Below are 56,847 nucleotides of genomic sequence, written 5' to 3' on the forward strand. Positions count from 1 at the left end.
TCCCCTACCTCCCGGAAGCCCTGGAGCGGCGTGACGAGAACCGCGAGCGCTGGCTCGAGCGCGACCCCGAGATCCGCTGCTACCTGCCCGGCGTCCCGCGCGCGAACTACATGCATCTCCCGTTCCAGATTTTCCAGAGCGAGTCGAAGTTCTTCATCGCCTACGAGTACGCCGGGGCGGTGCGCGACATCTATCTGGAGGATCCCGGTCCCCCGCAGGTGGATTCCTGGATGGGCCAGTCGGTGGGGCGCTGGGAGGAGGACACCTTCGTCGTCACGGTGAACGGGTTCAACGGCCAGACCTGGTTCGACCGGGCGGGGAACCATCACAGCTACCGGCTCGTCGTCACGGAGCGGTGGACGATGCTCGGGCCCGACCACCTGATGTACGAGGCCACGATGGAGGATCCCGAGACGTTCTCGGAGCCGTGGACCATCCGCTTGCCGCTCTACCGGAACGTGAATCCCGACGCGCGGCTGGGGCAGTTCAAGTGCGTCCCGTTCGTGGAGGAGCTGATGTACGGCCACCTCCGGAAGAACCCGATTCGGTAACCGGGCTGCCAAGCCCGCCCCGCCAAGCCGGCTCGCACCGATGAGATTCGCGAATCGTCGACCATGCCCGCGAGGACTCCTCGCCGCTCTGCTGCTCGGAGCCGGACTCGGAGCCGCCTCTTTCGTCGCCTGCGACGGTACCGGCGGCGTCCCCGGAGGAGCCGGGGATGAGTGGGTCGTCCCGCGGACCGCCGACGGGCATCCCGATCTGCAGGGCGACTGGACGAACGGGACGATGACGCCGCTGCAGCGCCCCGAGGGCGAGGCGCTCGTGCTCTCCGCGGAGGAGGTCGCGGTCCGCGAGGGGCGGCGCCGGGAGTACATCGACGACCGAAACGCGCCCAGCGACCCGGATCGCGAAGCCCCGCCGGTCGGAGGGGACGGTTCCACGGGCGCGGCCGGCGGCGTGGGCGGCTACAACTACTTCTGGATCGACGCGGGCGACCGGGTCGCGGTGTTCAACGGCGAGCCTCGAAGCTCGCTCCTCACGTACCCGGAAGACGGCCGCATCCCGGATCTCACCCCGGAGGGCCAGCGGCGCCGGATGCAGGCGTTCGCGCGGCTGGGGGGAGCGTTCGACAATCCGGAGAACCGACCTGTCGGCGAGCGCTGCATCCTCTCGTTCGGTTCCAACGCCGGCCCGCCGATGCTGCCGAACTATTTCTACAACAACAACTACACGATCGTGCAGACGCCCGATCACATCATGATCCTGACCGAGATGGTGCACGACGTCCGCATCATCCGCATGGGCGAGCCGAAGCCAGCCGCCGACGGCGTGCGCCCGTGGTTCGGCGAATCATGGGGCCACTGGGCCGGCGACACGCTCGTCGTCCGCACGACGAACCTGAATCCGGACCAGATGGCGGCGTACGTCTACCTGTTCGGCCCCGGCTCGGAGAACATGACCGTGACGGAGCGGTTCACGCGCGCGGACGAGCACACGATCCACTACGAGTTCACCATTGAGGATCCGGACACCTTCGTCGAGAACTGGGGCGGGGAAGTGCCCTTCACGCGCCTCGACGGACAGCTCTACGAGTACGCCTGCCACGAGGGCAATTACGCCCTCTCCAACGTCCTCAGCGGCGCCCGCGCCCAGGAGCGCTAGCCGTCGCGGGAACTCCCCGGCGGCTGTTACTTTTGGGCCGTGGATGGAAGACCGGCGTCGTAAGGCCGGATGGTTGGTTGAGACACGGGTGAGATCGATGAAGAAGCTGCCTCTGTACCTCGTGGCGGGCGGGGTCGCGCTGGCCGCCGCTGCGCCGCTGATCGCGCACCACGCCTTCGGCGCGGAATTCGACCGGAACGCCCCCATCCGGCTCAGGGGCGCCGTCGTGCGGCTCGAATGGGTGAACCCGCACACGTGGATCCACCTCGAGGTCGAGACCGATGCGGGATCCGAGGTCTGGATGGTCGAGGGCGGGACGCCGAACACGCTCCTGCGCCGCGGCCTCCAGCGGGACTGCCTCGCGCCCGGCACCGAACTCATCGTGGACGGCTACCAGGCCAAGGACCACTCGCTCCAGCGGGCCAACGGCCGCGACGTGACGTTCACCGACGGCAGCAAGTTCTTCATGGGCTCATCCGGCGCCGGCGCCCCTCCCGGCGGCGCGCCGCGACCCAACGATCCCGCCTACGATGCGAACCCCTGCCAGCCGCCGCCGGGCTGGGAAGGCGAGGTCGTGGAGGTCACGAGCCACAGCATCCTCGAGGAGCACGACTAGCAGAGGGTCCTCCCTCTCGCCCGCCCGCACCCGAGACCCGGCGGTGGGCCGATGAGCGGAGACGGGGAACGACGGGGCCGCCGGACGTGAGAAGAGTTCACCGGATCGTCGCCTGGGCCAGTGTGCTCGCCATCGGCTGTGGCGGGGGCGACACACTGGACCCCGAGCCGCCGCCAGCCCCTCCCCCGGCCCTTCCGCCGGCGCCCGCCGCGGCAAGCGTGGTGATCGAGACGCGCAAGATCATTCAGGACTACCTCAGCGGCGCCGAACTCGACTTCAACGAGTGGGCGAGCACGGACACCCTGATCATCCGTCCCGGCCTCAGGTCCCCGGTAATCCGCGTCACGGCCAGGCAGGACGACGGGAGCCCGGTCACCGGCGTGGAGCCGACCGTAAGGTTCACTACGGGCACGGAGGAAGTGACGTATCGCACGCTGGTCGGCGACAGCCTGAGACAGATATGGCTGCAACGGGAGAGCTCCCGGTTCTGGACCATCTTCGACCTGGGAACTCCCGCCGAGGCGCAGATCCTCACGGTGACCGCAAGGGTGGGGAGGGCGGCCGACAGCCTCGTGGTCATTCTCCCCACCGCCCTCGACACCGCCGCGGCGCCAGGAAGGGTGCCCGAGGGCGTCACCCTGGACGACATAGGGGAGCGTGCGTCCACGCCGCTCAACTGGTTCACCTCGCGCGCGGGCGCCGATATCACATACGAATTCCATGTGGGCGGCTTCCCGGCCGACGAGTTCCATGTAGGCGAGGCCCCGGTCAGTGGTCCACCCAACCTCGATCTCAGGCAGAACGACGGCGGCGAGCTGGAGATCACGGCGGTTCGGCGAGGGCGGCGGTATCTGCACTACCGGGCGCTGTCATCCGCGTTCGAGCTGAGGACGGGGCGGATGCTGACCGCCGTCGATGACTGCTATGCTCCGGAACTGGAGGACCCCCCCCTCCACGACCGCGCCTCCACGGGGTTTCGGGTCACGCTGGCGTACGACGAACCGGACGATTGGTCGCGCTGCGCCAGAGTGATGTTCGATCACGCGGTGGGGTTCTACGAAGCCGCATTGAAGGACAATACGAGCCCCGCGGACTTCACGGTCTTCGTGTTCGACGGGGACGAGGAGTGCGCGGGTCTCGCGTGCGGCGGACCGCGCGGACCCCGCCTGAACCGAGGAGGAGGTCGCGGGTTCTACCACCCCGGCGGCGGGGTCTACTGGACCCGGGACCGTCCATACGTCGCGCCGTTCGGCCGCGTCCCGGACCGCTTCACCTACGAGGTGATGCTGCACGAACTGGGCCACGTGTTCGGCATCGGCACGTACTGGTACTCCGGCGACGTGAGGCTCGTGAACCTGCCGAGCAGTGCGCGGAGAGTGGACACCCATTTCCCCGGGCCGAACGCCGTTGCCGCGTTCGATGCGGCCGGCGGGAGCGGTTACACCGGTGCGAAAGTGCCGGTGACGAACGACCCCGCCGAGGATGCCGACGCCGGCGGGCATTGGCGAAGCGTGCTGTGCGGCGAGGTCATGACCCGGGGCAACTGCCCGGGGGAGGAGCTGACCGTCGTTTCCGCCATCACGCTGGGTGCGCTCGCCGATTTGGGGTGGGTCGTGGACATGTCGGTGGCCGAGGACTACGCGCTACCCGCCAGGGACATGGCCGCGTGGGTTCCGGCCGCTACGGTCAGCAGGCAGGCCGATATACTGATGCGGGTGGAGCCGCTGGAAAGGCGCTGAAGCGCGCTTCAGGCGGAGAAGCCGATCCAGCGTCCGGCCGCGGCCACCGTGAACCACAACCCCAGCGAGATCGCGGCGATGAGCCGCGTGCGCCAGTTCGCGCGACTCGGGGCGGCGGCCACTACCCACCTCCGGGCCCCGAAGGTGAACGCGAGCGCGAACGGGAGCGAGATCATCTTCACCCAGAAGGACGTGTTGTAGTAGCACTTGACGGCTTCCGAGAGGAACAGCGGGATGCCGGTCAGGAACATCAGCGCCACCCCCGCCACGAGCCACGGGTGGGCGTGCCGCACGACGTTCGCGACCGGCTGCCGCGTGAGCCCCGTCCCCAGGAGCCGGAGGTCGGCGAGCAGCACCGCCCCGCCCAGGAGCCCGAGTCCCAGCAGGTGGACCGCCTCGATGATGGGGAAGGCCCAGATCGATTCGCGCACGGCCGTCCCGAGGCCCGTGTTCTCGAGCCGCTCGAAGAAGGGAAGCCACGCTTCCGGCGCGAACTGACGCCCGCCCATCAGTCCCCCGCCACGTGGCAGCCCGCCGCCCAGTTCACCCAGCCCGGCTGTCCCGGGATGTCACAGTCGAACCAGTTGTAGGCGATGAGACGGCCCGCCACGATGATGAGCGCCCACGCCGCGAGCGAGATGGCGCCCGCCGCCCGGGCCCGTCCCGGAAGGACGGGCAGTCGTTCCCACTCCATCACGCGGCGGTGGATCCCCCGGTGAAACAGGAAGGCGTTGAGGCCCGCCACCACGAACAGGATCACCTTCAGCCGGAAGAAGACGTTGTGGTAGTAGCGGACCGGGTTCGAGTAGAAGATGAGAACCCCGGTGACGACCATGACCGTGAATCCGATCCGGGTCCAGGGGAGGAGCCGGCCGGTGACTTCGGAGACGGGCACGCGCCGCATCGTCCAGCCCAGCAGCCGGAGGTCGTTCATCATCACGGTGCCGAAGAAGAGGGCCACGGCCAGGACGTGGGAGGATTCGATCAGCGGCCACGCCAGCGTGGACTCCAGCAGGGCGATGCTCCAGGGGGTGCTCCCCAACCACTCGAGGAAGCGTTCCATGCGCCGGAAGGTCTAGCGACCGTCGCCGAGATCCGCCGCGTCCGTCACGTCCGCGCCTGGATCCGGAGCTTCTTCAGGTCCCGGAGCGCTGTGGGGATCGCTCGGCCTGAGCGTTTCCGCCGCGTACCGGGCGTGGCAGTCGCGGCAGGCGTAGTAGACCTCCGCGCCGGCGTCGAACACGGCGTCCGGGTTGCGGCGGTCCACGGCGTCCAGCGCCAGGCGGCCCGCCTCGACCATCGTTCGCGAGTGGTCCATCCAGTCGCCGCGGTCGCGCGCGCGGCCGTCCATCATCATCAGGCTGCCGGATTCGGCGAGGACGAAGGCCGCGTTGCGCAGCGAGGTCCAGTCCTCCTCGGTCAGGGGCCGGAACTGGTGCACGCCCGCTTCGGTGAGGACCTCGCCCACGCCGTCCCAGTAGGCCTCCGCAGCGGGCTCCATCACGGAGACCATCAGTTCCTGCATGTCCGCGACGGGGACCGGCCGTTCCGGCGCCTCGCCGGTACAGCCGGCGGCAACCGAGAGGGCCAGGAGCGGCAGCGTGAAGGGCGGCAGCCTGGAGTTCTTCATGGCGGAGGAACCTATTCGCGCCGTCGGCGCCCGCGCTACGAACCCGGCGGCCGGCCGACGTCCGATTCCCGCCACGACTGATCGGCGGGTTCGTCCGGGTCGGAGCGCAGGAACCGGACCAGCTCCGCGTGGAAGCGCTCCGGGATCTCGAACTGCGGAGAATGTCCGACCGTCGGGAAGAGGAAGAGTTCCGCGTTCTGCAGTTCCTCGGCGACATGGCGCGCGCGCGCCGGATAGTCGGCCACGAGGCGGTCGTCCGCGCCGCCGATGACGAGCGCCTTCGTCGTGATGTGCTGCCACTCGTAGACCACCGGGTCCTCGTACAGGATCGCCCGCTGCGCCGCCCGAACGCGCGCCATGCGCGGCCAGTCTCCGCTCAGCGTGAGGCCGTACTGGACCTTCACCCACTCGAGGTACTCCGGGCGCCAGCCGTTCGGGTAATAGCGCATGTGTCCGCGCAGGACCGACTGATACGTCGTTCCGTTGAGCACCGAATCGTAAGCTTCGTCGGCGTCGGTCCACCCCCGGCCGGGACGGGAGTCGGTGAGGCCGATCTGGTTCACCATGGCGACGTGCGTCGTCGTCTCGGAATACGTCGAGGCGAATCGGGTTGCCACCATCCCGCCCATCGAATGTCCGACGATCGCGGCGCGCTCGATCCCCAGGGCGTCGAGCAGCCGCTTCGCGTTCCGGGCGGGGATGTGGAGGTTGTAGTGGATGATGGGTTTCGAGGACCGGCCGAAGCCCAGCCGGTCGATCGCGATCACCCGGAACCCCTCGTTCCGCAGCGCCTCGATCGTGGGCCGGAACCCCCCGGCGAAGAAGTTCATCCCGTGGAAGAGGACGACCGTCTGTCCGTTCGGGGCGCCCGCCGGAGCCACATCCATGTACGCGAGCCGATAGTCGTTCCCGTAGACCTCCACATCGAGGTACGACACCGGGTGCGGGTAGGGGACGTTGCTGTAGTCGATCGCGGTCGCCTCCCAGTCGGCCGGCGGCTCCGCGGGCGGCTCGGTCTGGGCCGAGAGCGGTCCGGCGGCGGCGAGGACCGTCGCGGCGGCGAGAAGCCGACGGGCGATGGGCATGGGGGTCCTCCTTTCCGAATGGTTGCGGTTCCCCTGGGCACGAACCTACGGTGCGCGACACGGGCTGTCCCCTCGTTCCCGGAAGGTGCTTCATGCGTACACGCTCATTCGCCGTGGCGGCCGTCGCCCTCTCCCTCGGAGTCGTCGCACCCGCGCTCCACGCGCAGGAATCCGCCGGCGAAGCGGAGGATCCGGTCGCGACCCTCGTCGCCCGGCTGACGCTCGACGACTACAAGACGACGCTCAAGGGCCTGACGCAGTTCGGCGACCGGCGTCAGGGAACGCAGCGCAACCGGGATGCCGTCGACTGGATCGAGGCGCAGTTGCAGGCGTTCGGCTGCACGAACACGGAGCGCGTCTTCTACACCTTCCCGCCCCCGCGCCCGCCCGACGCGGCGCCCCGGCGAACGCCGCCCCGCGGTGGCACCGCCCGCCGCCGTCCCGCGCCGAACGACGGAGACCTCACCACGGCCACGGGCGGACGCGTGGGACGGCGCGGCCCCGGTTCGGGCGGGAGCACGATCTTCGGCTACCGCGGACGCACGGGCGTGAACCGCGACCTCATGGCCCAGCCCGACGAGCGCATCCGCGAACTCAACCGCGAGGAGCCGGTCGACGGCGAGCGGTCCCAGGTCTACTGCACGAAGGTCGGGACGACGAACGCCGACGAGATGTACATCCTCGGCGCCCACATGGACGGCCACGGCGTGAACGAGGCGGTGAACGACGACGGCTCCGGCACCGCCCTCGTCATGGAACTCGCCCGCATCTTCAGCGCCCCCGACGTGCAGACCGAGCGTTCGATCCGTTTCGTTCTCTGGAACAACGAGGAGACGGGCCTCAACGGGGCGCGAGCCTACGTCGCGCAGCGCCACGACCTGCAGGGGATCGAGGATCCGCCGGGCTCCGGCCGGTACCCCGAACCGCGCTGGCTGGGGATGGTGCAGCACGACATGATGCTCTGGGACCACGGCGCGCCGGGCCCCGACGGCCTGGTGAGCCGGGACCAGCGGCCCGAAGCGGACGTGAACATCGAGTTCCAGTCCAACTCGGAGCGGGCGGACGACTCGATGAAGCTCGCCTTCCTCTTCAAGGCCGCGAACGAGAACTACGCGACGGACTACCCGGCCGCGGTCGGCCCCCACATGACGAACACGGACTCGACCCCGTTCATGGACATCGTGCCGGCGATCAGCCTGCGCGAGAACGAGCGGGGCGCGCAGGTGGGCGCCGGGTGGGACCCGAACTGGCACCAGCCCACGGACGTGTGGACGACGTACACGGACGACGACTTCCGGCTCGGCCTCAACGCCGCGCAGACGACGCTCGCCGCGATCGCTCAGCTCACCGGCGCCAGGCTCGACAACTGACCGCGCTCGCTACTTGCGGTATGCCCTCGTGATCCTGATGGGCGGGGTGAGTTGTTGCGCGTCGTAGGGTGCCCGGTGGATCGCCAGCACTACGTCCATGCCGGCCACGACGCGCCCGAAGGCGGCGAAGCCCTGGCCGTCGGGGTTTCGCATGCCGCCGAAGTCGAGTGACGGCTGGTCGCCGATGCAGATGAAGAAGCTCTGCGTGGCGGTGTCAGGGCCGCCGCGCGCCATCGAGACCGTCCCGTCCTCGTGCAGGAGCCCGGTCTCCGAGGTGCGTTCCAGCGCGATGGGTGGGAAAGTCTCGGCCTCCGTGTCCGGGTTCCGTCCGCCTTGGACGACGGCGATCCGGATGGAGTCGTTGGGCTGGTTGTCCGCGTGCACGGTCCGGAAGAAGGTGCCGCCGTCGTAGAACCCGCCGTCCACGTAGCGGAGGAAGTTGGCCGCGGTGACGGGCGCGCGGTCGACGTCCACTTCGAGTTCGAAAGCGCCCATCTCCGTCTCGACGACGACGAGGACCGGGTCCCCGGACGTGGCCGGGACGGAAGCGACGCCCGCGACCCCCGCGGTGAGCGGCACAACGGTGGCCGCCATCATCCATCGAGCCCGACCCGTTCGCACGCTTGTCCCTCCTTTTGCTGACTTCATCGGCACAACCTTACGTTTTCGAGCCAGCCCCGGGCGAACCTCGCCCTCGAAACCATGGGATGAATGTGTATCCGACATGAGCGAAGAAAAGAGAGGACCGGGTTCCCGGCGGCCCCCCGACCGCGATCGCCGGAGCTTCGTCAAGTCCGTGGCCGCCGGTTCCGTGCTTGCCGCAGGCGCGCCCTCGCTGCTGGCCGGAGCCGATTCCGGCCTTTCGAGCGCACCCGCCGCCCGCCGCACGCTCACGCGAGAGCCCGCTAACCGTCGTGCGGCGCCGTCCGACGACCTCGGCCTGGCCGTGATCGGCGCCGGCGGGATGGGCATGGCGGACGTCGCGACCGCGCTCCGCATCCCGGGGGTGAAGCTGGTCGCCGCCTGCGACGTATTCGACGGCCGACTCGAAGCCGCGCGCGAGCGGCACGGGGACATCGTCACGACCCGCGACTACCGGGAAATCCTCGCCCGCGATGATGTCCAAGCGGTCATCGTCGGCACCCCCGACCACTGGCACCAGCCGATCTCCGTCGACGCCCTGCGCGCCGGCAAGGCGGTCTACTGCGAGAAGCCGATGGTGCACCGGATCGAGGAGGGGCACGACCTGATCGCGGCCGAGCAGGAGTCCGGGTCCGTCTTCCAGGTGGGGAGCCAGGGGATGAGTTCGCTCGGCAACGAGAAGGCGAAGGAACTCTACGAGGAGGGGGCCATCGGCGAACTCAACTACGCCGAGGGCTTCTGGGCGCGCAACGACCCGATCGGCGCGTGGCAGTACCCGATCCCGGCCGGCGCCTCCGAGGCGACGGTCGACTGGAAGGGTTTCCTCGGACCGGCGCCGGAGCGGCCGTACGACCCGCTGCGGATCTTTCGCTGGCGCAACTACCGCGACTACGGGACGGGCGTGGCGGGCGACCTCTTCGTCCACCTCTTCTCCAGTCTCCACTTCGTCGTGAGTTCGCGCGGCCCGACCCGGATCCAGGCCGCAGGCGGGCTCCGCTACTGGAAGGACGGCCGCGAGGTGCCGGACGTGCTCCTGGGCGTGTTCGATTATCCCGAGACGGAGACGCACCCGGGATTCAACCTCTCGCTGCGCGTGAACTTCGTGGACGGCACCTCGGGCAGCACCTTCCTTCGCCTCGTGGGGAGCGAGGGAGCGATGGACGTCACGTGGACCGAGGTCATCCTCCGCAAGAACGTCGCCGTCGATCCGATGGACGCCTTCTCGCAGGAGAAGATGGCCGAGGCCGCGGCGTCGGCGGACGGGCTCCCGCCGCGGGTCCGGATGCTTCCCCCGGCCGAGGTCCGGTACGAGGTGGAGCGCGGGTATCGCGGCGCCCACGTCGACCACTTCTTCAACTGGTTCGAAGCGATCCGCGGCGGGCCGCCCGTTCGGGAGGACGCGACCTTCGGGCTGCGCGCGGCCGCCCCCGCGCTGGCCTGCAACCTCTCCTACTTCGAGGACCGCATCGTGCACTGGGATCCCGACGCCATGAGGCTCGTCTGATGCCCGCCCCGCGACGCCACCGGATGACGGTGCCCAGTCTCAGCCCGCGTTCCGTCCGGGCCCTTGTCGGAACCCTGGCCATGGTTCTGGGGGCAGCTTGCACGGAGGCTCCCGAGCCCGCCGCCGACGCGGCCGGGGAAGTTCCCCCGAACACGCTCACGGACGCCGAACGCGAAGCCGGCTGGCGCCTCCTCTTCGACGGCGAGACGACGGCCGGCTGGCGCGGCTACAACCTCGAGACCTTTCCGGGCACGGGCTGGGCGGTGATCGACGGCGCCCTCGTCGTGGGCGCGACGGCGACCGACCCCGACGTGGCGATCGGCGGCGACATCGTCACGACCGAATCCTTCTCCGACTTCGACCTCCGGTTCGAATTCATGCTCTCGGAGGTTGCGAACAGCGGCGTGCTCTATCGCGTGATCGAAGAGGAGGGCGCCGCGATCTGGTACAACGCGCCCGAATACCAGGTGCTCGACGACCCGGCGTACATCGAGATGGGCACGATGGACATGCACACGCACCTGACCGGGGACAACTACGACCTCCACGCCTCGGGCGAGAAAACGCTCCGCGGTCCCGGCGAGTGGAACGAGGGCCGCATCCGCATCCAGAACAACCGCGTGGAACACTGGCTTAACGGGACGAAGACGGTCGAGTACGAGTTGGGGTCCCCGGCATGGGAGGCGCTCGTCGCCGCGAGCAAGTTCGCTCCCTATCCCCGCTACGGCCGCGCCGAGTCCGGGCCGATCGGCCTCCAGGACCACGGGCGCAACGTCTGGTACCGCAACATCCGGATCCGTCCCCTCGAACCCGTCTCTCTCTTCAACGGCGAGAACCTCGACGGCTGGCGCGTGCACGGGACCGAACTCTGGTACGTGGAAGAGGGAGAAGGAGGCGGGGAAATCGTGTGCGAAAGCGGCCCCGACGCGGAGTACGGCTATCTGGTCACTGAAGCGACCTACCGCGACTTCGACCTCACCGTCGAGTTCAAGCAGGAGGCGGACGGGAACAGCGGCGTCTTCCTGCGCTCCAGCGTGGAAGGGACGACGGTGAGCGGCTGGCAGGCCGAGGTCGCGCCCCCGGGCCTGTTCACCGGCGGCATCTACGAGTCGTACGGCCGCGGCTGGCTCGTGCAGCCCGACGCGGAACTCGACGCCGCGCTCCGCATGGGTGACTGGAACACGATGCGTATCCGCGCCGACGGCGACCGCGTAGCGACGTGGTTGAACGGCACGAAGATGGTCGACTTCGAGGATGACCGGATCGGCGCCGCCGAGGGCTCCGTCGCGCTCCAGATCCACGACGGCGGCGGCATCAAGGTCCGCTGGCGCAACCTGAGAATCACCGACCTTGGCGGCTGACGGCCGAGGTTTTGACCCGGCGGATACGATCCGCGTAGACTTTCCGGGACGACTCCCTCTTGTAAGGAGCCATGTGATGCCGCATACGAAGCGGATCTTGTCTCTCGTCCGGAGATCTTCCGTCCTGCCCGTCCTCATGTTGTTCTCCGCCGGCGGAATGGCGGCGCAGAACGGTGGCCCCGCCGCGACGGCGCGTCACGCCGCGACGGATGCGCCGGGTGTCGAGGCGGCCGACGTGACGTTCAGCCGCGACATCGCGCCGATCCTGCAGCGGGCCTGCGTTCGCTGTCACCGCGACAACGGCGTCGCCCCGATGCCGCTTGTCACGTATGAGGACGTCCAGCCGTACGCGAGTATGATCGCCCGCCGAACCCAGATTCGGGACCGGGCCGGCGCCATGCCCCCGTGGTACGTCGAGAAGGACATCGGCATCCAGCACTTCAAGGACGACATGTCGCTGGACGAGTGGGAGATCGAGGCGCTCGACGCCTGGCGGCGCGCCGGCACGCCCGAGGGCGACCCGGCGGATCTCCCGCCCCAGCTGGAGTTCGACGACGACGTGGTATGGGCCGCGGGCGAGCCGGACCTGATCGTCAAACTCCCCGAGGTGCTGGTGAAGGGCGACGCTCCGGACTGGTGGGGGGACATCGAGAGCGTGCCCACGGGTCTCACCGAGGACCGCTACGTGAAGTCCGTCGAGATCCGCGAGGTGAACGACGTGCCCCAGCGCAGGGACGGGGAACACGGCGGGCGCCACACGGTCGGCGGCCGCTTCGTCGTCCACCACATGATCTGGAGCACCCGCGTGCTCGAGGGCCAGGAGACGGGCCCGGGTTCGCGGCGCGCCTCCACGGACACGGGCTGGCCGGTGCACGAGGTCGGCCGCGAACCCGACCTCTTCGACAACGACGCGGGCCGTCTGCTCAGGGCGGGCTCCTCGGTGGTCTCGAACTCCGTCCACCTCCATTCCAACGGCCGCGACACGCGCGCCCACCTTGAGATCGGCTTCCGGTTCCATCCTGAGGACTACGAGCCCAAATACAGGCGGACGATCCTCGGGCTCGGCAACGGAAGCGACATCGACATCCGGCCGGGCGTCGCGGGGCAGGAACTGCACGCCTACAAGGTGCTGAACCAGCACACGAAGCTCGTGACCTTCGAGCCGCACCTGCACGCGCCCGGCATGCGCATGTGCCTCGAGGCGATCTGGGGGTTCAACGTCGAGACGCTGAACTGCGTCGGCTACGACCACAACTGGGTGCGCGGCTACACCTACGCGCAGGATCACCAGCCGCTCCTCCCGAAGGGGACGGTCCTCCACATCATCGGCTACATGGACACCTCCGAAGCGAATCGGAACGTTCCCGACACGCGCAACTGGCAGGGCTCCGGGAACCGCTCGGTCGCGAACATGTTCATCGACCTCGGCATGCGCGTGGAGATGACGGATGAGCAGTTCGTGGAAGAGATGGCGATGCGCCGGCACCGGCTCGCGCTCGGACCCAACGACCATGTCGTCGGCTGCCCGCTGTGCATGGTCATCCCCGCGAACGGGGACATGAGCTACTTCACGGACGCCGAGTGGGCACAGCCCGATGCCGCCACCGAGGCGGAGTCTTCCGCTGACGGCGAGACGGGATCCGGGGACGGCCGCGACCCCGGCGAGCACCGGTAAAGATCGTCGTGACCGAACCGGGTTCCATGCCCCGGGTCGCGCGGCCCGGGGCGCCGGCCGTGCCGCTTCTGGCGCTGATCCTCGCCGCCGCCGCGTTCCCCGCCGGCTCTGACGCCCAGACCTATGCGCGGGGCCAGAACGTGGCCCCCGCGTTCGAAGGCTGGGAACAGAACGAAGACGGCTCGTTCAACTTCCTGTTCGGGTATATGAACCGGAACTGGCTCGAGGAGATCGACGTCCCCGTCGGCGAGGACAACATGTTCTCGCCGGGACCCGCCGACCGGGGGCAGCCGACCCACTTCCTCCCGCGCCGCAACCGCTTCGTGTTCAAGGTTCGCGTCCCCGCCGACTGGGGCGACCGGGAACTCGTGTGGACGCTCACGAGCCACGGGGTCACCGAACACGCCTACGCGTCGCTGCGCCCCGACTACATCGTGGACAACACGGTGATCATGTCCGAGACCGGAGCGCTCGGCGCGGGTTCGAGCAATGCCGAGATGCGGGCCAACGAGCCGCCGGAGATCACGCTCGAGGGCGACCGCACGCGCGAGGCGATCGTCGGCCAGCCGGTGACGGTGAGCGTCATCGTGGAGGACGACGGCCTGCTGCGGGCGTTCCGCCAGGGGCCGCCCGATCCGCCGGAGACCGCGGAGGACTCCGCGCGGGTCGATTCGATCGCGAACGCCCACCCCAGCTTCAGCGGCCGCCAGCTCCGGCCCCCGTCGCGGGTGACGGTGCAGAAGGTGAACGGCCTCTTCATGTCGTGGTTCGTCTATCGCGGCGAAGGGGAGGTGAGGTTCGACCCGCCGCAGGTGAAGGTGTGGGAGGACACGCGCACGGGCGCGAATTCGCCGTGGGCGCCGCTCTGGCGCCCCCCGGACCTCCCGGAAGACGACCGGTGGACCGTGACCGCGACCTTCCTTCGGCCCGGCACCTACATCCTCCGCGGCCGCGCCGATGACGGCGGCCTGTTCGCCGACGAGGAAATCACCATCGTGGTGCGCCCCGCCGCCAGCTGACTGGACCCTGGAAGGACAGTTACCGCCTTCCGTGCTCCACGGCTTCTAGTGCCTGGAATACGTGGACGGCCGCGCTGACGATGAAGCACATGAAGTCGAGCGGCTCGCCGTCCGCGAGCCAGTGGGTTCCCGTGTAGGCGGCCATGGCGGCGTTGGCCAGCGACACGCCCGTCGCGCGCACCCGGCCCTGCAGGAGTTGGCCGAGACCCGGGACGAGGAGGCTCGCGAACCCCGCCGCATGCGGCTTCAGCTTCATGTGGCCGCGGCTCGCTTGCGCCAGTAGCGGGCGAGGCCCCACCAGGAGTCGCCCGCGCCGAACGCGTTGACGTAGGTGTCCACCGGCTCCGCCGGCATGCGCCCGCGCAGGTCTTCCTCCACCCACGCCGCGAAGGTCCGGGCCCGTGCCGGGTCGGCCGACGTGTTCGGGTCCGCCGGGTCCTCGTTCCCCAGCGACTCGCGCACGGTGCGGGCCCAGCGCGCGAGTTCGTCGCGGAGTTCCGCGAAATGGGCGGCCGGATCCTCGACCGCCCCGAAGTGCGTCGGGATGATGCGGCCGGGATCCCACTCCATGACCCGCTCCATGCTCGCGTTCCACGCTTCGACGTCGATGTCGGGTACCGGGGTGACCGGGATCACGCCTCCCGGCGGGATGCGGATGCCGCCCGCATCGCCCACCCACGCCGTCCCCCCGTCTTCCTCGAAATAGGCGACGTGGTGTTTCGCATGGCCGGGCGTATAGGCGACGCACAGCGTGCGATCGCCGAGTTGAACGGTGTCTCCCTCGTCCACTTCGGTGACCGACTCCGCGGGCACGGGGAGGAACTCTCCCCAAAGCGTCTCCATCAGATCGCCGTAGATGCGGCCGGCGGAGGCGAGGAGACGCTCGGGCCGGATCATGTGGATCGCCCCCACGGGGTGAACGTAGACCCGCGCTTCCGGCACTCGGCTCACGATCGTCCCGGCCGCCGTGGCGTGGTCGAGGTGGATGTGCGTGAGCAGGACGGCGCGCACGTCCGCGAGGCCGAACCCGGCCTCCCCGAGCCCGGCCTCCAGCGCCGCGAGACAGGTCGTGGGCCCGGGGTCGACGAGCGCGATCCCGTCCCCGGTCTCGAGAACGCCGGTCCCGATCGCAAGATCGAAGCCCCGGAACTTCAGATCGACGATGGAAGTCCGAGCGTCGAGGGTGTGGACCGTCATCCGTTCTCCTCGGAAGGGCGCAGTTCGATCCAGAGTCCGCCGGCGTTTCCGAGCACGATGTTGTCGGCGACGGACTCGGGTCCGCCGCGAACGGTCAGCGACACCACCGGTGCCGAGCCGGGGTCGGCCATCCACAGGCGTGCGTCGACGACGTACACGGTCCCGCCGCGGAGGCCGACGGCGCGGCCATACAGGTGCTCGGGGTGGCGCGACGGGCCGCAATCGCGGGCCCCGAAGGCGAGCAGGAACCGCGTGAGGCGCTCCGGGTCTTCCACCATGACCCAGACGGCCTGCAACCCCCGGGCCCCGTTCGGGTGTTGTTCGAGCGCCCCGGACATGTCCGGCGGCTCCCGGGCACCCGGCTCGGGGTCGACGAAGAACACCGCATGCAGCGGATGGTCCGGAGGGAAGGCCGCCCTTCGCTCCGCGCCGGAACCGGCGGCCGCGAGATCGGGTTCGACGTCCCGGGCAACGGCGAAGAGCTCATCCCGGCGGGTCCCGTCGCTCCCGGAGAGAGCCAGGTAGGCCCCGCCCCCGCCATCGACGATCAGATCCGCATAGCGCCGCACCTCGGTGGTGTCGGCGTCCGGGTCACCCGAGCCGCTGACGGTCCTGAGTTCGAGCCGGGTCCCGTCGCCGAACCCGATCTCTGCCGTCTCCAAGCCGTTTGTGTCGCGTCGCCCATCCTGGACGTGGAAGCCGAACTCGCTGGTGAGCCGCTGCGACAGGGCCTCGAGATCACCGACGGCGACCGGTACGTGGTCGAGGCGCAGCGAGGAGCCCGGCGCGACGCACGCCGCCGGCGGTTCCTGCGCCAGCGCGGTCGCCGCCGTTCCGGCCAGCACGCTTGCGCTCACAGCGAGGATGCGCCACGCGGAGCCCGAAACTCTTTCGTCGATCATGCGGACAAGATGTCGCCGTGACGGCGAGGTCGATAGTTTGCCCGCCATGAAACGACCCGGACCCGACGAGCACGGCGACTACTACTCCACCTACATCGACCGCGTGCCGGACGACCGGTCGCTCGTCGACGTCCTCGGCGAAGCGCCCGATGCCCTCGACGCGCTTCTCGGGGACCTCCCGGCCGAGCGCGAGAACTTCGCCTACGAACCCGGGAAGTGGACGTGCCGCGAAGTCCTGGGTCACGTGATCGATGCCGAGCGGCTCTTCTCCTACCGCGCGCTCCACATCGCCCGCGCGGATTCGGCGGAACTGCCGGGGATGGATCAGGAGGAATGGGCTACGGCCTCCAACGCGGCCGGCCGTCCCATCCGGGAGCTGCTGCACGAATTCCGGGCGCTGCGCGCCGCGAACGCGGCCTTCTTCGCCTCGCTCGACGACGAGACGCTCTCGCGCCGAGGGGTCGCGAGCGGCGCCGAGTGTACGGTCCGGGCGCTCATCCATATCATCGCCGGCCACGAGCTTCACCACCGGGACGTACTCCGGGAGCGATACCTGGCCGCCCCCGCCGCGGACTGAGCCCGCCCGCCCCTTCGAACCGAGGAGATCGAGATGACCGAGGTTACGCTCTTCTACCAGCGCCCGGGCTGAACGAGTTGCAAACGCACCCGTGCGGTGTTCGACGAGACCGGCGCGACCATCGCGGAGGAACGATCCGCCACGAAGGCGCCGCTGACGGATGACGACGTGCGAGCGCTCCTGGCGACCGTCGAGCGGGTGGTCGTGGCCAGGGGGAGGAGTCGACGCGACCTGGATCCCAAGGAGGCCGAACTCGACGCGCTGAGGGGGCCCACGGGTAAATTCCGCGCGCCGATCGTACTGTCGGGGACCACGCTCCTGGTCGGCTTCAACGCTGAGGCGCTCTCCGAACTGTAACAGACCACGGCGCTCGCGCCGCGGCCGGGATAGCACGGAGGCCGGGATTCAGCGGGCGGTTTGTACCTTGAAGCCGAAGTCGCCCCGGATCGTGTGGCCGTCCCGCGCCATTGCCCGCCACATGACTTCGTAGTCGCCGTCCGCGAGCGTCTCACTCACGTCGAGCACGACGACACTCGGGTCGTCCTCCTTCGCGGTCGCCGGCTCGAGGTCGAGGGGTTCGCCCCCCTTCGGCAGGAGACGGACGGACGTCCCGGCCATCTGCGGGGCCTCCGTGAACCACAGCGTGACCGTCGGGGGGCTGATCGCCACCGTCTCATCCCCCTTCGGAGATGACTCCTTGAGCGAGAGGTGGGCGCAGACGAAGACGCCCGCCGTCGCCACCACGGCGATCGCTAAGACGACGGCCCGGTTTCGCATCCATCTGCCCATCAGATTTCGTCCTGATTCCGATTAAGTTTTCGGAGCCGATCCGAGGTCGGACGACTGCGCGTCCACCACTTTCCCCCGGATACACCTTCAAAAGGTGATCCGTTTAGTCAAGCGTGGCAAAGGCGCCTGGGCGGAAACGGCTGCCACGCCGCTACCTTGACTCGTTATGCCCCCGAACGCAGACTTAATTCACTGGTCCGGAGTGCCCTGTGGCGGCACCCGGCATACTCTGGCGGCATAGCTGTGAAGCGGATTTCTCCTCGACAGCCGCGGGATCCTCGCCGGTTCGGCGTTCTAGCCATCGTCCTCTTTCAGGCCTTGGCGTTCGCCGTGTTGCCGGCTGTGGATGCGGTGCTCGAAGCCCGAGCACCGAACAACGTCGCGCACGTCGAAGGGGAGCACAGTGAGCACTGCGACCCCGGCCACAGCCACCTGCTGTGCCAGTTGTCCCGCACGGTGTCGCTGGGGTTCCCTCCTCTGATTCTGACCGATCTGCCGCTGGTATTCGCAACCAGCCCCGACACCAGGACCGCGAACGTCTGGCAACGCCGCCCGATTCCGCCCGGCGGGAGCGGTCCCAGGGCCCCTCCCCGAGCCTGACCCGCTCCCGGGCACGTCGTCCCGGAAGCCTCCCCGATCGCCCGTGGGAGGCGGATCGCAAGCCTCCCGACACACACGTTATCCGCTGAGCATTTCAGCGAGACGCACCGCGCGTCCAATCAGAAGCGGTCACCGGCGCGTCTCGAAGAAGGCTGTCCATGGTGATAAGGCGTCTGGCCGGTCTCATCACGGCCGTCTTGGCAATGGCTGTTGGAGCCATCGGCTCGTCCGCGCAGGTGGAGCACGCGGATGAGATCGAGGGCGTTGTGCGCGATGCCGACTCCAACGCGCCTCTCGCCGGCGCCCTGGTCTCCATCCCCGAGTCGGGTGCCCGGGCGGTCTCGCACGGCGACGGCACGTTCCACCTTCCCGTGCCGGGCCTGCGCATTTACTCGATGCGCGTCGAACGCCTGGGTTACCGCACGGTCTCGCTGGAAGTGGATGCGTCGAAGGGAGAGATCGTGTTTGTGGAGCTGGAAGCCAACCCCATCTCACTGCCGGATCTCGTGGTCACCGGATCGGTCGTGGCGCGCGCGGCGAACGAGGTGTTGCGCCCGACCAGCGTGTTCGCGGGGGAGGACCTGCAGCGTCGCCTGGCCGGAACCCTGGCGGAAACGCTCTCCTCCGAGCCGGGACTGGCCGTGAGCAGCATGGGGCCGGGCTCCGCGCATCCGGTGATCCGGGGGCTCAGCGGAGACCGCATCCTGATGCTCGAGGACGGGGAACGGGTCGGCGACGAGTTCGCGAGCGGTCCCGACCACGCCACGGCGCTCGACGCGTCGTCGGCGCGCCGCGTCGAAGTCATCCGCGGACCGGGTGCGATTCTCTACGGAAGCAACGCACTCGGGGGTGTCATCAACGTCGTCCGCGACGACGTTCCCCCATCGGTGCCGCACCATCTGACGGGGGCGCTGACGGGCGCTCTAACGCTTCAGGGACAGAGCGTCAGCAACGCGGTGGGCGGAAGTCTGAATCTCACGCATGCCTTGACGGACCACATTCCCGTCCGGCTGGAGCTCTCGCGTCGGAGCAGCGGCGACCTGAAGACCCCGGTCGGGCTCCTGCAGAATACCAACACGGATATTCGGGAGGTTTCCGGCGGAGCTTCGTGGGTGGACAACTGGGGCCATGCCGGCGCCACGTTCCGCTACTACGGCAACGACTACGGCATCCCGGGAGGATTCGTCGGAGGTCACGAGGCCGGGGTTCGGGTCGAGATGCAGCGCAGCGCGACCAGGCTGCGCAGCGTGCTCCGGCCCGAGGGGGCCTTCGAGACCGTCGAGATCGACGCGGGGCACACCTGGTACGAGCATAAGGAGATCGAGCCCCCCGACATCCTGGGCACGCTGTACGAGCGCCAGACGGTGAGCGGCGAGATCCTCGGCCGCCATGGCGGCTGGGGGCCTTTTTCCTCAGGGGCGATGGGGACGCGGGCGTCGTGGGAAGACTTCGGGTTCGGAGGCGCGCTGTTCACGCCGAACTCCACCCAGACCTCCTTCGCGCTATTCGCGCTGGAGGAGATCGATCTGAATCCGATACGGGTGGAAGCGGGCCTCCGCTACGATTGGGTGCGCGCACGGCCCGACCGGGAGGACCCCTCATCCGACATCGGCCACATCCGCGAAAGGTCGTTCGGCGCGGCATCGGGATCCCTGGGGGCCTTGGCACGGGTCACACAGAGCTTCACGGTGGGCGCCACCGTCGCCCGGGCCTTCCGCACCCCGAGCGTCAACGAACTGTTCTCGGAAGGTCCTCACCTGGCAGCCTACGCGTTCGAGGTCGGGAACCCGTCGCTCGAGACGGAGCGCGGGACGGGGATCGACCTGTTCGTGCGTCTTGCGGGAGACCGGCTGAACGGCGAGGTGACGTGGTTCCACAACGCCATCTCGGACTACGTCTTCCCGCTCGAAACGGGAGAGCTGAGCCGCGTCCGGCTGCCGATCTACCAGTTCCAGGGAGAGGACGCGGTGCTCACGGGATTCGAGAGCGCGCTCGAGTGGGCGCCGGTCGGGGATCTGACCGTCGAGGCGGTGGCTTCATACGTCCAGGGCAGGATCGAAGCGACGGACGAACCGCTTCCGCTGATCCCGCCGCTGCAGGCGCGCTTCGCCATCGGCTACGCGCCTCGCAACTGGTTCGTCGAAGCCGAAACGCGGGTTGCGGCTCGCCAGGATCGAACAGGCTCGTTCGAGGCCCCCACCGATGGGTATGCGGTTTTCGATCTCTCCGCCGGAGTACGAATTACGTTCATGGGGCGGCTGAACGTGATCACCCTGCGGGCGGAGAACCTTGGTAACACGGTGTACAGAAACCACCTGTCACGCGTGAAGGAGATCATGCCCGAAGCGGGCAGATCCGTCAGCGTGGCATACCGGGTCGTCTTCTAGTGCCGAGGCATCCCGAGCAGCGCACGGAGGTGCTTCGTGACGGGAGCGACCGGAACATCACACAACGAGGTGAAGAACGATGAGACATTTTCAGCCGAAACTGCCAATCGCACTGCTGACCGCGGGACTCCTGGTTCTTTCCGCCTGCGGCGACAGCACCACTGAACCCGAAGACGATCACGAAGATCACGCCGGAGAAGTCGAAGGCGTGGTTCTGTCGCTGAGCGGCCAGACCATCGCGTCCTACGATGGGGAGTCCGGACGGTGGACGGGAGAACTCGAGGTGGAGGCCGGCGAGGAGACGTCCCACATCGCCGTCGTGTTCGTGGACCACGACCAGCAGGCGGTTCCGCTGGACGCCGATTTCTACCTGGAAGTGATGGTCGAGGACGAGTCCATCGCCGAGTTCGAGCAGGACCGTCCCGGGGAGTTCGGGGGACACCTGCACGGAGTGGCGGAGGGCGAGACCGAGGTCACCTTCAGCCTGATGCACGGCACGGTCGGGTCGGGACACGCGGACTTCGTGACGGCACCGGTGCACGCGCACGTGCACTAAACCGGTTCCACGATTCGCAGCAGTCCGTAAACCCCTCCCCGGAGCGATTTCCGGGGAGGGGTTGTCTTTGCTCGCTTGACCGCCGGATCGGGTGCGGTTCAGGTTCACGACCCGTATCCCGCCGCCCATGCGCGGCCGCCTCGACTGTCTCGCCCCCATGGAGAGGTCTCGATGAGCAGAGTGCGCTCAACATCCCCTGCGCCGCCGTCCACGTTCCGCCGCGTCCCCGTCCTGCTCGCGCTCGGCATTGCCGTCGCCGGCTGCGCGGAAAGCGGCGGTAGCGCGTCCGGCAGCGCCGAGTGGAAGAACATCGCCGGCAACGATATGGGCCAGCGCTACTCGTCCCTCGACCAGATCGGCCCGCAGAACTTCGAAGACCTCGAGGTCGCCTGGGTCTGGGACGGTTCGGACTACCCGGCGGTGAACGCGCGCGCCACGCCGATCTACGTGGACGGGATGCTGATCTCCGTGGCGGGCGAGAAGCGGCATACCTATGCGATCGACGCGGGCACCGGGGAGAAGGTCTGGGAGTACGTCGAGCCCGAGACCTTCCGCTGGGAGTACTCGATGCGGAAGAACCACGGGAAGGGCGTCGCGTACGGGGAGATCGACGGCCGCGCGGTCGTCTACATGGTGAGTCCCGCCTTCTTCCTGCACGCGCTGTGGGCCGACACGGGCGAGCATGTGTCGGGCTTCGGCGGGCCGACCGGCGTCCCGGGCTTCCCGGAGTCGGGGGTCGTCGACCTGCTCGCGGGGCTCGGGCACGAATTCGATCCGTACCACGGCATCCCGCTCGAGACCGGCTACATCACGAGTTCGTCGCCTCCGATCGTCGTCAACGGCGTGATCGTCGTGGGGAACTCGGCGGAGCAGGGCTATAACCAGTCGCGGCGCGAGAACGTGCCCGGCGACATCCTCGGCTACGACGCCCGTACGGGCGACTTCATGTGGAAGTTCAACGTCCTCCCGGGACCCGGCGAGTTCGGTCACGAGACGTGGGAGAACGACGCCTGGGAGTGGACGGGCGACATCTCGTCGTGGGCGCCGCTTTCGGCGGACGAGGAGCGCGGGATCGTCTACGTCCCGACTAACGGAGCCACGATGGATTTCTGGGGTGGGTTCCGGCCGGGCGACAACCTGTTCTCGACGAGCCTGATCGCGCTCGATGTGCGGACGGGAGAACGGGTTTGGCACTATCAGCTCGTGCACCACGACATATGGAACTACGACACGCCGCAGATCCCCGTGCTGATGGATGTGACGGTGGATGGTGAGGACATTCCGGCGATCGTGCAGGTCACGAAGCAGGCCTTCGCGTACGCGTTCAACCGGGAGACGGGCGAGCCGATCTGGCCGATCGAGGAGCGGCCGGTGCCGGAGGGTCTCATGCCGGGCGAAGCGCTCTCGCCGACGCAGCCGTTCCCGACCCGGCCGGCGCCGTACGACATGCAGGGGCTGACGCACGACGACCTGATCGACTTCACCCCGGAACTGCGAGAAGCCGCGATCGAGGCGCTCGATGACTACGTGATCGGACCGCTGTTCACGCCGCCGCTGCACCGGGACAACGACCTCGGCAAGGTGGCGTCGATGTGGTGTCCGGGAGATGTGGGCGGGACGAACATCGACGGGACGCCGGCGGCGGATCCCGAGACCGGCATCCTCTACGTGACCTCTCAGAAGGGGTGCGGATCGCGGATCATGGTGCCGGGGGAGGAGCGCGACGCGCGGGAGCCCGCGCAGACGGGGACGACGATCACGAAGTTCGCGGTCGGAGGCTTCGCGGGCGTCCGCCGGGTGCAGGGTCTCCCGCTCTTCAAGCCCCCGTACAGCCGAATCACGGCGATCGACATGAACACGGGCGAGCACCTGTGGTGGATTCCGGTGGGCGACACGCCGAACAACGTGCTCGAGCACGACGCGCTCCAGGGCATGGACATCCCCAACACGGGCACGGGGCGGCAGGCGGCGCAGATCGTCACGAGCACCCTGCTCATGTACACGGGGGAGGGGAGCGACGGGACCTCCTACCTGTTCGCCGTGGACAAGGCGACGGGCGAGCGGCTGGGGCGGGTCGAGCTTCCCGCGCAGCCGCGGTACGGGATGATGACGTACATGCATGAAGGCAGGCAGCACGTCGTGATCCAGGCTCCCAACCGGTTGATGGCGCTCCGCCTAACGGACTGATCGCGGGCCTCCAGGGGCCCGGGTTGGCGCCGGTGGCGGCGCCTCGCGACATTTCCGGCATGAGGTATCTGCTCGTTGCGCTGGCGTGGTGGTCGTGGATCGCGGCGCCCGTCGCGGCCCAGACCATCAGCGGCACCGTGCGGGAGACGAACGGCGGCCCGTTGATCTCGGGCGGATTCGTCAGCCTCCTGGACGCTTCGGACGAGGCGGTTCAGGCCGACTTCACGGCAGCGGACGGCGTGTTCTCGCTCCGGGCGCCCGGCCCGGGCACCTACCGGATCCGAGTGGAACGGATCGGTTACGCCGACTGGGTCACGGCGTCGTACGAACTGGCCCCGGGGCAACGACTGGCGGTCACTGTCGAGATCCTGCCACGCCCGGTGCGGCTCGGCGACCTGCGAGTGGAGGTGACCGGCTCATGCCTGGACGACCCGAGCCAGGGGGCCGAACTCGCCACGGTGTGGGAGGAAGCGCGCAAGGCGCTCGAGACGGCGGTGTGGGCCGAGGGCCGCGGGGAACTCACGTTCACCCTCCGTGAATACCAGCGCACCCTCGATCCGCGTCATCTCACGACGCTGGAGGTGGAGAGCCGCACGCGGCGGCATGTCCGGCTGCCCCCGTTCCGGAGTCTGCCGGCATCCCGCCTCGTGGCGTCGGGCTATGCATTCGTGGACGCGGACTCCGCCGTCTTCTACGCGCCGGACGCGACGGTGCTGCTGTCGCCGGAGTTCCGGGACACCCAGTGTTTCGGCCTGGAACGCGCCGAAGTCGACGACGAACCGATGCTCGGCATCACGTTCCGTCCACGGCACAGACGCCGCGTGATCGACGTCGAGGGCACGCTCTGGCTCGACGAGGAGAGCGCGGAACTGCGCCGCGTTCAGATCCGGTACCGCAACGTCCCGTTGCCGCGAAACGCGCGACGGCAGCACATCGGCGCGGACCTCACGTTCGACCGCCTGCCGAACGGCCCGTTCTACGTCCGCGACTGGTGGGTGCGGTTCCCGATCGGTAGCCGGAGTTCACGCTTCCGGGCGGGTCTGTCCGGTCGTCCGGACCCCGTACTCGTGGCCTACCGCCAGACGGGGGGCACGGTGACGGACGCCTTCGCGGGCGGCGTCTCGTTTGAGGTCGGCGAGGGTGCGGTCACGGGTGTTCTGCGGGACAGCGTGAGCGGCGGACCGCTCGCGGGCGCGGAAATCGTCGTCCGCGACTGGGACGACGCCGCGGCGTTCCTGCCCCGGCCGGCGGCCGCCGACGTCCCGTTCAGCGCGGTCACGGACGAGGAGGGAGGCTTCCAGGTGGCGGGGCTTCCGGATGGCGTCTACGCGCTGGGCGTGTACCATCCGAAACTCCGGGCCGCGGGGGTACGGATCAACGAGACCCGCGTGGTCGTCGAGGATCGGACCAGCGATCCTCTGGAGCTGTGGACTCCGTCCGACGAAGCTCTCTTCGCGCGTGTCTGTCCCGGTTCGTCGCCCTACGGGAGTACGGGCGCCGTCGTCGGGTTCGCGCGCGATGCCGACACGGGGCTCCCGGTGCCGGACATCGAGGTCGAAGTCGTGTGGCGCGTGCGCCGGCTCCAGGGCACGGCGCGGACCGCCGTCGTATCGGAACAGTCCCAATACGCCGGCGGGGTGTCGGACGAGCGTGGCAGGTTTGCGATCTGCGACGTCCCCCTCGGCGAGCGGGTCGTCCTGCGGCCGCGGGGTCTGGACGAGGGCGTCGAACTCGAACTCGTGACGCGCCTCGCGTGGCGCGACGTGCTCGTCGAACCCTAGCAGCCCGCCGCTCCCGGCCTCCCGCGGCTCGGACGGTCAGTCCGTGGACGGGCGGCGCGACTTCAGGTAGTCGAGGAGCAGGTTCGACATCGCGCGCATCCCGATCGAAATCGAGGCGTCGTCGGCGCGGAAGTCCGGCGTGTGGTGGCCCCCCGAGCCCAATTCCGGGTTCACCGAACCCAGCCGGTAGTAGAACCCCGGTACCTCGTTCGCGAAGTAGGCGAAGTCCTCGCCGCCCATCGTGGGATCAATCACGAGGACGTTTTCCCCGCCGACGATCTTCGCGAGCGTCGGCGCCATCTCCGCGGTGAGGTCGCGGTCGTTGATCGTCGCGGGCGTGCCGCGGTCGTAGTCGAGCACGTAGCTGCCGCCGCCGGCGGTGGTGATGCCGTCGAGGATCTCGTCCATCCGCCGCTCGACGGCGTCCCGCACGTCGGGGTTGTACGTCCGGACCGTGCCCTCGAGCCACATCTCCATCGGGATGATGTTGAAGCGCTCGCCGCCCCGCATGACGCCGACGGTGATGACGCTGGGCTCGAGCGGAGAGAGGTTGCGCGAGCGGATCGTCTGGAAGGCGGTCACGGCCTGCGAGGCCATCACGACGGGGTCGATGCTCGTCTGCGGCTGGGCGCCGTGCGCCTGCCGGCCGATGATCCGGATCTTGAAGTGGTCGACGGCCGCGAAGGCGGGGCCCGGGGTGTAGCCCAGCTTCCCCACGTCCATCTCGGAGAAGGTGTGAAGCCCGAAGATGGCAGACGGAACGACGCCCTCCAGCGCGCCTTCCCGCACCATCAGGTCGGCGCCGCCCTCCTCGCCGGGGGGCGGGCCCTCTTCCGCAGGCTGGAAGATGAACTTGATCGTGCCCGGGATTTCGTCGCGCATCGAAGCGAGGACCGAGGCCACGCCGAGTTGCACGGCGGTGTGCACGTCGTGGCCGCACGCGTGCGACACGCCGACTTCCTGTCCGCCGTACTCGGTGCGCACCGTGGAGGCGAAGGAATACCCCGTGTTCTCCGTGACGGGAAGCGCGTCCATGTCCGCCCGCACAGCGACCACGTCGCCGGGGAGGCCTCCCTTCAGGATCCCGATGACTCCGGTGTGGGCGACCCCCTCGATGACTTCGTCGAAGCCCAGTTCACGCAGGTGGGCCGCGACCATGGCCGCGGTCTCGAACTCGCGGTTGCCGAGTTCGGGGAACTGGTGGATCTGATGGCGCATCTCGACGATCCGGTCGATCACGCGGTCGACCGCCGCGTCCACGGCCGGGTCCTGCCCCGCCAGCGGAGTGACGAGCGTTCCGGCGAGCCACGCGAGGGCAAACGAAGTTCGGGACGTACGCATGCTTCTTCCTGGTCGCGGATTCACACGAAGGACCGCCACGGCGGCGGTCCGCACTGGGCACGGAACGTGGGTCGGCGGGGTCCGTGCGGGCAACGGTGCGCGGCCGGCGACGCCGGCTGGCGGCGGCGGCGGGGGGAAGCGAGACTTCGACTCGATGCGTCCTTTCGCCGTCTCGTTCGTCTAACGGGATGAGAAGAGGAAGTGGAGGACGACGACGAGCCACGAAACCGGGGAGAAGCGATCCATGCGACTACAACTCGCCCTCAACGTGAGAGACATCGACGAAGCGGTGGACTACTACGCGAAGTTCTTCGGCGCGACCCCGCACAAGCGCCGTCCCGGCTACGCGAACTTCGCGATCGACGAACCGCCCCTGAAACTCGTCCTGTTTGAGAACCCTGACGCGTCGGAGCGCATCAATCACCTGGGCGTGGAGGTGTTCGATGATGCGTCGGTACGCAGGGCCGGGGCGAGGCTGGAGGCGGCCGACATACTCACGGCCGTGGAGGAGGAGACGGTGTGCTGTCACGCGGCCCAGACGAAGGTCTGGTCCGACGAGCCGCAGGGTCTCCGCTGGGAGTGGTACGTCGTCACGGACGACGCGCCGGATGACGAAGCGCCGGCCGTAGCGTGCATGCCCGACGGCGGGTGTGAAACCGAGGCTCACACCGAGGTCTGCTGTGCCTGATGAATCAGGCGCCGCGCGCGCCCTGCCCGCGTGGTCCGACTTTCGGAGCCGCCTGCGGCGCTACGTCGCCGGGCGCGTGGACGCCGCCTGGGCGGATGATGTCACGGGGGACATCCTCGTTCGCCTGCTCGAGCGCCAGGGAGACCTCGCAGAGGCTCGGGATCCGCTCGCCTGGGCCTATCGCGTCGCGACGAATGTCATCACCGATCACTATCGGCGCCGGGCGGTCGAGTCGCGGGCGCTGGCCCGGGCGGGCCGGGAGGCCGGCGGGCGGGAGCGGACTCCTGACACGGAAGGCCACGAGGCCGTGCGGCGGGACCTGGAAGCGTGTCTGCTTCCGTTTGCTCGGGAGCTGCCGGCGAAGTACTCGGAGGCGCTGATCCTCACGACCTTCGGCGGGCTCACGCAGGTCGAGGCGGCGCGCCGGCTCGGACTCAGCACCTCGGGCATGAAGTCACGGGTCCAGCGGGCGCGCGCGCTGCTGAGGCGGCGGCTCCTGGAGTGCTGCGACTTCGAGATGGACCGTCGCGGGGGCGTGATCGATATGCGGCCGCGACGAACGTGCTCCACCGACGCCCGGCAACCGGCGGCGCTTGCGTGAGAGTCGCGGTCATCGGCGGCGGCGTCATCGGACTGTGCGTCGCCCACTATCTCGAGCGTCGTGGAGCCGAGGTCGTGCTCGTGGAACGAGACGAGATCGGCGGCGGGTGTTCGAAGGGAAACGGCGGTTGGGTATGTCCGTCGATCTCCCGCCCCCTGCCGGCTCCCGGGCTGACGCTGACCTCGCTCCGCTGGATGCTCCGCTCCGACAGCCCCCTCTACATCAAGCCGTCGGCCATGCCCCGGCTCATGGGGTGGCTGTGGGCCTTCCGCCGTCACTGTAACGCCGAGAGCTACCGGGCAGGGGTGGCCGCCCTCGCGGCGCTGAACGCCGCGACGGACCGGCTCTACCGCGGTCTCGCGAACGAGGGCATGGCATTCGAGCGCGCCGCGAGCGGGACGATTCTCGCCTACGATGATGAGACCGAACTCCGACAGACCGAGGAGTTGCTGGCGCGGCTGGGAGAGGACCGGGTGGGGCCGGTGGACGTCCTCGACCGCGAGGCTCTCGCGGAGGCGGAGCCGGATCTCGGGGGCGGCCTGATCGGCCTGCGGGTGCGCGGGGATACGCATGTGCGCCCCGAGTCCCTGTGCGCCGAGATTGCCGGGAGCCTGGAGGCACGTGGCGTCGAAATCAGAACGGGAGAGCGTGTGGTCGGCTTCGCGCCCGGAGACGGCCGCGTCCGGATGGCGCTCACGTCGACGGCGGGAAGCGGCGCCGCAGCGAACGGGGAACCGGCGAGGCTGGGCGCGGATGCCTTCGTGCTCGCCGCGGGGGCCGAGACGGCTGCCCTTGCGGCGGCCGTCGGGCGGCGGCTTCCCGTGCAGGCGGGGAAGGGCTACAGCATCACCGTGAGGAACTCGCGGGTCCGGCTCTCGCAACCCCTGCACGTGACGCCGGCGAGAATCGGCTTCACGCCGTTTCGCGGTGCGGTGCGGACGATCGGGACGATGGAGTTCTCCGGCATCAACCTGCGCCTCGACCGGCGCCGCATAGCGATCCTGGAGCGGGCCGCGCGGCGCTACCTGCCCGGGGCGCTGGAGGGATCGGAGCGCGTCGACTGGGTGGGCATGCGGCCCGTGACGCCGGACGGCCTCCCCGCCGTCGGCTGGCTGCCCGGTCTCCCCAACGTGTGCGTCGCCACGGGACACCAGATGCTCGGCGTCACGCTGGCCCCCGCGACCGGCCACGCGCTCGCGCAACTCGTGCTCGACAGACGCTCGGACATCGATCTCGCGCCTTTCGATCCCGCGCGCTTCGCCTGACGCCTAGGGCCTCGAGGGTGTCCTGATTCGTTGCAGCCGGGCACCGGCGACCGCATCGTGGTGCGCGTCGCCCATGATGGTCGACCATACGGGGCTGGATGAGCGATGGCACCTTTTCGACTCCGCACACAACCCGGGCCGCGAGCGCCGCATCTTCACCGTTGTCGGGTCCTGCTCGTCGCTCCGCTGCTGGCACTGGGGTGCGGGGACGGCGAACCCGGAACCGCCCCGCCGGGAACACCCGTAGCCACCACACTCGCCATCACCCCCTCGTCCGCGGTTCTGGCCGCATTGGGACAGACCGTACAACTGACCGCGACCGTGCGCGATCAGGCCGGCATGGTCATGTCCGGCATCGGCGTGAACTGGGCGAGCAGCGACGGCGGAATCGTGACGGTCGATCCCGCCGGACTGGTTACGGCGGTAGGCAACGGAGCCACAAACGTCACGGCCACCGTCCAGGGCGGCGGCGCCTCTGGGGGCGCGGCCATCACCGTTTCGCAGACGGTCACGGCGCTGACGGTGTCACCCGATCAGGCCGCGGTCGACGCGCTGGAAACGCTTCAGACTGACCGCACAGGCTCTGGACGCGAACGAAAACCCGGTCGGCGGCGTGGACTTCTCGTGGCTCTCCCATGACGAGTCGGTGGCTACGGTAAGCGCCGCCGGCCTGGTGACCGCGGTAGCACCGGGATCGGTAGCGATATCCGTGCAGGCGTCCGGAACCGGCCTCAGCGCGACCGCGCGGATCGTAGTGAGCGTGTCCGAAAGGTTTGCCCTGGTGACGCTGTACAACGCAACCGGCGGCTCGCGCTGGACGATAAGCGACAACTGGCTGACGGACGCGCCGACCGGCCAATGGCGTGGAGTGACCACCGACGCGGAGGGCCGGGTAATCGGGCTGGAACTCTCCGGCGTCGGGCTCGAGGGCCGCTTGCCGCAGGAATTCGCGTACCTCACGAATCTTCGGCGTCTCAACCTGTCATACAACCAGTTGACCGGTGACATCCCGGCATATCTGGCTGAGTTCACGGAGCTTGAAGAACTCGGCCTCGCCGTGAACGCGCTCACGGGCCCGATCCCGGTCGAGCTGTCCCGTCTCACCAACTTGAGAGTGCTGGACCTCTCCAACGATCTGTTCGCGGGCCGGAACCGGCTCACCGGACAGATTCCGTCCGAACTCGTCCAACTGAGCCATCTCGAGGTGCTGAACCTCGCCTTCAACAGCCTGACCGGACCGATTCCGGCGGAACTCGCGAGCCTGCGCAACCTCACGGTTCTCGACATTGAGCAGAACGACCTGAGCGGCCCCATTCCGTCGGATCTGGACAACCTCTCCGATCTTGAGGTTCTTTCGCTCTCCGGCAATCGAATCACCGGCACCATCCCTTCGGCGTTCGGAGACCTCTCCAATCTCCGCGACCTGAAGCTCCACATGAATCAACTGTCCGGGCCGATCCCGCCCAGCCTGGGGAGACTGCGCAGCCTGACCCGGTTGTCCCTGTGCTGTAATGCGTTGACGGGCCAGATTCCGCCCGAGCTGGGCAACCTTTCGTCCGTCGAGTTTCTCGGACTTCAGGTAAACGAGCTGTCCGGGTCGGTGCCTTCCGAGTTTGGAAGGCTTTCCGCGCTCCGGCACCTGTACTTTTTCACCAACGCGGATTTGCGCGGGCCGCTTCCGCAGGAACTCGTGAATCTGCGACTCACCACGTTCAACTGGATCCTCGCCGGCTTGTGTTCTCCCCCCAACGCCGAATTTCAGAATTGGCTCCGGAGCATTCCGCGCTACGACGGCGGGGGCGTGTGCTCGACATGAGCAAATTCGACGACCTTCGCACCCACCTGCGAGCGATCCGCACGCTCACGAGGGGCGTGACGCACGGTCTTCCGGTCCTCGAGGCGGCGGCGGATCCCTACGATCTGTTCAACGAGTGGTTCCGGGATGCCGAGGCTTCCGGGTTGCTCCTGCCCGAGTCGATGGCGCTCGCCACGGCGACCGGCGACGGGCGGCCTTCGGTGCGGATGGTCCTCCTGAAGGGAGTCGGCCCCGACGGTTTCCGTTTCTTCACCAACTACGGCAGCCACAAAGCCCTGGAACTGGACGACAATCCGCAGGCCTCGCTCTGCTTCCACTGGTCTGTGCTCGAGCGGCAGGTGCGCATCGAAGGGCGGGTCGAGCGCCTCTCGGCGGAAGACTCGGCCGCGTACTTCGCGACGCGCGACCGCGGGAGCCAGATCGGCGCGTGGGCTTCCGCACAGAGCCGCCCCATCGCCGACCGCGCCGGACTCGAAGCTCGGGTGGCGGAGGCGGAGGCCCGGTTCGACGGGAGGGACGTGCCCTTGCCCGACTTCTGGGGCGGATACGTCCTCGTCCCCGACCGGATCGAGTTCTGGCAGGGCAGGGCGAACCGGCTGCACGATCGTCTCGAGTACACGCCGCGCCACACACCGCACGACGGAAGCTGGGAGATCGCCCGCCTCCAGCCGTAAGCGGGCGGCCTCGCGGGTGTCGCTTCAACGCGGCAAGGCTCTTGCCGCGGGCCGCTAGCCCAGGAGGCCGAGTCCGGCGAGGACGACGAGCCCCACGGCGACCGGCACGACGAAGCGCATCACCGGACCCCAGGCGGCGGTGATCCGGAAGCGCCCCGCCCCCTGGTTGGTCTCCGCGCGGAACCGTTCGAACCCCCACGCGAGGGCGACGTAGAGTGAGATCGCGAGCCCGCTCACCGTGAGGAAGATATTCCCCGACACGTAGTCGGCGAGTTCGAACAGGCCGCGCCCGCCGACCTGCACCGCGGCCCACGGCCCGCCGCCGAGGGCGAGCGGGACCCCCGCGAGGAGGAGGACCGCGAGCGCCGTCCACAGCGATCGCCGACGACTCCAGCCGAACGAATCCATGGCGCTCGCCGTCAGGGCTTCGAGCAGCGCGAGACACGACGTGAGTCCCGCGATGAACACGAAGAAGAAGAAGAACGCCGCCGCCACCTCACCCGCCGGCAGACGGCCGAAGAGCCCCGCCATCGTGATGAAGAGGAGGCCCGCCCCCTGGTCCGGCTCCATGCCGAAGGCGAACAGGGCGGGGAACATGACGAACCCGGCGAGGACCGCGGCGATCGTATCGCAGGCCACGATGGAGGCGGCGCTTCCGGGGATGTCGCTCCGGCGCGGATGCAGAAAACTCCCGAACACGAAGGCGCCCATCATCCCTACGCCGATGGAGTAGAAGGCCTGTCCGAGCGCCGCGAGCCACGTCTCCGGACCGATGGCCGAGAAATCGGGCGCGAGATACCAGCGGACGCCTTCCCAGGCCCCGTCGAACTGCAGCGAAACGATCCCGAGTCCGATGAGGAAGAAGAAGAGGATGGGAATCAGGAGTCGTGCCGCGCGCTCGATCCCCCGCCGCAATCCTCGGGTGATGATGAGCCCCGCCAGCAGCATCACGGGGATCGTGTAGGCGAGAACCTCTCCCGGACGCGCGGTGAAGGCCGCGAACGACTCCGCCGCGGCCTGCACGCTTCCGGCGTCGTAACCCCCTCGAAAAGCGCGGACGAAGTAGGCCGCGATCCAGCCCATGATGAGCTGGTAGTAGGACATGATGAGGAACGCGGCGCCCACGCCGAGCCAGCCGATCGCGCGGAAGGGGCTTCGACCGACGAGCTTCCGCATCCCGGCCAGCGGTGTCGCCTGCGCGCGCCGCCCGAGACTGATTTCGGCCGTGAACAGCGGGATCCCGATCAGGACCGCCAGCAGCACGTAGATGAGAAGAAACGCGCCTCCCCCGTTCTCGCCCGCCAGGTAGGGAAATCTCCAGATATTGCCGAGTCCCACCGAGAATCCGGTGGTGGCGAGGATGAAGCCCAGCGGGCTTCCCCAGCGTTCGCGCGTTGCGTTCATTCCCGTCCCTGGCGTGGGTGCCGCTGCCGCGAGCGAGGGCGGTGGTCGCTCGCCCTCCGAGGCGTTCCCAGAGTAACGTGTCCCTGATCGAATGTGCGATGCCGGGACGGACCGCCGGGAAGGAGCGAAGTCTGAAATACGATCTCCCTACGCTGCGCGGGGACCTCTTCGGCGGCATCACGTCGGCGGTGATCGCCCTGCCGGTGTCGCTGGCCTTCGGCGTCGCCTCGGGGCTCGGGCCCGCCGCCGGCCTGTACGGGGCGATTGCGGTCGGTTTCTTCGCGTCCGTGTTCGGCGGCAACCGATTCCAGATATCCGGTCCCACGCCGGCCATGACCGTCGCCATGGCGGTCATCGTGACGACGCATGCTTCGACGCTTGGCGAAGCTTTCACCGTCGTCGTGCTGGCGGGGCTGCTGCAGACCGCGCTCGGCCTGTTGCGGACGGGCCGGTTCGTCGTGTACACGCCTTACGCCGTGATCTCGGGGTTCATGTCGGGGATCGGCATCATCGTCATGTTGATCCAGGTGCTGCCCTTTCTCGGTGCGCCCACGGCGGCGGGCGGTCCCATGGACGCGGTGCGGGCGCTCCCGGAAGCCGTGGCGAACCTGAACGGCGGCGCCCTCATCATCGGCGCGGCGACCCTCGCGGTGAGCATCTTCTGGCCGCAGCGGCTGTCCCGGCTGCTCCCCGGCCCGCTCGTCGCCTTGATCGCGGGGACCGCCCTGGGCGTTTTCTGGCTCACCGATGTGCCGACCATCGGCGCGATCCCCACCGATCTGCCGGAATTGCAGTTGAGTCTGCCCTCCGCGAGCTTCCTGGCCCGCGCCTTCCATCCGGCGCTCGTCCTCGCCCTCCTCGGCTCCGTCGACAGCCTCCTCACGTCGCTCGTGGCCGACTCGCTGACCGGCACGCAGCACGACTCGAACCGCGAACTGGTCGGCCAGGGCATCGGCAACACGATCGCGGGCCTGTTCGGCGGGTTGCCGGGAGCGGGGGCCACGATGGGGACGGTCGTGAACATCCGCGCCGGCGGTCTGACGCGGATGTCCGGCGCTTTGCGTTCGATCCTCCTGCTGGGAGTCCTGCTGGGCCTGGGCCGGTACCTGGAACCGATCCCTCATGCGGTGCTCGCCGGCATCCTGATCAAGGTTGGGTGGGACATCATCGACTGGCCCCTCCTGGCCCACCTTCACCGCATTCGGCGCGACCACCTGTTCGTGCTGATGCTGACGCTCGCCCTGACGGTGTTCGTCGACCTCGTGACGGCCGTGGCCATCGGCCTCATCGTCGCGGGCATGGCGCACGCGCGGCAGATCGAGAGCCTGGAGCTCGATAACGTGCTCTCCGTGCCGCTGCTGGACCGGGTGTTCTTCGAGGGCGGCGAAGGCGCGGACGCAGTGGACGAGTACTCGGCCCGAGTCGGCCTCGTCGCGCTCCGGGGCGCGTTCACCGTCGCGTCGTCCCACAAGCTGGTGAACGTGATCGGGAAGGACATCAAGGACCACGAAATCGTCATCTTCGACTTCTCCGACGCCAAGTATCTCGACGACAGCGCCGCCATGGTCATACGCCAATTGCTGGGCGTTGCCGAGAAGAGCCGCACGCAGGTGATCGTGATGGCGATGTCCGGTTCCGTCGAGAAAACGCTGAGCACTCTCAACATCCTCGCGGGGCTGCCCGACGGCCATGTCGTGGACACCATGGACGAGGCGCGCGAAGTCGCGCTGGACCTCCTGAGCCGCTAGCGGGGCGGGCCGATCCCGACGGAAAGGGTGACGGCGCTGGCCGAGTATCCGTAGTCGAGGAGGACGCCGGGGATTTCCACCGTCCACTCGGTGAGGGAGCGCGCGTAGCCGAGGCGCAGGTCCACAAGCCAGCGGCGGTGCAGCGTCAGGCCGACGCCGATGGATGACGGCCAGCGCGCGCGCTGCTCACGGCGTTCGCCCACCTCACCCGTCTCCGGGTTGACGCCGCTCGTCGCGAATTCGCTCCACATCCGGCGGATCCCGCCGAACACATAGCCCTCGGTCGAGCCGCCCACGGCGCCGAGGCCGAGGAGCACGTTGACGCCGACCCCGAACCGGTCGCGGAGGTCCCACTCGCCGGGCCACACATCGTGTGGTTCGCCGTTCGGGGTGGGCTCGATCGTACCCTCGATCATCCCCCGATTGGCGAGGACGCCCTCGAATTCCAGGCCCGCGAGCAGGCCGCCGAGAACGCGTGTGCGGAGTCCGAGCGATGGGTTGACCGCGAACGTCGGACCCGAGGCCCCCGTCGCGCTCTCGCTCGACCCGCCGCCCGCCGTCACGCGCTTGGAGTGTTCCGCCGAGAGCCAGCTCGCCTCGGGCGCCAGCCGCAGGAACACCTCGGACTGGGCGCGGGCCGCCGGTGCGGTCAGCAGCGAGGCGCAGACAACGAGGGTTGTGGGTCCGGCGAACCGGATCACCGAGGCGCCGGTCCCCCGGTCGCCGCGACCACGCCGCAGTTGGTGAGGAGACGCTGCGCGTCCGCCTTGCCGGAGTCGGAGGGTCCGAGCTGGTTCTCGCCCTGTTCCTCGTCATCGTCGAGTCCCGCCAGGAGGCCGATGTCGTGATCCGCGACCCTTGAGGCGACGACCCTGATATGCGTGTTGCCGGTAGCGGGATTGTCGAACACGGTCGCCGTGAGGACGTCGTGATGGGCGGCCCCGGTGATGAGTTCCTGTACGACGCCGGAGGTCTGCCGGCGACCCCGCACGAACCCGACCTCGAGGTTGCCGTCCTCGATCGTGTAGTCCATGAGGTTCAACTGCGCGACCGCACAGCGGTAGGCGGTTTCCAATTCCGACGGCGCGACACCCTGGAAGGAGACCGGCGCGGTGGAGCAGCCCGCGAGCAGTAGCGGAAGGAGCGGAACGACACGACGGGTGACTCGATTCATGGGTCTCCAATCTTCCAGGGGGGCGTCCGGCGCGCCAGCGGAGTGTACACACCCGGGTTGCAGAAGGTCCGGAGCCCAGGCGACCATGTGAGCATGGTGCCCCGAACCCGACTCCCGATTCTCCGCACGGCCGCCATGCTCGCCGCGATGGTTTCAGGCCTCCTTGCCGCGAGTGCCTGCGGGCCGCGGACCGATTCAATCCCGGTCCGAGGGATCCCCAAAGTGCTATTGATCGGGATCGACGGCGTACGCCCGGATGTGCTCGCAGAGGTGCCGACGCCGGTCATGGACTCGCTCGCGGCCGGCGGCTGGTACACGGCGTCGGCGCGTACGACGACGCCCTCGGTGAGCGGTCCGGCATGGTCCTCGATGCTGACCGGAGTCTGGCCGGAGAAACACGGTGTACTGGATAACGGTTTCGAAGGGCGGCGATACCGGGAACATCCGGATTTTCTCACGCGCCTCGAGCGGGATCGCCCGGACCTCGGCACGTTCGCAGCCGTCGACTGGATGCCTCTGGCTGTCCTTGAGGGGGGAGGCCCGGCGCTCTCCGGCGCGATCGACACGCTGGTCGCCGTGGATGGGTACGAACTCGGATGGGCGGAAGCGGACAGCGTCGTCGCCGCCCGCGCGGCGGAACATCTTGCGGAGGCAGACCCGGATGCGGCCTTCGTCTATCTCGGGAATCCGGACGAGACCAGCCACCGGCACGGGTCGATCGGGCTCGAATACCGCGAGGCCATCACGCTGTCGGATCGGCATGTAGGCTGGCTGATGGAGGCCCTCCGGGCTCGGTCCTCCTACGAGGAGGAAGACTGGCTGGTTCTCATCAGCACGGACCACGGCCGGCGGGAAGACGGCGGCCACGGCGGGGATTCACCTGAAGAGATGACCATCTTCATCCTCGCGAGCGGTGCGGCGACCCGAGGTTGGGCCGCGCCGGGATCCGGATCCACCTACATCATCGACGTCCCCGTCACGGCGCTCGAGCACGTCGGCATCCTCCCCGACGCGGACGCCGAACTCGATGGCGAGCCACTCGCCCGGCTCCGCCGCATTCCGTAACCGCGCGATCCGCGAAGCGCTGGCGTGAGAAGCGGATCTTGCATCAGTTTGGGGCGACGAGACACTCACGCAAAAAAACGGGGGGTTGAGATGTCCGAGATGAATCGTCGCGGTTTCATCGGGCGGGGGCTGAGCCTGGGGGCGGCTGCCGCCGTCGCGGGCGCCGTGCCGGCGCAGGCTTCGGCCCGGGGAAAGCGGCCATCGCTGGCGTCGAGCCGGCGTGCCAGCACGCCGATGATGATCACCAGCCATACGAACGACACGGGGCGGCGCGCGGCTACGGCGGCGTGGCAGGTGCTGTCGGGCGGCGGGGCGGCGATGGACGCGGTCGAGCGCGGCGCGAACATCATCGAACTCGATCCCGACGGGACGGGCGTCGGTTGGGGCGGTCTCCCCAACGCCGAGGGGGTCGTGCAGCTCGACGCGTCCGTCATGGACGGGGCCACGTACAACGCAGGCTCGGTCGCGGGCATCGAGGGGATCCGTACTCCAGCCTCGGTGGCGCGGCTCGTCATGGAGCGCACGGACCACGTCATGCTGATCGGCGAGTACGCGCAGCGCTTCGCCGTCGGCTTCGGCTTCGAGGTCCAGGACCTGATGACGCCGAAATCGCGGGAGATCTGGCTCCGCTGGCGCGAGCGCCTGTCCGCCACGGACGACTGGGGCCCCCCGGACCACCTGCGCCGCCCGCGCGGCGGCTCCGGCGGCGGCTCCGGCGGTGGGCTCGCCCGCGCCGGGTTCGGCGAGGCTGCCACGAGGCGCGAGGCTGAGGAGTGGGCGGAACTGCTCGACCTTCCCGGCCGGGACGGTCCCGACCGCGACTACGTGCTGGCCGAGGCCCTCATCCACCGCTACGGAACGACGAACGTGCTGGCGGTCGATGCGCAGGGGAACGTTTCGGGCATCACGACGACGAGCGGACTCGCCTGGAAGGTCCCCGGCCGCGTGGGCGACTCGCCGATCATCGGCGCCGGGCTGTACGTGGACAACGACATCGGCGCCGCCGCCGTGACCGGACGGGGCGAGGACGTGATCAAGTCGTGCGCCGGGTACTATATCGTCTCGCAGATGGGCGCGGGGCGCACGCCGCAGCAGGCCTGCGAGGACGCCGTGGCGATGATCCGCCACAAGTACCGGAACGTGGCGCCGGACTTCATCCCCTCCGAGAAGTTCGTCGCGATCAACAAGGACGGGGATCACGGCTGCGCCTGGATGCCCTTCCGGGACACGCCGCCCCGCATGACGGTGGCGAACGCGGACGGGATCCAGACGTACGAGGGGGTGAGCGTCGCCGACTGACGAGGCGTCCGACCCGGATCCCGCGTCCGCCGTGTCCGAAGTGACCGTGATCGTCAGGGAAGCGGGTCTCGAGGACGTCGACCGCCTCGCGCCGCTGTTCGACGGATACCGCCAGTTCTACCGGCAGTCGGCGGATCCGGAGGGCGCCCGCCGGTTCCTGGCCGAACGGCTCGGAGCCGGCGAGTCGCGCGTCTTCGTGGCGGAGACGGAGGACGGCTGGCCCCTGGGGTTCGTGCAGCTCTTCCCGTCCTTCTCCTCCGTCTCGATGAGACGGCTCTGGATCCTCAACGACCTCTTCGTCGCGCCGGACGCCCGCCGGTCAGGGGTCGCGCGCGCCCTCATGGACCGCGCGCGGGAACTCGCGGTCGAAACCGGCGCCAAGGGCCTCATCCTGGAGACCGAGTCCCACAATGCGCCCGCCAAGAGGCTGTACGAAGAGCTGGGCTGGGCGCTCGACGGCACCGACCACTACGAGTTGCTCGTGTGAACCCCCGGGCGAACACTCCGCTTGGTGCGGTGGCTCCGGCGGTGCTGCTGCCCGCGCTGGCGGTCTTCGCATGCGGCGCGGGATCGGCCGCGGGATCCGCGGATGAGGAATCCGCCGATGAGGGGTCCGGCCGGCAACTGCGATTGTCGCTGTCGACCGGCGAAGAGCCGCCGGAGGCCGCCACGCCCGTCGTCCTCGAACTGACCGGCACGAACGACGGCCAATCCGCACTCGTCCTCGATTTTCCCGACGGCCAGCGCTACGACTTCGAGGTGATCTCGGAGGATGGGGTCGTCGTCTGGCGTTGGGCGGAGGGCAGGTTCTTCGCCCAGGTGCTGGGACGCGAGACGCTCGAACCCGGTGCCTCGCTGCACTGGACCGGGAGAATCGAAGCCGGGCTTCCGGCCGGCGTCTACCGAGTCATCGCCACACTCACCACGGTGGAGCCGCATGCCATCGAGGCCACGCTCACCGTCCTTCCCCGGAGCTAGCGACCATTGAACGACACGATGCCGGCGGAGCTCGCCACGGGCCCCGACGCACTTGAACCCGACCTCCTGCGCGCCGTCTCCTTCGACGCGGGGTGGTCCCTGCTCGAACGCTTCTCGACACTCGTGCGCGAGTCCGGGAGCGACGACGAGCACGTCGCCGCCGAGTATATCGCCGCCGAGTTGGGCCGGATGGGCGTGCCGTTCGAGATGCACGAGCCCGACCTCTACCTCTCGCTTCCCCGCGAGTCCTCGGTGGAGTGGAGTGGCGGATCGATAGGGGCAAAACCGCCGTCCTTCGCCACGCCGACGGCGGAGGGCGGGCTCGAGGGGGAACTCGTCTACGTTCCGGCCGCGGCCGCGACGGGACAACGAGACCTGTTCGCCAGGCGGCTTGGCGACGACCTGCCCGATGTGGCCGGCAAGATCGTGCTCAGCGACGGATTCGCGATGCCGGGCATGGTCTCCGCCTTCGAGGCGGCGGGGGCGGCGGGACAGATCTTCATCAATCCCGGACGGAACATCCACTGGGGGATCTGCACGTCCATCTGGGGGACGCCGACGACCGGGAACCTCGCTACGAAACCCGGGACGCCCGTGGCCGCGGTCAACAACCCCGACGGAGAGCGGCTGAAGGGGGCGGTGGGCGAGACCGTCCGGCTGGAGGTCCGGCTGGAGGAGGGCTGGTATCCGTGCAAGCTGCCCGTGGCGCACATCGCCGGCGCTTCGGAAGAGTTCATGCTCGTGCACGGGCACTACGACTCGTGGGACGTCGGGATCGGCGACAACGCCGTCGGCGACGCGACGCTGCTGGAACTGGCCCGGATCTTCCATGCGGAGGCGGGGCGGCTGAAGCGCTCGCTGCGCATCGCTTGGTGGCCCGCACACTCGACCGGGCGCTACGGCGGCTCCACGTGGTATGCGGACACGCACGCGCTGGAACTCCGCCGGCACTGCGTGGGCGCGATCAACATCGACTCGCCGGGCTGCTGGCACGCGACGGAGTATGACGACGTGATGTGGATGGCCGAGGCGGGGCCGCTGTGTGCGCGCGCGATCGCGGACGTCACGGGGAAGACCGCGAAACGGCTGCGGCCGCTTAGGGCCGGCGACTATTCCTTCAACCAGATCGGGCTCACCTCGTTCTACATGCTGCTCTCGAACATCCCGGCGGACGAGCGCGCCGCGCTCGGTTTCTATCCCACGGGCGGCTGCGGGGGCAACATCGCGTGGCACACCGAAGATGACGTCATGGCGGTCGCCGAACGGGAGAACCTCGAGCGCGACCTGGGCGTCTACGTCGCCTCGATCGCCCGCGTGCTCAACTCGCGGATCCTCCCGTACGACTTCCGCGAGACGGTCTCCGAACTGGCGGGGTTCGTCGATGGTTACGTGGAGGCGGCCGGGGAGCTGCTCGACCTCGGTCCGGTCCGTGCCGAACTCGAAGCGCTGGGAGCCGCGCTGGACGACCTGTACGCCATGGTCGGAGCGAGTCGGCTCGACGCGGAGGCGGTCGGCGCCGTGAACGGGTTGTTCCTCGAGTTGTCCCGCATCCTGGTGCCGATCGGATACGCGGAGGGCGGGCCGTTCGACCACGATCCGGCCCTGCCCCGGACGCCGATCCCGCGGCTGGCCCGGGTGGCCGAGTTGCCGGGCCTCGCGGAAGCCGGCTCCGACATGCTGCCCTTCCTCGTGAACGAAGTGCGTCGCGAGGCGAACCACGTGGCGAACGGGTTCCACGAGGCGGCCCGGGCGGTGGGACGCGTGCAGGCGCAGTTGACGGCCTCGCCGCCGGCGGGCTGACGACGGTGCGCCGCGCGAGGGGAGAGCCGGTGCGGGCGTCGGCCGCGGCGCTGGCGTCGTTGGCGGCGCTGGCAGGCCTGTCCGTCGCGACGCCGGCGGCGGCGCAGACGACGGACACGGTGTTCGTCCGTCTGGATGCCGACGGCGCGGCCCACGTTCGACAGGGTCTCGAGCCGGAGGCCGGCGCGGTGCGGGCCTTCGCCATCCGGATCGAGCACCAGACGCTTTCGCTGACGGAGATGGAGCAGAGCGGCGCCCCGCTGCCTGTCGCCGATGCCGCGCTGACCCCGGTGGACGGGGCGTACCGCATCGACGTCGTCTCCGACGCGCCTGTCGTTGTCTCCTACACCGTCCGGAATACGGTGCGCGGACGGCTGGATCGGATCCCCTTTTTCGTAGCCGGCCGGGAGGCCGAGCAGACGGTCGTACAGGAGGTCACCGCGCCGTGGCTGATTCGGCTGGAGGGGGATCCGGACGTGATCGATGCGCTGGACCTGTCGACCAGCCTGCCGCGCTTCGTCCGGGCCGGCGATGACGTCGTGACGGCCACGCTGTCGAGCGTGCCGGGGCTGCTCCGGCTGTCCCGCGGGGGCGCGCTTTCGTTCGCGCGTCTCGCCGACTTCGTGGTCCTCGCGCTGTTGCTGACCGGCGCGATCTGGACGTGGCGGAACGCGCGAGCCCGCCGCGACGGCGTCGGGGCCGCGCGATGACGATCATCCTGATCGCGGCGGGCTTCTTCGCCCTCGGCCTCACCGTGATCCTCCTCTTCCGCAGGACCATCCGCGCCGACGACGAGTTGGACCGCCGCTGGGCCGAGGTCGTCGCACAGCGGTCCACCCGTGGCGCCTCGCCGGCCGCGCCCGACGAGACGGCCGAACCCGCCGAACCGACATGAGCAGCGTCTTCTTCGTCGTGCTCGGCGTCTACGTGGCCATCATCATGGGCATCGCGATCTGGAGCTACTTCCGGACCGAGACCGAAGTCGACTTCCTCGCCGCCGGCCGCTCGATCGGTCCCATCGTGGGCGGGGCGGTCCTCGCCGCCACGCAGATCTCGGCCGGCACCTTCGTCGGCACCGCCGGCCGCCACTACCTGGCCGGCGTCTCCTGGGTCTTCCCGTGGCTCGGCCTCTGGACGGGGTGGCTCGTGTGCGCCTTCTTCGTCGCACCGAAGCTGCGGCGGCTCGGCGCGCTCACGGTCCCCGACTACATCTCCGCCCGCTACGGGAGCGCGAAGGCGGGCGCCCTCGCGGGCGTCCTCATCGTCGTGGCCTACACCATCTATCTCGTGGCGCAGTTCCAGGCGGGCGGCGAGATCGCGGAGGTCGTGTTCGGGATCCGCCCGCTCACGGCGATGCTCATCATCGTCGCCTCGACCGCGCTCTACACGCTTCTCGGCGGAGTCCGCTCGAGTTCCTACATCGATTTCCTGCAGACGCTGATCATGGTCGCGGCGCTGATCGTCGCGGTTCCGGTTCTCCTCAACCAGGTGGGCGGCGGCAGTCCGATGGCGGCGGTCGAGCGGTCGCTCGACTTCCTCGACACGCTAGACGACCGTCTCGTGGGCTGGTACTACTCGCCGCGCGAACTCCTCGCCTTCGCGATCGCGTTCGGGCTCTCGATCGCGGCGGCGCCGTACGAACTCACCCGCTTCTACTCGATGCGCGACGAGCGCACCGTGCGGAAGGCGATCTTCGTGGCGATCGGCTTCCAGGTCGTGATCGCGACCAGCATCATGTCGATCGGCATGCTCATGCGGGTGCTCTTCCCGAACCTCCCGTCCCAGGATCAGGCCACCGCCACCATGGCGCTGCACGTCCTGCCGCCCGTGGTGGGCGCGCTGCTGCTCGTCGCCATGCTGTCGGCGATCATGTCGACCGTGAACTCGATCCTGCTCGTCACCGGCGCGGGCGTCGCCCACGACCTGTACGGAAAGTTCATCCGGCCCGACGCGAGCCAGAAGCACCTCGTGAACGCGAACCGGGTGGCGATCGTCGTCCTCGCCATCATTCCGCTCTTCTTCGCACTCCAGAAGCTGGGCGATGTGCAGGGCATCGTCCTGGAGCAGGCGAAGTTCATCGCTTCCTTCTTCTTCGTCCCCATCGTCATCGGCCTCAACTGGCGGCGGGGGACGGCGAAGGGCGCGGTCGCCTCCATGATCGGGGGCTTCCTCGCCTGCCTTGTGTGGACGCTCTGGTTCCAGGAACACTACTTCCCCCTGTACGGGATCGACTCCGTCGAACTGGGTGTCGGTGCGAGCCTCATCCTCTTCATCATGGTTTCGCTGATGACGAAGCCGAACCCGGGCCAGACGCTGGAGCCGTTCTTCGGGGACAAGTGACCTGCGGACCCCGACCCCACCTGCGGGGTCGACCAACGATACGGAGACTCTGAATGTCGGACGTACTGACACGCCTCGTGGAGGAGTTGAACGCGGGCACCGTCCGGGTGGTGGATCTCACGATCCCTCTCGGCCCCGATACCGTCGTCATCGATCTCCCGCCGATATTCGCGCCGTCGAAGGGAGTCACGATCGAGCAGATCTCGAGGTACGACGACGACGGGCCGGCCTGGTACTGGAACAACCTCACGCTCGGCGAGCACACGGGGACGCACTTCGACGCCCCGATCCACTGGGTGACGGGAAAGGACGTGCCCAACGGGACGACGGACACGATCCCGCCGTGGAAGTTCGTCGGCCCGGCGTGCGTCATCGACGTGGAGGCGGAGGTCGACGCGGACCCCGACTTCCTGCTCACGCCGGCCGGGCTCGAGGCGTGGGAGGCGGAGCACGGCCGCGTACCCGAGGGCGCCTGGGTTTTTCTGCGCACCGGGTGGAGCCGGAGGGAAGGGAAGGAGGCGTTTCTGAACGTGGCGGAAGACGGCCCGCACTCGCCGGGCTTCCACCAGGAGACCTCTGCCCTGCTGGCCCACGACCGCGCGGTGCTCGGGGTCGGAGTGGAGACGGTCGGCACCGATGCGGGTCAGGCGGGAGGGTTCGATCCGCCGTTCCCGAACCACGGGATCATGCACGGGGCGGGGAGGTTCGGCCTCGCGAGCCTGTGCAACCTCGACCGGTTGCCCCCGACGGGCGCCGTGGCGATCGCCGCGCCGCTCAAGATCGTGGATGGGAGCGGGAGCCCGTTGCGCGTGATCGCGCTGGCCCCGGCGTAGCGGGCGGGGGAGGCAGCACGGGATGGATGACGCCGAGAGGCAGCGATCCGCCTACCGGAGGGTCCTGAGGGCGCTGGACGAGGCGGTCTTCTGCCTGGAACGGGAGTCCCCGGAGGAGGCGGAAGACCGCAACGCGGAGCAGCAAGGGACCTTCCGCCTCGGAGAAGCGGGCGGGATCGCGTTTTGCAGCCATCTGGCGGGGATCGACTGCGGGGCCCTCTGCGACGAGATATCCGACGCTGTCGAGGCGGAGGATCCGGACCGGATCCGCCAGGTCCGGAGCGGCGTCGAATCGAGGCTGCGGTCGGGCGAAGACGCCGCTGCCGACGCTTCGGAGGAGGGTGCGCTCGACTGGGATGCGGGCTACCTGCAGTTCCTCGCTGTCCTGAACGAGTCGCGGCAGGCCCGGGAAGAGGGCGACGCTCATCGATACTGGATCATGGCGGGCTTCCTCGCCGGCCTTCTTCAGCGGGATGGAACGCCGGGGCAGTACGAGCGCGGGGCCTTGAGCGGCGCGGTCATCGCCGCCTGCAACGAGGGCTGGGGAGAGACCCTGTGGATGGAATGGGAGGCGATCCGGGACGAGTGGTTGGCCGGGGACTCGCCGGCGGCGCCGGAAGACCCGGATCTTCTCCTCAGGTGGCTGGGTCTGCGGCTGGCCGCGGCCGAATCGATGGCGGACTCGCTCGTTTCCGGCCACGTCGCCGCGACGAACGACGACCGTAGAGAGGGGGAGCCGGACGACGGGGCGCGCTTCCTGCGCTGCGAACGCTCCACCCGCCGCGCGCAGAACTTCGGCGCCAGAATCGCGCGCCGAAACGAGATACGGGAGAACGATCCGCGGACATGAACGGATCGGACTCGGCCGAGCGGCGGCGATCCATGTACCGAAAGGTGCTCGAGGCGCTGGACGAAGCCCAATCGAGGCTGGAACGGATCGCTGCCGAGGACTCTGATGAGCGGGACGTCGCGCGGTCGGGGGCGTTCCATCTCGGGGTAGCCGGCGGAATCGCGTTCCGGGGTCGCCTGCCGGGAATCGAGTCGGAAGCCCTCTTCGATGACATCTCCGATGTGGCCGAGGAACGAGATCCAGGCCGCGCTGACCGGATCCGACGGGGGGTCGTGGCCAGACTGAGGCCCGGGCAGCCGCCGGACGAGAGCCCACTCGACGAAGGCGGTCTCGACCTGGAGGCCGGGTTCCTTCAGATGCTTGCCGCCCTCAAAGAAGCGCGCCGCGCGTGGGGAGAGAATGACAGGTTCCGCCATTCGCTCATGCTGGGCCTCCTTACCGGTCTGCTGGGTGCGTGGCCGGCATTGCGGTACGGGCCCGGTGATCTGGCTGACGCAGTGATCGCCGTCCGCTCCCGAGATCCGAGGAACGCTCGCCGTTGGTTGGAGGCGGAGTCGATCGAGGCGGAGGAATGGCGGGGAGAGTCGGCGGACACCGACGAGAGAGCTCTCCTCCTCCGGTGGGTGGGGGATCGCCTGGCCGCCGGACACCGGTTCAGCGAGCCGTTGTGGTGCCACCCGGTTGATGAGACGGACGACGAACGCCGAACGCGGAAAGCGCGGGCGAGAGCGTATTTCGAGAGGCAGGAAACCTCGATTCACCGCGCCCAGAACTTCGGGAAGAGGATCGCCGCCAAGGACGGCGAAGGCATCTGGATTCCGACCAGCTATGCCATCAACCGTGCTCTGGTGCTCGGATCGCAGGAGGAAGAGTAGGAGTCTCCACCCAGTGTTCGCGATTCGCGGGACGTTCCCGCGAACGCGCGCGGTGGGCAACCGTCGCCCCGGTCTCCATTGTCGCACGCGGTGTCCGGCCTGTCGCCCGCTTCAACCGGAGGGAACCTCATGCGAACGCTGCCTCGCCGTACGCGTCGTCTCGTCCTGTTTGCTTTCCCGCTTGCGGCCGTCGGCTGCGGAGGGGACGCCGGACCGGCCACATCGGGACTCGACAGCCCCGACATCCCGCTCGCGCCCAGCGTGGAGGACGTCTACGCCGTCGGCGTGCTCGACGGGGCCGAGTGGGAGATGTTCGGCAGCCTGGCGGGCGTCGCCTTTGGGGACGATGGCTCGCTCTTCATCCTCGACAATGACGCCGGCCACGTCGTCGTCGTCGACCCGAGCGGCGAGTTCGTGCGGACGATTTCGAACAAGGGCGAGGGACCCGGGGAACTCAACCGGCCGATGGGACTGGCGGTGCTCGACGATGGGCGGATCGCGGTCAACGACATGGGTCGCGGCATACAGGTCTTCAGCCCCGACGGTGCAGCGTTCCAGGAGGCTGGTTTCACGTTCCAGACCGGGATGCCGGGGCCTCAAATGTATGCGATGCCGGATCAAAGCCTCCTCTCCGCGGGGCTCGTCGTCGGATCGTTCGGCGCGCTCATGGGGGAAGAGGAAGAGGAGGAACCGGCGGGCCGGCCCATCGGCCGGTTTCGGCTCGACGGAACGCAAGAGGACTTCTACACCGCGTGGGCGCGGCCGCCCGTCGAGGAGACGGAGACGGAGACCGGCAACATTCGGATGGTCATGACGGGGTTGGAGGCCTTCTCCCTCCCCCTGAGCCTCGGCGCTTTCCGGGATGGGCGCATCGCCCTCGCGGACTCGGTCGGCTACCGGATCAAGATCCTCGACCTCTCGGGCCGGGTGGTGGGCACGCTCGAACGGCCGATCCCCCCCGTCGCCGTGACCGACGGGATCCGGGACGCGGAGCGTGAGCACCGGCTTGCGGCGCTGGCGGAAGGCCGGAGCGGAGGCGGAGGCGGCAGCTTCGTCGTGACGAGCATCGCGATCGGCGGAGCCGCCGGCCGCGGCGGGTCCATCGGTCCCGATTCGGAGGCCATGCGCCGCATGCGGGAAGACATGCGGGAAGATCGGATCGAAAACATGACCTTCCCGGATGAAATCCCGGTGATCTCGCGACTGGCCGTGGACCGGAGCGACCGCATCTGGGTGCAGCGTTCCGCCCTGCCGGGCGAGGCCGGTCCGACGGACATTCTCACGGCGGACGGACAGTATTTCGGCACCATCGCGCCGAATGGGATCCGGATCCCGGCCGCGTTCGGGCCGGACGGCCTGCTCGCCTACATCGAACGGGACGAATTCGACATTCCGCGCGTCCGCGTCGTCCGCCTCGTGGACGACCAGTTGTTGGAGACCGCGGAAAGCGACTGACCGACCGGCGTTCCCGCGGGAACGCCGAAGCCGACGCCGAACGAGCCTCCGGCCGGCCTGGCGCGACTTCCGGCCGGTCTAGCGAGACTTCTTAGCCACGAAGAGCGCGAGCAGCAGCGCCACGGCCGGAACCGCGGCCTGCCCCGACGCCCCCGCCCTCACGAGGGTGTAGATCGCGCCTGCCATGATCGGGACTACGACGACAGCCGCCAGGAACCGCGTCGGACGCCTCAGGAACCCGACCCCGGCCAGCGCCTCCACGACGCCGATCAGGTACTGGAACCACGCCGGGTAGCCCCACACCGCAAACTGGTCGACCATCATCCCGGCGATCTTCATCCCGCCGTTCAGAAGGAAGAGCAGCGCGAGCAGAATCGATGCCACGTTGACGGCGCTGCCTGCGTTTCCGTTGTCCGCCACTGAAGCCTCCTCGCGTTACGGGTACCTGGTCCGGCTCCTCGTCGACCCTTGAACCTCGTTCCAACCTTGAGCCGTGGCCAGACCGCCGACCTCGACGTTCCCGCGGGAACGTCCCGGGCGCCAACCCTTAGCGCGCCTCTTCGAGGGGCTGGCCAACGGCGAGGCGGACGACACGGACGCGCTGGATGTCAAAGGCGTCCCGTTCGATGTACGCGGCCAGTCCCTCCGGTCCGAATGCCTCAGGGATTCGAAGGCCATCGGAAGGGATGGTGCCGAGATACCGTCCGTCTGCCGCTAGAACGTCTGTTGGACCGGTTTCGCCCGGCGGCGCCGACCGCTGGATCCAAACGCGATCGTTCCAGTCCACGGCAACGTTCGCGATAACTGGAATCTCTGCCGGAAAGACCATATCGCGGATGCGATCTCCCGTTCGGCGCAGGGCCTCTCGCATCGCGTTTCGCCGCGCCTCCGGACTGACGGCACCGGGGGGTCCGCCCACCTGCTGCACAGACGCGGTCCCACCATCGCGGGAGCGGAGCGCCTCGAGACGGCGCTGGCGCTCGGCGTCGCGGATTGCGCCGGTCACCGGGACCGGAGCCAGAGGCCGCTCAAGGAGGTCCGTCACGCGACCCGACGCATCCAGGAGTTTGATCCTGTAACCGATCGAATCGGCCAGCGCGATGCGACCATCGCGCAGTACGCCAAGACTCAACGGCAAGGTGAAGGCCTCAATCGGACTCGTCACGATCCTGGCGCCCGGAGCTCCTTCGCCACTCTCGAATCCCGGCGGAGGGGGATCGTCCCAGGCGGCGTAGAAGACGTCACGGCTTCCGTCGAGCCGGAAGCGCGTGATCGGCCGACCCTCGTCCGCTCCAGTCATGGTGGAGGCCGAAAAGCCGATCAGTTCGGGGGAGAGGAGACTGTGGTCCGGCAGGGCGTAGATCGGCGATCCGGGCATGCCCTCGACGGGACCGAACGGAACACCATCGAGAAACTCGCCGTCACGGCGGAAGAGCTGGATGCCCGGTTTTCCGATGTCGTTGACGGCGATTCGGCCATCGCGCAGAACGGCAATTGCGATCGGCTGGACGAGTTCGCCGGGTCCATCGCCCTTGTTTGCGATCGTTCGGACGAAGTCACCCGCCGAATCGATGACCACAATGTGTCCGGCGAGGTCGTCGAGGATGAACAGCGTGCCGTCGGCGTCGAAGGCGACGTCGGAGACGTAGCCGAACATCTCCCACGCCGCGCCTTCCGCCACGCCGACCGTGAATGCTGGTTCGGCAACGGGAGAGATCGGGATGTCAGTGGCGGCGGCCTGGGCGGCGACGGGCCCGCCGCCTCGGCCCGCTGCCGCGAGCCCGAAGGTGACGGCAGCAACGCGGCAGATGGGGCTGCAAGCACGGGGCATGGTACCACCTCACTGCCCGGATGTGATCTCGATGTCCCGCGGGGGCACCGCTCGGACGTTGCTGGGACAGCTGATACCGCCCGGAGAGTTGTCCCCGATCCGCTATGTGGGAGAGTGGTACGTCCTTCGAAGACGGACTCCGGGGATCAGCGCCGGGGTGCTCGCCTGGTAGTCGCGGTAGGCGGGGTACTTCGAGGCGGAGATCGATTCGGTGAGGCGCATGGACGAGATGAGCAGCGCCGTGAGCAGGATGAAGCCGAGGCCCGTCCAGTGGAGCCCCTCTCCCGATGCCGCGACGGCGAACAGGTAGAACACCCACCACATGCCCAGTTCGCAGAAGTAGTTGGGATGGCGGCAATAGCGGAAGAGTCCCGTAGTAATGAAGGGCTGCGCGACATCTTCCCCCGCCGCGATCCGCCGCTTCTTGTCCTGCTGGAAGCGCCACATCTGCTCGTCGGCCACGGCCTCGCCGACGAAGAGCACGAGGAACAGCGTGGCGGTCAGAAAATCCAGCCAGCCGAGCGGCGTCTCGCTCCACGCCGCCGCCTGGTGCACCGGGGAGGTGAACCACCAGATGAGCAGCATCTGCCCAAAGCTGATGAAGGTGAGGTTGAGCAGCTGGAACCGGATCGGCCCGAGCTTCTCCCGGACCGCGATCCAGCGGTAGTCCTCGTGTCCCGGCCGGAATACCCCCTTGCGCAGGCCATGGAAGGTCAGGCGCGCCGACCAGAGCACGACGAGCAGGGTCATCAGATTCACGCGCGGCGAGGCGAAGTCCAGCTCCGCCGCCACGATCAGGCAGTAGACGGGCGGGCACAGGCTCCACAGGCGGTCCACCCAGGAGTAGTCGCGCGTCAGGATCGCGGCCGGGATGCACACCGCGGCCAGGATCAGGCACAGGTCGAGCGCCGCGCCGAAGGGCGTACCCCTCAGCGGGTGCGCGATGAGATTGATGTCGAACATCCGCTACCTCAGGTCGCGATCCGTCGGAGGAGGGTCAGTCGGCGGCAGTCAGCCGTCGCACCAGCGCCTCCAGCCACTCGCTCACCGCCCGCACTTCCTCCTGCAGTTCCTCGTGCCGCTCGTAGGCGTCGGCGCCCGGCGCCTGGTCGGCCCGTCCGGTCATGCCGGCGAGGTAGTTGAGCTGGCTGAGGAGCATGGGGCGCGGATAGCTGCCCTCCGCGTCGCTCACGCGGGCATCGAGTTCGTCCAGCTCCGCGGCAAGTTCGCCGAGCGTCTCGTTGCGGCCGCCGCCGGCGTCCGCGCGCGCCTCCGCGATGCGCTCGCGCAGGTCGTCGATGCCGCCCGCGACCTCACGAGCCTCCGCCATCGTCTCCCGCACGGCGCGGTTGAAGCGGTACTGCTCCTCGAGGTCGGCCACGGTCACCCCCTCCGCCGCCACTCGCGGGTCGATCCGCAGTTCGAGCCCCGTCTCGGCCGCCACGTCGCCCGCCGAGAGGCGGACCGTGTACTCGCCCGGCGGCACGACCGGCCCGCCGCGGCCCTCGCCCTGCGAGCGCAGGTCCCAGCGCAGCCGGTGCATGCCCGGCGCCGAGGAGACCCCACGCATGGCCCCGCCGCGCGGTGCCATGCGCTGCATCGCCGATCCCCCCGCGCGGGCCGCGCCGCCGCCCCCGCCGCTGGCGTAGGAGCGGATCACCTCGCCGGCCGCATCGAGGATTTCGATCCGCACCGTCTCGTCGGGTCCAAGGTCCGGCGAGATCCAGTAGCTGATGTCCGCGCCCGCGCCGCGGTAGTCCGGCCGCGCCGTATTCGAGGCCCATTCGAAGCCCGAGTTCCGACCGGGCCGCGTGCGGTACTGCGGCCGGCCCTCGAACAGGTGCGCCCCGCCCCCTTCCGCGACCGATCCGTCCGCGCCGATCTCGTGCAGCGGCGTGACATCGTCCAGCACCCAGAACCCCCGGCCCATCGTCGACAGCGCCAGGTCCTGCCGGTACACCTCGATGTCCGTCACGGGCGTCAACGGGAGATCGAGCTGGAACGACTGCCACGTCACCCCGTCGTCGAAGGAGATGAAGAGCCCGAACTCCGTCCCCGCGTACAGGAGGCCCGCGCGGTCCGGATCCTCGCGCACGACCCGCACGGGCACGTCCGCCGGGATCCCGTTCGTCCCATCGGTGAGACGCGTCCACGTCTCCCCCGCGTCGTCCGTCCGGTAGACGTAGGGTTGGAAATCGCCGAGCAGGAAGCGGTATCCGGCCACGTACACCTTGTCCGGATCGTGTCGGGAGATGTCGATCGAGTTGATGCGGCCCTCCGGCGGCATGTCCGCCGGCGTCACGTTCTCCCAGGACTCCCCGTCATCGAGCGTCACGTACACCGGGCCGTCGTTCGCCCCCGTCCAGATCACGTCCGGGTCGTGCGGCGAGGCCTCGATCACGTACAGCGTGGAATAGTGCTCCTCTCCCGTCGCGTCGCGCGTGATGGGCCCGCCCGACACCATCTGCCGCTCGGGCGGGAACGCCGTGAGGTCCGGCGAGATCCGCTCCCACGTGCGGCCTCCGTCCGTCGTCCGGTGCACGTACTGCGAGCCGTGATAGACGAGCTCCGGATCGTGCGGCGAGACCTCGATGGGCACGACGCGCTGGAAGCGGTAGGGAAGGTTGGCGGGGTTCGTGCCGTACATGTTCACCGCGCCGACGTAGTACTGCTGCTCCTGTCCGGTGCGCTGGTTATAGACCCCGAAGCGCCCCTTGCAGTTCGCGTACACGACGTCGGGATCGCCCGGCTTCGGGACGGCGGGACCCGTCTCGCAGCCGCCCGGCGAGCGCCAGTACGCGTCGGGCCCGCCGGGCGCGGAGAGCGAGGGCTGCCGGCTCGGCACCGCGACCGTGTACGAGTCATCCTGCTGGCCCGCATAGAGCCAGTACGGGAAGCGGTCGTCCACATCGACCTGGTACAGTTCCGCGGTGGGCTGGTTGTTGACGGGCGACCACGTCTGCCCGCCATCCAGAGTCACGACGCCGCCCCCGTCGCTCCCGTGCACCATGACCCGCGGGTCGTCCGGGTTGATCCACAGATCGTGGTCATCCCCGTGCACGTTCGGGATCGTACTGAAGGTCTCCCCCCCGTCCGTCGACTTCCAGGTGGACAGGTTCAGGACATAGAGGACATCCCCGTCCGTCGGGTCCGCGATCACGTTCGTGAAGTAGAACGGACGGTGCATGAGCTGATTCCGAGGGTCGTCGTTGATCAGCTCCCACGTCTCTCCCGCATCGTCCGAGCGGTACAGGCCCTCGATCGGTTCCGGCGCCTCCACGAGCGCGTACACCCGGTCGGGCATGTCGGCCGAGACGGAAAAGTCGACCTTGCCGATGAGGCCGTCCGGGAGCCCGGCCGTGATCCGCCGCCACGTGTTGCCCCCGTCCGTCGTCTTCCAGATCCCGTCTTCGTCGCTGGCGCCGGAGATGATCGACCACGGATGCCGCTGCGCCCGCCACATCGCGGCGTAGATGACGTCGGGATCCGCCGGATGAAATTCGAGATCCACCGCCCCGACGGAGTCCGAGGTGAAGAGGATGCGCTCCCAGTCGAGGCCGCCGTTCGAGGAACGATAGACGCCTCGCGTCTCATTGTTGATGAACGGGTTCCCCATCGCCGCCGCATAGACGAGATCCGGATTGTCCGGGTGGGCCTTCACGGACGGGATCTGGCCCGCGTCCTCGAGTCCGACGTGGTCCCAGGTCTCTCCCGCATCCGTCGACTTATGGATGCCCTTTCCGATGATGATGTTCGAGCGGATGCCGTCCGAGCCCGTCCCCACGTAGATGACGTCCGGATCCGAGTCCGCGACTTCGATGTGGCCGATGGAGGGAGACCGGAAATATCCGTCGGAGATGTTCTCCCACGTCATCCCGTAGTTCGTCGTCTTCCACACGCCTCCGCCCGTTGCCCCCTGGTAGAAGGTGTGGGGATGGGAACGGTGGCCCTCCACCGCCGTGACGCGTCCGCCGCGCGAGGGGCCGACGAAGCGGAAGGAGAGGCCGCCGAAGAGGCTGGGGTCGACGGTGTCCGCGGCCGGGGCCGGGTTCCGGACGCCGGCCGGAACTTCACCGGTGCCCGCGCCATCCTGCGCGGCAAGGGGCCACGCGAGGGCGGCGACGGCGGCCAGAGGTGCGAGGGCGGTTCGTGTTCCGGTCATCGGGACGGAGAATCGCATGTCTGCTCCTGAGTTATCGCGTCTTGACGATCGCTTCGCCGGCGAGCGCGTCCGTGAAGCGGCCCTCGTCGATCGCGAGCGTACCATTGACGAGGGAGTACTCGACCCCCTCGGCGAGACCGTGCGGGTCGTCGTACTCGGCGGTGTCGCGGAACCGTTCGAGGTCCACGACGACGACGTCGGCGACCGCGCCGGGTTCCAGGACGCCGCGTCCTTCGATGCCGTACACGCGGGCCGGCAGCGCCGTCATGGCGTGAATCGCCTGTTCGAGCGTGGTGACGCCTTCCTCGAGCACGTACTTGCGGATCCGCCGCGGAAAGGCGCCGAAGCCGCGCGGGTGCGGGTGTCCTTCGCCCGGCACCCAGAGCGAACCGTCGGACGACGTCATCATCCAGGGCTGCGTCATGAAGCGCTCGATGTCCTCGTCGTTCATGTTGAAGGACGTGAGGCCGGTGCCGCCTCCTCCGCCTCCACGGGCCTCCACGAGCAACGCGAGCGCGGTTTCGATCGCGTCCATCCCGCGTTCCTCGGCGACGTCGGCAAGCGTCCGGCCCCCGTGCGGACCGCCCTGCAGCATGAGCCGATCCGCGCCGCCACGGCGGTCGAGGTTCTCCCACATCTCCGGCACGAGCCGGGCGCGCTCGCCGGGATCCTCGATGCGCGCGTACAGATCGCCGCCCTCGCCCGCGAGGGCCCAGCGCGGGACGAGGGCCCCGATGATGCTCGTGCCGGAGGCTCCGTAGGGATACTGGTCCGCGTAGACCGCGAGACCCTCCGCGCGGGCGGCCTCGATGCGGCGGACGACCTCGGCTGACTCGCCCCAGACGCGGGGGCCGAGCGCCTTGATGTGCGTGACGACGCCCGTGATGCCGGAGCCACGCGAGATCTCGATGACTTCGTCCACGGCCCCGAGCAGGCCGATCGAATAGTCCGACTCGTCGCGGATGTGGCTCTGATACACGCCTCCGTACCCGGCCGCGATCTTCGCGAGTTCGACGACCTCGCCGGTGGGGGCGTACGACCCCGGCGAATAGTAGAGGCCGGAGGAGAGCCCGAAGGCGCCGCCGTCCATCCCGTCGCGCACCATCGTCCGCATGCGGTCGAGTTCCTCGGGAGTGGCCTCGCGCGCCTGCATCCCGAGGACCGCGCGGCGGACGCTCCCGTGCCCGACCAGCTGTCCCACGTTCACTCCGACGCCCGGGTCCCTGATCCGCGCCCGCTGGTCGGCGAAGTCGATCGTGCCGCCGCCGTCGGGGTTCGCGAAGATCGTCGTGATCCCCTGCGCGAGAAGCGGCCGCGCGGTGCGAAGTTCGTCGCGCAACAGCGCCGGCATTGCGTGAGAGTGCGTATCGATGAAGCCGGGGAACACGTGCAGCCCGTCCGCGTCGATGACGCGGTCGGCGCTCGCCGCGCCGAGGTCGCCCACGGCCGCGATCCGTCCGCCGTCGATCGCGACGTCCCCCGCCCGGGCCGGACTCCCGGAACCGTCGACGAGGGTGCCGCCCCGGATGATGAGGTCGTAGCTCTGCGCGTCCGCAGATCCCGCGGTCCATCCGCCGCCGGCGAGAAGCGCGGCGGCCACGATGAGGGTTCTGGCAGCCCCGGCGCCGTGGCGGGCCGCAGTCGGGAAAAGCATGTTGTAGTCCATACGGTCGAATCTGTCGGCCCGGATGCGAACCGCACAAGCAAAAGCGCACGCAGACAAGCTCATCGGAGGCACTCATGCGCCGGAATCGACTTCCGCTGTCGTCCCTCACGTTCGCCGGCATCGCGGCTGGTCTCGCGGCCGGCCTCGCCCTCGCGGCCGGCACCGCCCTCGCCACGCCGACATCGCTCGAGGCGCAGGCGTTCGAGGACGCGCGCGGCAACATGTCCATCGCCCTCGCGGGCGACGCGATCATCTCGCGGAAGATGTCTCCGTATCGGGAGCCCGAGTTCCTCGCCCTGCGAGACATCATCGAGAGCGCGACCACCGCGTTCGTGAACCTCGAAATCCTGTTCCACGACTACGAGGACGACGTGATCCCCGCGGCGGCCAGCGGCGGCACGTACATGCGGGCGGAACCGGAAATCGCGCACGAACTCGCCTGGTTCGGCTTCGACATGGTGAGCCTGGCGAACAACCACACGATGGACTTCGGCGCCGGCGGTGCGCGGCGCACGGTGGCGGCGGCGGAGGCGGCCGGCCTCGCCGTCGCCGGATTCGGCGAGAACCTCGCGCGGGCGCGGGCCCCGGCCTATGTGGACACGCCCGGTGGGCGGGTCGCGCTGATCTCGATCGCCTCGACCTTCGCCGACGCGATGCGGGCCGGCCACCAGCGGCCGGACGTGCGGGGGCGTCCGGGGCTGAGCCCGATCCGGTACGAGCGGCACGTGACGGTGACCGCCGACCAGATGGCAGGCCTCCGGGACGCGCTCTCGGTGGCGGGGCGCGGCGGCGGCTCCGGCCCGCGGCTGAACTTCGGCGGCATGACCTTCATGGAAGGATCGAAGCCGGGAGTGAAGACGGTGCCGCACGCCGGGGATCTGGCGGAGATCATCGAAGTTGTGAAGGAAGCGCAGCGGCAGGCCGAGTGGGTCATCGTCACGAGCCACTCGCACGAGGGCGCGGATCGCCGCGAGGTGCCGGCCGACTTCCTCGTGGATGTCGCCCGGGCGGTCGTCGAAGCGGGCGCGGACATGTTCGTGGGCCACGGCCCCCACATCCTGCGCGCAGTCGAGATGTACCAGGGCAAGCCGATCTTCTACTCGCTGGCGAACTTCGCCATGCAGAACGAGACGATCGAGTTCCAGCCGCAGGACAACTACGAGGCCCAGGGGCTGGGGTACGAGGACCTTCCGGGCCGGTTCCAGGATGTGCGGATCGAGCGGGCCGGTGCGTCTTCGTTCCCGGCGGGGAAGGGGTTCTGGGAGAGCGTCGTCCCCGTCGTCGAGTACGAGGACGGGAAACTGAAGGAGATCCAGCTCCACCCGATCACCATGGGCTGGCAGTTGCCGCGCCCGGTGCGCGGGCGGCCGATGATGGCGGACGATGCACTCGGGCAGGAGATCCTCGAGGGTCTCGCGAAGCTCTCCGCCGAATTCGGAACGACGATGACGATCGAGGACGGCGTCGGCGTCATCCGGCCCTGACGCGCAGCCCCGCGTCAGACGGGAGTCGGGGCGATCTCCTTGCGGGGCGGGGGATAGGCACGCGGGGACGGCCGCACGCCGGTGGCGGCGAACGATTCCGCGGCCTTGAGCGCGGCGAGCACCGGGTTGATGACAGGCACTCCGAGGCGCTCGCCGAGCTTCCGCGCTACGTCGAGGAATCCCATCGTCATACAGCCGAGCACCAGCGTATCGGCGCCG

Annotated in this window: 54 protein-coding genes (2 of these 54 running past the window's edge); 35 read left to right on the forward strand and 19 right to left on the reverse strand. The window is 68.9% G+C overall.

Annotation, left to right across the window (positions count from 1 at the left end; genetic code table 11):
• From RN901_RS10480 to RN901_RS10495, 4 genes are all read left to right on the forward strand, one after another.
• Nucleotides 1–551 carry the 3' portion of a hypothetical protein gene (locus RN901_RS10480; RefSeq protein WP_310758228.1) on the forward strand. 337 nt of this gene lie to the left of the window's left edge, so the window shows 551 of its 888 coding nt (coding positions 338–888); the start codon falls outside the window, past its left edge; it ends in the stop codon at nucleotides 549–551.
• Between the two features lie 40 nt (nucleotides 552–591).
• A complete protein-coding gene (locus RN901_RS10485) occupies nucleotides 592–1,662 on the forward strand; it encodes a hypothetical protein (protein ID WP_310758229.1) in 1,071 nt (356 codons plus the stop codon).
• Nucleotides 1,663–1,759: 97 nt separating this feature from the next.
• Nucleotides 1,760–2,278, forward strand: a complete 519-nt coding sequence (locus RN901_RS10490; protein WP_310758230.1) for a DUF6152 family protein — start codon at nucleotides 1,760–1,762, stop codon at nucleotides 2,276–2,278.
• An 86-nt stretch (nucleotides 2,279–2,364) separates the two neighbouring features.
• Nucleotides 2,365–4,017: a hypothetical protein gene (locus tag RN901_RS10495; protein ID WP_310758231.1), complete on the forward strand. Its 1,653-nt coding sequence runs from the start codon at nucleotides 2,365–2,367 to the stop codon at nucleotides 4,015–4,017.
• A gap of 8 nt (nucleotides 4,018–4,025) precedes the next feature.
• Here the strand turns inward: RN901_RS10495 and RN901_RS10500 are convergent, their stop codons facing one another.
• Genes RN901_RS10500 through RN901_RS10515 form a run of 4 tightly spaced genes read right to left on the reverse strand, consistent with a single transcriptional unit; the run spans nucleotide 4,026 to nucleotide 6,732 of the window.
• A complete protein-coding gene (locus RN901_RS10500) occupies nucleotides 4,026–4,526 on the reverse strand; it encodes a DUF6644 family protein (protein WP_310758232.1) in 501 nt (166 codons plus the stop codon).
• Nucleotides 4,526–5,080, reverse strand: coding sequence for a DUF6644 family protein (locus RN901_RS10505; RefSeq protein WP_310758233.1), 555 nt, complete (start codon nucleotides 5,078–5,080; stop codon nucleotides 4,526–4,528). The genes RN901_RS10500 and RN901_RS10505 overlap by 1 nt, the downstream gene beginning before the upstream one ends.
• A 12-nt stretch (nucleotides 5,081–5,092) precedes the next feature.
• Nucleotides 5,093–5,647, reverse strand: a complete 555-nt coding sequence (locus RN901_RS10510) for a hypothetical protein (protein ID WP_310758234.1) — start codon at nucleotides 5,645–5,647, stop codon at nucleotides 5,093–5,095.
• Nucleotides 5,648–5,682: 35 nt separating this feature from the next.
• Nucleotides 5,683–6,732: an alpha/beta hydrolase gene (locus tag RN901_RS10515; protein ID WP_310758235.1), complete on the reverse strand. Its 1,050-nt coding sequence runs from the start codon at nucleotides 6,730–6,732 to the stop codon at nucleotides 5,683–5,685.
• Nucleotides 6,733–6,824: 92 nt separating this feature from the next.
• Here RN901_RS10515 and RN901_RS10520 point away from each other — a divergent pair, with 92 nt between their 5' ends.
• Nucleotides 6,825–8,102, forward strand: coding sequence for a M28 family peptidase (locus RN901_RS10520; protein WP_310758236.1), 1,278 nt, complete (start codon nucleotides 6,825–6,827; stop codon nucleotides 8,100–8,102).
• 9 nt (nucleotides 8,103–8,111) lie between these two features.
• Here RN901_RS10520 and RN901_RS10525 read toward each other — a convergent pair whose 3' ends face one another.
• Nucleotides 8,112–8,696: a peptidylprolyl isomerase gene (locus tag RN901_RS10525; protein WP_310758237.1), complete on the reverse strand. Its 585-nt coding sequence runs from the start codon at nucleotides 8,694–8,696 to the stop codon at nucleotides 8,112–8,114.
• 130 nt (nucleotides 8,697–8,826) lie between these two features.
• Between RN901_RS10525 and RN901_RS10530 the strand changes: the two genes are divergently transcribed.
• From RN901_RS10530 to RN901_RS10545, 4 genes are all read left to right on the forward strand, one after another.
• Nucleotides 8,827–10,248: a Gfo/Idh/MocA family oxidoreductase gene (locus RN901_RS10530; protein WP_310758238.1), complete on the forward strand. Its 1,422-nt coding sequence runs from the start codon at nucleotides 8,827–8,829 to the stop codon at nucleotides 10,246–10,248.
• An 80-nt stretch (nucleotides 10,249–10,328) separates the two neighbouring features.
• Entirely contained in the window at nucleotides 10,329–11,609 is a 1,281-nt protein-coding gene (locus RN901_RS10535; protein WP_310758239.1) for a DUF1080 domain-containing protein, read from the forward strand.
• Nucleotides 11,610–11,685: 76 nt separating this feature from the next.
• Nucleotides 11,686–13,284 carry a hypothetical protein gene (locus RN901_RS10540; RefSeq protein ID WP_310758240.1) on the forward strand — a complete coding sequence of 533 codons (1,599 nt, stop codon included), beginning with the start codon at nucleotides 11,686–11,688 and terminating at the stop codon, nucleotides 13,282–13,284.
• Between the two features lie 8 nt (nucleotides 13,285–13,292).
• Entirely contained in the window at nucleotides 13,293–14,303 is a 1,011-nt protein-coding gene (locus RN901_RS10545) for a hypothetical protein (RefSeq protein ID WP_310758241.1), read from the forward strand.
• Nucleotides 14,304–14,322: 19 nt separating this feature from the next.
• Here RN901_RS10545 and RN901_RS10550 read toward each other — a convergent pair whose 3' ends face one another.
• The 3 genes from RN901_RS10550 to RN901_RS10560 are packed head-to-tail and all read right to left on the reverse strand — an operon-like array spanning nucleotide 14,323 to nucleotide 16,402.
• Nucleotides 14,323–14,559, reverse strand: a complete 237-nt coding sequence (locus RN901_RS10550) for a hypothetical protein (RefSeq protein ID WP_310758242.1) — start codon at nucleotides 14,557–14,559, stop codon at nucleotides 14,323–14,325.
• Nucleotides 14,556–15,500, reverse strand: a complete 945-nt coding sequence (locus RN901_RS10555; RefSeq protein ID WP_310758243.1) for an MBL fold metallo-hydrolase — start codon at nucleotides 15,498–15,500, stop codon at nucleotides 14,556–14,558. Before RN901_RS10555 ends, RN901_RS10550 begins: the two co-directional genes overlap by 4 nt.
• Nucleotides 15,497–16,402 (reverse strand): VOC family protein, encoded by a 906-nt coding sequence (locus RN901_RS10560; protein WP_310758244.1) that lies wholly within the window; start codon nucleotides 16,400–16,402, stop codon nucleotides 15,497–15,499. Before RN901_RS10560 ends, RN901_RS10555 begins: the two co-directional genes overlap by 4 nt.
• Before the next feature lie 46 nt (nucleotides 16,403–16,448).
• Between RN901_RS10560 and RN901_RS10565 the strand changes: the two genes are divergently transcribed.
• Nucleotides 16,449–16,979, forward strand: coding sequence for a DinB family protein (locus RN901_RS10565; RefSeq protein ID WP_310758245.1), 531 nt, complete (start codon nucleotides 16,449–16,451; stop codon nucleotides 16,977–16,979).
• A gap of 96 nt (nucleotides 16,980–17,075) precedes the next feature.
• Nucleotides 17,076–17,336 carry a hypothetical protein gene (locus RN901_RS10570; protein WP_310758246.1) on the forward strand — a complete coding sequence of 87 codons (261 nt, stop codon included), beginning with the start codon at nucleotides 17,076–17,078 and terminating at the stop codon, nucleotides 17,334–17,336.
• 48 nt (nucleotides 17,337–17,384) lie between these two features.
• Here RN901_RS10570 and RN901_RS10575 read toward each other — a convergent pair whose 3' ends face one another.
• Nucleotides 17,385–17,768, reverse strand: coding sequence for a copper resistance protein CopC (locus RN901_RS10575; RefSeq protein ID WP_310758247.1), 384 nt, complete (start codon nucleotides 17,766–17,768; stop codon nucleotides 17,385–17,387).
• Nucleotides 17,769–18,526: 758 nt separating this feature from the next.
• On the opposite strand from RN901_RS10575, the gene RN901_RS10580 reads away from it, so the two are divergent.
• The 4 genes from RN901_RS10580 (at nucleotide 18,527) to RN901_RS10595 (ending at nucleotide 25,279) form a co-directional block, all read left to right on the forward strand.
• The gene (locus tag RN901_RS10580; RefSeq protein ID WP_310758248.1) at nucleotides 18,527–20,755 is read left to right on the forward strand and encodes a TonB-dependent receptor; all 2,229 of its coding nucleotides are present in this window, start codon (nucleotides 18,527–18,529) and stop codon (nucleotides 20,753–20,755) included.
• 79 nt (nucleotides 20,756–20,834) lie between these two features.
• A complete protein-coding gene (locus tag RN901_RS10585; protein ID WP_310758249.1) occupies nucleotides 20,835–21,311 on the forward strand; it encodes a hypothetical protein in 477 nt (158 codons plus the stop codon).
• Nucleotides 21,312–21,482: 171 nt separating this feature from the next.
• Complete coding sequence (locus tag RN901_RS10590; RefSeq protein ID WP_310758250.1) at nucleotides 21,483–23,498, forward strand: hypothetical protein; 2,016 nt, start codon at nucleotides 21,483–21,485, stop codon at nucleotides 23,496–23,498.
• Between the two features lie 59 nt (nucleotides 23,499–23,557).
• Complete coding sequence (locus RN901_RS10595) at nucleotides 23,558–25,279, forward strand: carboxypeptidase-like regulatory domain-containing protein (protein WP_310758251.1); 1,722 nt, start codon at nucleotides 23,558–23,560, stop codon at nucleotides 25,277–25,279.
• Between the two features lie 36 nt (nucleotides 25,280–25,315).
• Here the strand turns inward: RN901_RS10595 and RN901_RS10600 are convergent, their stop codons facing one another.
• Nucleotides 25,316–26,620: an amidohydrolase gene (locus tag RN901_RS10600; RefSeq protein ID WP_310758252.1), complete on the reverse strand. Its 1,305-nt coding sequence runs from the start codon at nucleotides 26,618–26,620 to the stop codon at nucleotides 25,316–25,318.
• Nucleotides 26,621–26,864: 244 nt separating this feature from the next.
• On the opposite strand from RN901_RS10600, the gene RN901_RS10605 reads away from it, so the two are divergent.
• From RN901_RS10605 to pdxH, 6 genes are all read left to right on the forward strand, one after another.
• Complete coding sequence (locus RN901_RS10605) at nucleotides 26,865–27,308, forward strand: ArsI/CadI family heavy metal resistance metalloenzyme (RefSeq protein WP_310758253.1); 444 nt, start codon at nucleotides 26,865–26,867, stop codon at nucleotides 27,306–27,308.
• Nucleotides 27,301–27,909, forward strand: coding sequence for a sigma-70 family RNA polymerase sigma factor (locus tag RN901_RS10610; RefSeq protein ID WP_310758254.1), 609 nt, complete (start codon nucleotides 27,301–27,303; stop codon nucleotides 27,907–27,909). Before RN901_RS10605 ends, RN901_RS10610 begins: the two co-directional genes overlap by 8 nt.
• On the forward strand, nucleotides 27,810–29,174 hold the full coding sequence (locus RN901_RS10615; RefSeq protein WP_345782381.1) for an FAD-dependent oxidoreductase: 1,365 nt from the start codon (nucleotides 27,810–27,812) through the stop codon (nucleotides 29,172–29,174). Before RN901_RS10610 ends, RN901_RS10615 begins: the two co-directional genes overlap by 100 nt.
• Nucleotides 29,175–29,279: 105 nt before the next feature.
• Nucleotides 29,280–29,813, forward strand: coding sequence for an Ig-like domain-containing protein (locus RN901_RS10620; protein ID WP_310758256.1), 534 nt, complete (start codon nucleotides 29,280–29,282; stop codon nucleotides 29,811–29,813).
• 121 nt (nucleotides 29,814–29,934) lie between these two features.
• Complete coding sequence (locus tag RN901_RS10625; RefSeq protein ID WP_310758257.1) at nucleotides 29,935–30,990, forward strand: hypothetical protein; 1,056 nt, start codon at nucleotides 29,935–29,937, stop codon at nucleotides 30,988–30,990.
• Nucleotides 30,987–31,664: a pyridoxamine 5'-phosphate oxidase gene (gene pdxH, locus RN901_RS10630; protein ID WP_310758258.1), complete on the forward strand. Its 678-nt coding sequence runs from the start codon at nucleotides 30,987–30,989 to the stop codon at nucleotides 31,662–31,664. The genes RN901_RS10625 and pdxH overlap by 4 nt, the downstream gene beginning before the upstream one ends.
• A gap of 54 nt (nucleotides 31,665–31,718) precedes the next feature.
• Here the strand turns inward: pdxH and RN901_RS10635 are convergent, their stop codons facing one another.
• On the reverse strand, nucleotides 31,719–33,068 hold the full coding sequence (locus RN901_RS10635; protein ID WP_310758259.1) for a sodium-dependent transporter: 1,350 nt from the start codon (nucleotides 33,066–33,068) through the stop codon (nucleotides 31,719–31,721).
• A gap of 98 nt (nucleotides 33,069–33,166) precedes the next feature.
• Between RN901_RS10635 and RN901_RS10640 the strand changes: the two genes are divergently transcribed.
• Nucleotides 33,167–34,816: a SulP family inorganic anion transporter gene (locus RN901_RS10640; RefSeq protein ID WP_310758260.1), complete on the forward strand. Its 1,650-nt coding sequence runs from the start codon at nucleotides 33,167–33,169 to the stop codon at nucleotides 34,814–34,816.
• Here the strand turns inward: RN901_RS10640 and RN901_RS10645 are convergent.
• Both RN901_RS10645 and RN901_RS10650 read right to left on the reverse strand, forming a co-directional pair.
• Nucleotides 34,813–35,517 carry a hypothetical protein gene (locus tag RN901_RS10645; RefSeq protein WP_310758261.1) on the reverse strand — a complete coding sequence of 235 codons (705 nt, stop codon included), beginning with the start codon at nucleotides 35,515–35,517 and terminating at the stop codon, nucleotides 34,813–34,815. The genes RN901_RS10640 and RN901_RS10645 overlap by 4 nt on opposite strands.
• Nucleotides 35,514–35,990: a hypothetical protein gene (locus tag RN901_RS10650; RefSeq protein WP_310758262.1), complete on the reverse strand. Its 477-nt coding sequence runs from the start codon at nucleotides 35,988–35,990 to the stop codon at nucleotides 35,514–35,516. The genes RN901_RS10645 and RN901_RS10650 overlap by 4 nt, the downstream gene beginning before the upstream one ends.
• A 222-nt stretch (nucleotides 35,991–36,212) precedes the next feature.
• On the opposite strand from RN901_RS10650, the gene RN901_RS10655 reads away from it, so the two are divergent.
• From RN901_RS10655 to RN901_RS10710, 12 genes are all read left to right on the forward strand, one after another.
• Nucleotides 36,213–37,055 carry an alkaline phosphatase family protein gene (locus RN901_RS10655; protein WP_310758263.1) on the forward strand — a complete coding sequence of 281 codons (843 nt, stop codon included), beginning with the start codon at nucleotides 36,213–36,215 and terminating at the stop codon, nucleotides 37,053–37,055.
• A gap of 99 nt (nucleotides 37,056–37,154) precedes the next feature.
• A complete protein-coding gene (locus tag RN901_RS10660) occupies nucleotides 37,155–38,354 on the forward strand; it encodes a N(4)-(beta-N-acetylglucosaminyl)-L-asparaginase (protein WP_310758264.1) in 1,200 nt (399 codons plus the stop codon).
• A gap of 31 nt (nucleotides 38,355–38,385) precedes the next feature.
• Entirely contained in the window at nucleotides 38,386–38,841 is a 456-nt protein-coding gene (locus RN901_RS10665; RefSeq protein WP_310758265.1) for a GNAT family N-acetyltransferase, read from the forward strand.
• Nucleotides 38,838–39,332 carry a BsuPI-related putative proteinase inhibitor gene (locus RN901_RS10670; protein ID WP_310758266.1) on the forward strand — a complete coding sequence of 165 codons (495 nt, stop codon included), beginning with the start codon at nucleotides 38,838–38,840 and terminating at the stop codon, nucleotides 39,330–39,332. Before RN901_RS10665 ends, RN901_RS10670 begins: the two co-directional genes overlap by 4 nt.
• A 6-nt stretch (nucleotides 39,333–39,338) precedes the next feature.
• A complete protein-coding gene (locus RN901_RS10675) occupies nucleotides 39,339–41,132 on the forward strand; it encodes a M28 family metallopeptidase (RefSeq protein WP_310758267.1) in 1,794 nt (597 codons plus the stop codon).
• Nucleotides 41,133–41,161: 29 nt separating this feature from the next.
• Nucleotides 41,162–41,842, forward strand: a complete 681-nt coding sequence (locus RN901_RS10680; protein ID WP_310758268.1) for a hypothetical protein — start codon at nucleotides 41,162–41,164, stop codon at nucleotides 41,840–41,842.
• A complete protein-coding gene (locus RN901_RS10685) occupies nucleotides 41,839–42,027 on the forward strand; it encodes a hypothetical protein (RefSeq protein ID WP_310758269.1) in 189 nt (62 codons plus the stop codon). The genes RN901_RS10680 and RN901_RS10685 overlap by 4 nt, the downstream gene beginning before the upstream one ends.
• Nucleotides 42,024–43,472 carry a sodium/solute symporter gene (locus RN901_RS10690; RefSeq protein WP_310758270.1) on the forward strand — a complete coding sequence of 483 codons (1,449 nt, stop codon included), beginning with the start codon at nucleotides 42,024–42,026 and terminating at the stop codon, nucleotides 43,470–43,472. The genes RN901_RS10685 and RN901_RS10690 overlap by 4 nt, the downstream gene beginning before the upstream one ends.
• Before the next feature lie 53 nt (nucleotides 43,473–43,525).
• Nucleotides 43,526–44,305 (forward strand): cyclase family protein, encoded by a 780-nt coding sequence (locus RN901_RS10695; RefSeq protein ID WP_310758271.1) that lies wholly within the window; start codon nucleotides 43,526–43,528, stop codon nucleotides 44,303–44,305.
• A gap of 22 nt (nucleotides 44,306–44,327) precedes the next feature.
• Nucleotides 44,328–45,155 (forward strand): hypothetical protein, encoded by an 828-nt coding sequence (locus tag RN901_RS10700; RefSeq protein ID WP_310758272.1) that lies wholly within the window; start codon nucleotides 44,328–44,330, stop codon nucleotides 45,153–45,155.
• Complete coding sequence (locus tag RN901_RS10705; protein ID WP_310758273.1) at nucleotides 45,152–46,030, forward strand: hypothetical protein; 879 nt, start codon at nucleotides 45,152–45,154, stop codon at nucleotides 46,028–46,030. Before RN901_RS10700 ends, RN901_RS10705 begins: the two co-directional genes overlap by 4 nt.
• A gap of 129 nt (nucleotides 46,031–46,159) precedes the next feature.
• Nucleotides 46,160–47,485 (forward strand): 6-bladed beta-propeller, encoded by a 1,326-nt coding sequence (locus RN901_RS10710; protein WP_310758274.1) that lies wholly within the window; start codon nucleotides 46,160–46,162, stop codon nucleotides 47,483–47,485.
• Between the two features lie 78 nt (nucleotides 47,486–47,563).
• Here RN901_RS10710 and RN901_RS10715 read toward each other — a convergent pair whose 3' ends face one another.
• From RN901_RS10715 to RN901_RS10735, 5 genes are all read right to left on the reverse strand, one after another.
• Nucleotides 47,564–47,905, reverse strand: a complete 342-nt coding sequence (locus tag RN901_RS10715; RefSeq protein ID WP_310758275.1) for a DoxX family protein — start codon at nucleotides 47,903–47,905, stop codon at nucleotides 47,564–47,566.
• Nucleotides 47,906–48,032: 127 nt separating this feature from the next.
• Nucleotides 48,033–49,316 carry a 6-bladed beta-propeller gene (locus tag RN901_RS10720; RefSeq protein WP_310758276.1) on the reverse strand — a complete coding sequence of 428 codons (1,284 nt, stop codon included), beginning with the start codon at nucleotides 49,314–49,316 and terminating at the stop codon, nucleotides 48,033–48,035.
• A 102-nt stretch (nucleotides 49,317–49,418) separates the two neighbouring features.
• Nucleotides 49,419–50,279: a DUF1295 domain-containing protein gene (locus RN901_RS10725; protein ID WP_310758277.1), complete on the reverse strand. Its 861-nt coding sequence runs from the start codon at nucleotides 50,277–50,279 to the stop codon at nucleotides 49,419–49,421.
• A 34-nt stretch (nucleotides 50,280–50,313) separates the two neighbouring features.
• A complete protein-coding gene (locus RN901_RS10730; RefSeq protein ID WP_310758278.1) occupies nucleotides 50,314–53,478 on the reverse strand; it encodes a hypothetical protein in 3,165 nt (1,054 codons plus the stop codon).
• 31 nt (nucleotides 53,479–53,509) lie between these two features.
• Nucleotides 53,510–55,132, reverse strand: a complete 1,623-nt coding sequence (locus RN901_RS10735; protein WP_310758279.1) for an amidohydrolase family protein — start codon at nucleotides 55,130–55,132, stop codon at nucleotides 53,510–53,512.
• Nucleotides 55,133–55,218: 86 nt separating this feature from the next.
• Here RN901_RS10735 and RN901_RS10740 point away from each other — a divergent pair, with 86 nt between their 5' ends.
• Nucleotides 55,219–56,628, forward strand: a complete 1,410-nt coding sequence (locus tag RN901_RS10740; RefSeq protein WP_310758280.1) for a CapA family protein — start codon at nucleotides 55,219–55,221, stop codon at nucleotides 56,626–56,628.
• A 14-nt stretch (nucleotides 56,629–56,642) separates the two neighbouring features.
• Here the strand turns inward: RN901_RS10740 and RN901_RS10745 are convergent, their stop codons facing one another.
• Nucleotides 56,643–56,847, reverse strand: the end of a protein-coding gene (locus RN901_RS10745) for an aspartate/glutamate racemase family protein (RefSeq protein WP_310758281.1). 530 nt of this gene lie beyond the right edge of the window; only the last 205 of its 735 coding nucleotides appear in the window; its start codon lies beyond the right edge, outside the window; the stop codon is at nucleotides 56,643–56,645.

It is taken from the genome of Candidatus Palauibacter soopunensis (genome assembly GCF_947581735.1).
In the GTDB taxonomy this organism is placed as follows: domain Bacteria; phylum Gemmatimonadota; class Gemmatimonadetes; order Palauibacterales; family Palauibacteraceae; genus Palauibacter; species Palauibacter soopunensis.

Coding starts and splice junctions, on each gene's coding strand:
- RN901_RS10530 (WP_310758238.1), top strand. CDS start 8,827: ATGAGCGAAGAAAAGAGAGGACCGGGTTCCCGGCGGCCCCCCGACCGC.
- RN901_RS10575 (WP_310758247.1), bottom strand. CDS start 17,768: ATGGGCAGATGGATGCGAAACCGGGCCGTCGTCTTAGCGATCGCCGTG.
- RN901_RS10535 (WP_310758239.1), top strand. CDS start 10,329: ATGGTTCTGGGGGCAGCTTGCACGGAGGCTCCCGAGCCCGCCGCCGAC.
- pdxH (WP_310758258.1), top strand. CDS start 30,987: ATGAGCAAATTCGACGACCTTCGCACCCACCTGCGAGCGATCCGCACG.
- RN901_RS10735 (WP_310758279.1), bottom strand. CDS start 55,132: ATGCTTTTCCCGACTGCGGCCCGCCACGGCGCCGGGGCTGCCAGAACC.
- RN901_RS10605 (WP_310758253.1), top strand. CDS start 26,865: ATGCGACTACAACTCGCCCTCAACGTGAGAGACATCGACGAAGCGGTG.
- RN901_RS10585 (WP_310758249.1), top strand. CDS start 20,835: ATGAGACATTTTCAGCCGAAACTGCCAATCGCACTGCTGACCGCGGGA.
- RN901_RS10600 (WP_310758252.1), bottom strand. CDS start 26,620: ATGCGTACGTCCCGAACTTCGTTTGCCCTCGCGTGGCTCGCCGGAACG.
- RN901_RS10555 (WP_310758243.1), bottom strand. CDS start 15,500: ATGACGGTCCACACCCTCGACGCTCGGACTTCCATCGTCGATCTGAAG.
- RN901_RS10700 (WP_310758272.1), top strand. CDS start 44,328: ATGGATGACGCCGAGAGGCAGCGATCCGCCTACCGGAGGGTCCTGAGG.
- RN901_RS10525 (WP_310758237.1), bottom strand. CDS start 8,696: ATGGCGGCCACCGTTGTGCCGCTCACCGCGGGGGTCGCGGGCGTCGCT.
- RN901_RS10595 (WP_310758251.1), top strand. CDS start 23,558: ATGAGGTATCTGCTCGTTGCGCTGGCGTGGTGGTCGTGGATCGCGGCG.
- RN901_RS10640 (WP_310758260.1), top strand. CDS start 33,167: ATGCCGGGACGGACCGCCGGGAAGGAGCGAAGTCTGAAATACGATCTC.
- RN901_RS10505 (WP_310758233.1), bottom strand. CDS start 5,080: ATGGAACGCTTCCTCGAGTGGTTGGGGAGCACCCCCTGGAGCATCGCC.
- RN901_RS10740 (WP_310758280.1), top strand. CDS start 55,219: ATGCGCCGGAATCGACTTCCGCTGTCGTCCCTCACGTTCGCCGGCATC.
- RN901_RS10660 (WP_310758264.1), top strand. CDS start 37,155: ATGAATCGTCGCGGTTTCATCGGGCGGGGGCTGAGCCTGGGGGCGGCT.
- RN901_RS10650 (WP_310758262.1), bottom strand. CDS start 35,990: ATGAATCGAGTCACCCGTCGTGTCGTTCCGCTCCTTCCGCTACTGCTC.
- RN901_RS10720 (WP_310758276.1), bottom strand. CDS start 49,316: ATGCCCCGTGCTTGCAGCCCCATCTGCCGCGTTGCTGCCGTCACCTTC.
- RN901_RS10520 (WP_310758236.1), top strand. CDS start 6,825: ATGCGTACACGCTCATTCGCCGTGGCGGCCGTCGCCCTCTCCCTCGGA.
- RN901_RS10540 (WP_310758240.1), top strand. CDS start 11,686: ATGCCGCATACGAAGCGGATCTTGTCTCTCGTCCGGAGATCTTCCGTC.
- RN901_RS10500 (WP_310758232.1), bottom strand. CDS start 4,526: ATGGGCGGGCGTCAGTTCGCGCCGGAAGCGTGGCTTCCCTTCTTCGAG.
- RN901_RS10550 (WP_310758242.1), bottom strand. CDS start 14,559: ATGAAGCTGAAGCCGCATGCGGCGGGGTTCGCGAGCCTCCTCGTCCCG.
- RN901_RS10510 (WP_310758234.1), bottom strand. CDS start 5,647: ATGAAGAACTCCAGGCTGCCGCCCTTCACGCTGCCGCTCCTGGCCCTC.
- RN901_RS10635 (WP_310758259.1), bottom strand. CDS start 33,068: ATGAACGCAACGCGCGAACGCTGGGGAAGCCCGCTGGGCTTCATCCTC.
- RN901_RS10485 (WP_310758229.1), top strand. CDS start 592: ATGAGATTCGCGAATCGTCGACCATGCCCGCGAGGACTCCTCGCCGCT.
- RN901_RS10565 (WP_310758245.1), top strand. CDS start 16,449: ATGAAACGACCCGGACCCGACGAGCACGGCGACTACTACTCCACCTAC.
- RN901_RS10705 (WP_310758273.1), top strand. CDS start 45,152: ATGAACGGATCGGACTCGGCCGAGCGGCGGCGATCCATGTACCGAAAG.
- RN901_RS10490 (WP_310758230.1), top strand. CDS start 1,760: ATGAAGAAGCTGCCTCTGTACCTCGTGGCGGGCGGGGTCGCGCTGGCC.
- RN901_RS10690 (WP_310758270.1), top strand. CDS start 42,024: ATGAGCAGCGTCTTCTTCGTCGTGCTCGGCGTCTACGTGGCCATCATC.
- RN901_RS10620 (WP_310758256.1), top strand. CDS start 29,280: ATGGCACCTTTTCGACTCCGCACACAACCCGGGCCGCGAGCGCCGCAT.
- RN901_RS10685 (WP_310758269.1), top strand. CDS start 41,839: ATGACGATCATCCTGATCGCGGCGGGCTTCTTCGCCCTCGGCCTCACC.
- RN901_RS10710 (WP_310758274.1), top strand. CDS start 46,160: ATGCGAACGCTGCCTCGCCGTACGCGTCGTCTCGTCCTGTTTGCTTTC.
- RN901_RS10590 (WP_310758250.1), top strand. CDS start 21,483: ATGAGCAGAGTGCGCTCAACATCCCCTGCGCCGCCGTCCACGTTCCGC.
- RN901_RS10560 (WP_310758244.1), bottom strand. CDS start 16,402: ATGATCGACGAAAGAGTTTCGGGCTCCGCGTGGCGCATCCTCGCTGTG.
- RN901_RS10730 (WP_310758278.1), bottom strand. CDS start 53,478: ATGACCGGAACACGAACCGCCCTCGCACCTCTGGCCGCCGTCGCCGCC.
- RN901_RS10695 (WP_310758271.1), top strand. CDS start 43,526: ATGTCGGACGTACTGACACGCCTCGTGGAGGAGTTGAACGCGGGCACC.
- RN901_RS10725 (WP_310758277.1), bottom strand. CDS start 50,279: ATGTTCGACATCAATCTCATCGCGCACCCGCTGAGGGGTACGCCCTTC.
- RN901_RS10515 (WP_310758235.1), bottom strand. CDS start 6,732: ATGCCCATCGCCCGTCGGCTTCTCGCCGCCGCGACGGTCCTCGCCGCC.
- RN901_RS10580 (WP_310758248.1), top strand. CDS start 18,527: ATGGTGATAAGGCGTCTGGCCGGTCTCATCACGGCCGTCTTGGCAATG.